This window comes from Nannocystis pusilla (assembly GCF_020073745.1).
Taxonomy (GTDB): Bacteria; Myxococcota_A; Polyangia; order Nannocystales; family Nannocystaceae; genus Nannocystis; species Nannocystis radixulma.
Window position 1 is genome coordinate 1 of sequence record NZ_JAIRAU010000059.1, and the last position, 57,671, is coordinate 57,671.

Consider the following 57,671-nt stretch of genomic DNA (forward strand, 5'->3'; position numbering starts at 1 on the left):
CCTGCCAGCGCGAGTCGGCCGTGGGCTGCCTGAACCTCGGGCGCACCTGGCTCGACGGCCGACAGCGGGCGTCAACGAGGCGAACGCGATCGAGCTGTTCCACAAGTCGTGCCGGCTCGGGGACGAGGATGGCTGCGACGAGCTGGCGCGCGTGGTGGCCAGGCTGCGCGACGTCTGCGAGAAGGGCGGCCCGAACCGCGGGAGCGACTGCTTGAACCTCGGGTGGGTCGTCGAGCGCGGCCTCGGCGTCGAGCAGGACGTCGCGCGCGCCGTGGCGCTGTACAAGAAAGCCTGCGGCGCCGGCCTGGGACAGGGCTGCTTCAACCTCGGCGTGATGCAGGCCGAGGGACGCGGGACCGAGCGGGCGGAGAAGGCGGCGAAAGCCAGCTTCCAGAAGGGGTGCAAGCTGGACCACGCGCCCGCCTGCGCGCGCGCCGAGACGCGCTGAGCGCTGCGATCACTCGAACAGCCGCACCCACACGTCCGAGGGATTGAGCACGTGCTGACACCTGCGACGCGCCGCCCCCGCTGTTGTGCCATGACACGGTGAAGCGGCCGTCGACCGCGACGATCGACGCGTCGTTCGAGTAGATCTGGTCGTCGCCGCGGTCCTGTCGGTGGTCGTCGGCCCGGGTCCCGTCGAGGTCCCGCTCGAACCTTCGGTCTGCGTGCCCCCGGCCGGAAGACCGCCGCCGCAACCGGGCGCGAGCAGGGCGAGGGCACAGGAGAGGGCGAGGACGCGCGGTCCGAGGAGCATCGGGCGGACGGGGCGCATGGGATCTGGCGGCGCGTCACCTCGGGGCTCGTCCGCGTCGAAGGGGGCGACGACCCGCTCCCTGGAGGCCCCGCCCTCGTACCGATCGCGGCGGTGAGCCCGCGTGATCGTCACTGGACATCGGGCCAGGGCGACGTCTACCGAGCTCGTTCGGCGCGAGGGCGGGAATTTGATCATAGTCAGCTTTCGCGGTGTATTTATATTGTTCTCGTCGCGTCGATCCGATCAATGTGAAGAGATCGGACCTGGCTGTGATTGTGATGTGTCAAGATGGGGTCGCGGGGCGGGGGCCTCGATCCCCGGCGCTGCGGCCGTCAGGCGGCATGCGCGGTGTCGGCTCGAGCCAGCGAGCTGAGCACGTTCGCGGGCCATGGGGGACCAGGGGCGACGATGGGGTCGCAATGTACGTAGTTGGTCGCGGCGCGGCGCCGCGTTAGTATGCCGGGTCATGAGGACTCGCATCTTCGGGGTCGGCCTCCTGCTCGCCGCGCTGGCGGGCTTCGTGTTCGCGAGCGCCTCGACCCTCGATTTCGTGCAACACCTCGATCGGCAGGTGCACGAGCTGCATTGCTCGTTCGCGCCGGGGCTGATCGCGGCCGACAAGGAATCCACGGGCTGCCAGGTCACGCTGCTGAGCCCGTACTCCTCGATCATGCGCACGTCGCTGTGGGGAGGGATCCCGATCTCGCTGCCCGCCATGGCCGTGTTCGCGTTCCTCGCCTTCCGGGCCATCGAGCTGCTGGTGGCGGACGCGAGCCGGCGGCGCACGGCGGCAGCGATCGCGCTGGCCACCACGGCGGTGCCCGTGCTGGCGTCGGTGATCATGGGCTACCTGGCGTTCACCCAGCTGCACGCGGCCTGCAAGCTGTGCATCGGGATCTACTTGAGCAGCGGCGCGGCGCTCGGGATGGCCGTGGGGGCGCTCCGGGCCGCGCGTGCCGAGGCTGGCGCACCGGTCGCGGCCGCGCCGGCGCAGCCCGGTCAGGCGCCTGCCGCGAGCGCGGCGCCGGTCGAGCCCGACAACGCGAAGATGTGGCTCGCCGCGGCCGGCCAGGCGTTCGCGTTCGTCACGGTGCCCGTGGTGGTCTACGCGCTGCTCGTGCCCGACTACTCGCGCTACGTCGGCACCTGCGGGGCGCTGATCCGGCCCGACGATCCGTACGCGGTGATGGTGCCGCTCGGGCCCACGGGCGACGGGGCGCCGGCCATCGAGGTGTTCGACCCGCTGTGCCCCTCGTGCCGCGCGTTCGAGGAGCGGCTGCGTGCGTCCGGCCAGGACCGACTGCTGCGGCGCCAGGGGGTGATGTTCCCGCTCGACAGCGAGTGCAACTGGATGGTCCCGGCCTCGCTCCACCCGGGCGCGTGTCGGGTGAGCAAGGCGGTGCTGTGCGCCGCCACCGTGCCCGGCCTGGGCGCCGACGCGGTGGTCCAGTGGGCGTTCGAGCAGCAGGAGGCGCTGCTGGCGGCGGGCAAGCAGGACCTCGCCGGGGTCAGCCGCATGATCGCGGCGCGCTTCCCCGAGCTCGGCGCCTGCATCGGCTCGGCCGAGACCGAGGCGAAGCTCAACAAGTCGCTGCGCTGGACGGTGAAGAACCAGCTGCCGGTGATGACCCCGCAGCTCTACGTCGCCGGCGTCAAGCTGTGCGACGAGGACTCCGACCTCGGCATGGACTTCACGCTGCACCACATGCTGCAGAAGCACGCGGCGGGGCAGCTCGCGTCGACCACGCCGGCCGCCGGGCCGCGCGAGCCGGGGGTGGTGCCGGGATCCGAGGCGGCGGCGCGGCAGACCGACAAGGCCACGAAGGCCGCAGCGAAGCGCGAGCCGGCGAAGGCGGCGCCCGAGGCCGACAAGGGCGCGCCGGGCCCGGCCGAGCCGGCCGAACCCAGGCCCGCCGAGCCCGTCGCCGAGCCCGAGAAGAAGGCTCCACCCCGAGCCACGGAGCTGCCCTCCGTGGCCGACCCCGAGACGCCCGCCGGCGGGCAAGAGGAGGCGCCATGAACATCGCGGTACGTGCCGTCATCGGCCTGGTCGCGGCCGGGCTGCCCCTGGGGATGACCACCGCGTGGGTGGCCAACGCCAAGGTGCGCCTCGCGGAGATCGAGCAAGGAGCGACCGAGAAGGCCCCCGCGGTGGCCACCGCGGCCGCGGCCAACGAGGAGTACTGCACGCCGCAGCTCAAGCAGGTGCTGCGCCGCGTGCTGCTGTCGTGCGGGCTGGCGGCGGACAATCAGGCGCGCGGGTGCCAGCCGGTCGACGCCAAGAGCGTGGCCACGATGGCCGGCGAGGACTTCAACGCGCTGTTCCTGCCGCTGGCCGAGCGGGTGAGCATCGTCCAGTTCGACCAGGACGAGTCCGAGCTCGACGCCGAGGACATCAAGCTGCTCGACCAGTCGTTCGCCGATCAACGCGGCGCGAGCTGGTTCCTCGCGGTGGCCCGCAGCTCGCCCGAGGGCAAGGTCGAACACAACCGCAAGCTGTCGCAGGCGCGCGCCGACGCGGTCATGGCCCACCTGCGCGAGCGCTTCGCCGACCCCGACCTCGACAAGGAGGTCGGCCTCCTGTGGCTCGGCGAGGAGTACGCCCAGCTCGATCAGAGCTTCTGCGACTGGCGGCGCAGCGGGGCCAAGGAAGAGTGCGACCCCGAACACATCAACCGGAGCGCGTTCGTGGCATGGATCGATTGTCGACTGTGATGATCGCGGCGCTCGTGGCGAGCGCCGCCGGTTGCGAGGGCGACGGCTCGCGTGCAGCGTCCTCGCGCTCGCGCGTCGATGCGGTGCAGGCGGCCGCGCCGGCGCAGGTGGATCCCAAGCAATTCTGCGAGGCGTGGCACGAGGCCGCCGCCGCGCCGGCGTTGTCGCTGCCGCCGCTCGCAAGCCCTCCGCCGGCGACGAGCGGCCGCAGCCGCTGGATCAACGTGTGGGCGACGTGGTGTAAACCGTGCATCGAGGAGCTGCCGCGCCTGGCCCGGTGGCGCGACGAGCTCGGCCGCAAGGCCGAATTCGAGCTGGTGTTCCTCAGCGCCGACGGCGATCCTGCGGCGGTGCAGGCGTTTGCGCGGGCGCATCCCGAGGTCGTGGGCTCGCTCGAGCTGCAGAGCGCCGACGCGCTGCAACCGTGGGCCGCCGCCATCGGCGTGCCCGGCCAGGCGGTGCTGCCGATCCACGTGTTCGTCGACGGCAAGGACCGGGTGCGCTGCGTGCGAACGGCGGGGATCGGCGAGGACGACCGCGCCGCGGTGGAGCAGCTGTTGCTGTCGCTCTGACTGCAATTCATTCACACGCGGGCGGGGCGCTGGCCTCCGTCTCCTGCAGCTTCGGCTGGCAGTGACCGAAGCCCTCGGGGGTGCAGGTCAAGGTCCAGAAGCCCTCGACCCCGCCCGCGCCCTCGCGGCAGACCGCCTTCTCGTTCAGCTTGCAGATGGTGAACGGACGGCACCCGAGATAGACGGAGGCCGCCGGATCGGGGGCGCACCAGGTGTCGTCGGTGCAGAGCATCGGGACGCCGTGGAGGGCCGTACATTTGTCGTCGAGGGCGAGACAGGCCGCCTCGTCCGCGACGGCGAAGCAGCCGTCGGGATCGTCGACCTCCGGCTCGTCCGAGGGCCCGACCATCAAGGCGCAGGCGGTCGGGCCGGTGGTGCTCGAACCCGCCTCGGTCACGCTCGTGCCTGCCTCGGTCACGCTCGTGCTCGCCCCGGTCACGCTCGTGCTCGCCCCGGTCGTGCCCGGGCCGCCCGTGCTGCTCGTGCTGCCCGTGGTCTCGGCGCCCGAGTCGTTCGACTTCTCGGTGCAGGCGGACAGCGTCGACATTCCCAAAAGTAAGGTGAAGAAGGCCAAGTGCTTCATGCGCGGCCAGGATACCTCACCTGCGGCTCGAGGGAACGGCGGTCATCGATGTCGCCTCGAACGGCCACGGCCGGCGCCTGCGAATGATCGGCGCTGCTTCGCAGGGCCGTGCGCGTGACGAACTCCTGCAGGCGGGTCGCCTGATAGGCATCGTCCGCGCGCACGAGGGCGAGCGCGGGGGAGGCGGTGGCCCCGAACCGCGTCTTCTCGTGGCGGGCGCCCATGCCGAGGTGGAGCCGTGCGCAGCCGAGCCGACCGGCGCGACGGACGAGCTGCCACAGCAATTGGCGATAGGGGTTGATCTTGCCGGCGCGGAAATCGTCGTAGTCGACGCCGCAATAGAGGGCACGGTATTCGCTTCCGGTCGGGCGCGCCGCGGCCCACGCGATCACCGGACCGCCGCCTCGCCGCCGCAGCAGCAAGAACTCCCACGAGCCGCTCTCGAGCTGGGCGCGCAGCAGCTCCGGAGGGAGGGGGAAGATGTTGATCCGCAGGTTCTTGGCGGCCATCCTGCGGTAGAGCGCGTACATGCGATGGAGCTCGTCGTCCGATGCGGCGCTGTGGCTGTCCCGGATCTCGAGGTCGAACAGGGGCGCCTGCTCGTGGACGGCGCGGACGTGTCGCCGCTGGCCGTGGCTCGCCAGCGCGGCGATGAAGGCATCCTCGCCGCGCCAGTCGAGCGGCACGTGGTGGCGCTCGAGCAGCGGCACGGGGACGAAGCCCTGGCCGGTCAGGACGCGCACGAGCTCGGGGTCGTCGCCGAGATCGCGGAGGACCAGGGTGCTGCAGCCCTGGGCCTTCATCTCCGCGACGCCGGCCTCGGCGAGGGCGATCAGCGCGGCGCTGCGGCCGGCGCCTGGCGCGAGGAACATGTGCTCGCCCTCGGAGGCCATGTTGCCCATCACGACGGCGCGGGAGGTGAACAGGTACGGATCGGCGAGCCGCTCGCGCTCGAGCGCCGCGCTGACCTCGGCGCTCATGAACGTGTCGTCCTTCATCAGGAGGGTGGTGAAGGGCGCCGCGGCGACGACCTCGTCGCCCCGGCGGATCCGCACGTAGCGGAACGACCAGCGGTGCTCGCGGCGAGGGTGGTCGCCGTGAAACACGCGTTCGATCGCCCGCAGGGTGCGGGCGTCGATGTACGACAGATCGCCGACGTGCGCGTCCCAGACCTCCGCGTCGAGCTGTTCGATGCTCGCGTGGGTCTCGACGGTGAGCGCGTCGGGATATCGCTCCGGGATCTGCTGCACCGCGGAGGTGAGCGGACGCGCGGCGCGGAGGAACGACGGGAGCACGCCCGCGAACTGCTCCTCGACCTCGTCGCGCGTCACACCGACGGCGGCGAGCACCGCCGGCAGGTGCTCGGCGATCGCGCGGAACAGGGCGTCGACCTGCGCCTCGTCGTGGATGGCGTTGATGGCGATCCTGAGCCCGCCGCGGCTGGCCGGTACCGCCGGGAAGCCGGACACGTTGACGTGAAAGCCCTGGTCTCGCAGACGTTCGGCCATCAGGTACACCGCCTCGACGCGGCCGAGGGCGATGAAGAAGATCGGCGCCTCGTTCTCGATGAGGAGCGGGATCTCGAGCGTCCGGCACAGCGCGTTGGCCTGCTCGATGCGGGCGCGCAGCGCGGCCTGGCGCGCCGCGAGCTCCGGGCTCAGGTGGATCCGCGCCGAGGCGATGCTCGCCCCGAGATCGCCCGGGCGCAGCGGCCCGGAGAACGAGAAGGGTCCGCCGACGAGCCGGGCTGTCTCGAGCAGCCGGCGGTCCTGCGCGACGACGACGCCGCCGCCCGTGGCGAACGCCTTGGCGAGCGAGGTCACCAGGACGACGCGCTCGCCCAGCGGAAAGCGCGACAGCAGGTGCCCGCAGCCGCGGTCGCCGGCCCAGCTCATCCCGTGCGCGTCGTCGACGAACAGCCGCACGTTGGGCGCGACGGCCAGCAGATCGTGCAGGAAGCCGGCCGGCAAGTAGTCCCCGTACATCGAATAGACGCCGTCGCACGCGAACCACACGTGGTGGTGCGTGCGCGCGAGCCGAGCGACGACGTCGAGCGACCGCTCGAGCTCGCCGTGCTTCACCACCACCTTGTCGGCGCCGCTGCGCGCGCATTGCAGCGTGATCGCGTCGTCGACCGAGCGGTGGACCTGGTGGTCGCAGACGATCGCGTCGTTCTCCGCCAGCAGCGCCGGCATCACGACGTGGTGGGCGATGCTGGTGCTCGGCAGCAGCAGCACCCGCGACACGCCGAAGATCCGCGGCAGCAGGTCCTCCTCGAGCTCCGGATAGAGCGGACAGGACAGGTAGCCGCGGCTGAACGAGGTCTGCGTCCCGTAGCGGCGGTACGCCTCGACGCCGCCGTCGATGAGCCGCGGATCGAACTCCAGCCCCAGGTACGAGCAGCTGCCGAACGACAGCAGTCGCTTGCCGGCGACGCTGATGTGTCGGTCGTCGAACCGCTGGTCCTCCGCCGACAGGAAATAGTGCCCGCGGTCGCGGCCGTGGCTGTGTACCTGGAATATCGCCTCACGAAGACTCGACGCGTCCATAAGCTGTAAGAGTGCGATGATAGCAGGCCTGCGAGACCTGCAAGATGTAGATTTGCCCTGCCGCTCGTTGATGAAGAGCGCGATCCGCACTCGAGGGATTCGTCGCGCTCGCGCACCCGATATGTGCGACCCGTCGGGTGCAGCAATTGTTTCGGCTGAGTCGCAGCGCCGGCGGCTCAGGTCCCGTCGCGCTGCAGCAGCGCCGCCGCCTGCGCGCGCAGCGGCGCGGTCGCCTCGGACTTCGTGGCGAGCACCTGCTCGAACCATTGGGTCGCGGCGGCGCGTTCGCCCTGGGCGGCCGCGAGCTCGCCCGCTCGCAGGGCCGCGCGGACGCCCTGCTCGCTGTCGCCGGCGCCTGCCTCTGCGTAGACCGCCACGGCCTGCTCGTACGAATCTCGCGCTTTGGCGAGCTCGCCGGCCGCGGCCGCGAGGTCGCCGAGGCCCGCGTGGGCCTCGGCGCGGAGAGTGTCGCGGATCCCGTTCGCGTCGGCGACCCGGAGCGCGCGCGTATAATGATGATCGGCCTCGTCGCTGTTCCCGGCCCCGGCGTGGGCCTTGCCGAGGCCGACCAGCGGGTAGAGCAGGTAGCGGTGCTCGGCGTCGTAGGTCGCCTCCATCAGCGCCAGCGAGCGGAGGTAATGCGGGATCGCGTCGCGGTGGCGACCGCGGCGGACTTCGACGTCGCCGAGCCCGTGGATCGGGTGCGCCAGCAGCGGGTGTTGTTCGCCGAGGATCGCCACGAACAATTCGGAGGAGCTGACGAAGTTGGTCCACGCCGCGTCGAGCTGGCCCTGCTCGAGGTACATCAGCCCGAGGTTGTTGTGGACGATCGCCTCGAAGGGCTCGCGCTCGCCTCGCTGCCGCAGCTCCGCGAGCGCCTGACCGTACTCGCCGCGCGCCGCCGCGAGATCGCCGCGGATCTGCTGGATCGTGCCGACGTTGTTGTGGAACAGGACGCGGAGGACCGCGTCGTCGCCGGCGCGCTGGATCATCGACTCGGCGAACGGCGCCGTCGCCAGGGCCTCGAGCGGGCGGCCGAGGTGATGCGCGACCACGAACATGTGCACCGTCGCCGCCTCGGCGGCGGTCGCGTGCAGGTCGTGGCGGATCCCGAGCCGCGTCGCCCGCTGCAGCGCGGCCTCGGCCTCCTCGCCGCGCACCAGGTTCATGAGCACGCGCCCCTCGACCAGCGCGGCCTCGGCGTCGAGCGGCGCGTAGCCGAGGCCCGCCGCGTCGTCGCGGGTGCGGCGGGCGAGCGCGAGGCCCTCCTCGTAGCGACCTGTCCGATCGAACACGTCGGCGCGGGCCAGGTCGGCGCGCAGCGCGGTCACTCGCCCGGCCACGACGGGGTCGTCGGGCAGCACGAACGACAGCAGCCCGCCGGCGTCGGCGCAGGTGGCGAGGCTCGGCAGCGCGGTCGCGGCCTGGACCGCGTTCTCGACGACCGCGTTGTTGGCGGCCGCGAACACGTCGACGAGCGCCGACAGGTGGGCCTTGCGGCGATCGAGGCAGGCGACGCGGAGGTCGGCGAGGTTGTCGGTCTGCGCGCCGGAGGCCCGGTCCTCGCACGCGGCCTGGCGCTCGGTCACCCACGCGCGCGCGTAGGCGTCGATGCGGCCCTGGACCCGCCGGGCCGTGTCCGTGGCGAAGGGCAGGTGCGTCGCCGCGAAGGCGCGCGCGACCGCGGCCTCGCGCGCCGGGTCCCACACGCCCGCGAGCTGCTCGACGCCCACCTGGCAGCGCCGGCCGTCCTCGGCCCGCGAGACCGCGACGACGTAGCTGGCCAGCGACGCGGCGCCGATCAGCGCGGTCATCGCCGCGATCCGCCCGCGCACGCGCCACGGGTCGTGCTCGAGCGCCTCGATCATCGCGGCCATGCTCGGCCAGCGCCTGGCGGGGTCGATCTCCAGCCCGCGCAGCAGCGCCTTGAACACGCGCCGCGGCACCTGCGACTCGAGCGGCGGCGGCGGGACGACGCCGCGCCTGACCGACGCGCGGATCGCCGACCACGAGTCGCCGCCGAACGGGCGCACGCCGTAGAGCGCCTCGTACAGCGTGGTGCTGAAGCTGAACTGATCGGCGAGCGGGCTGGCCGGCCGGCCGAAGTGCTGCTCCGGCGACATGTACGCCGGCGTGCCGAGCGAGTTGCCCATCTGCGTCAGGCGGACCGACCAGTGCAGGTTGTTCGAGCGATCGGGAGAGGATGTCCCCGGGGACATGTTGGTGGACTGCGACGAGGGCCAGCCCTGCTCGGTGTCGACGAGCTCGTGCTCGAGCGCGGCGGCGCGGGCCGAATCGTCGGCGCCGCCCTCGGCCTGCACGAGCCCGAAGTCGAGGACGAGGGCGCGTCCGCGTTCGTCGACGAGCACGTTGTCGGGCTTGAAGTCGCGGTGCACGAGGCCGGCCGCGTGGGCGGCCGCGAGGCCGCGACCGGCGTCGCAGATCGTGCGCAGGACGAGCTGCCACGGCCGCGGCGCGGTTCGCAGCCAGGTCGCCAGCGTCTCGCCCTCGACGTACTCCATGGCCAGATAGATGCCGCCGTCGTGCTCGCCGACCTGGTAGACCTGCACGACGTTCGGGCTCGACAGGCGCGCCATCGCCTGCGCCTCGCGGGTCATCCGCTCGCGCACCGCCGGGTTGTCGAGGAGCTGGCGGCGGACGAGCTTCACCGCGACCTTGCGCTCGAGCCTGGCGTCGTAGCCCTCGTAGACGACGCCCATGGCGCCCTCGCCGAGCTTGCGCAGCACCCCGAAGGGGCCGATGCGGACCGGATCTGCGCGGGTATCGCTCATCGCGCGGCTCTACGGAGCGCCCACGATCTTGCCGCTCTGGAGGAGCCCACCGGAGGCGAACGGCGCGCCGCAGGCGGGCAGCTCGCAGCTCAGCGCCTGCGGGCCGAGGCGCATGTTGTCCGCATTGAGGCAGACCGCCCCTTCCGGTCCCCACTCGGCCTCGACGACGAACGGATGGTCGGGATCGACGTTCTGGATGCCGAGTTGGTCGAGGACGTGAATCACCGTACCCTGCTGGGTGTGCGACACGCCGTCGCCGCAGTAGTCGGCGCGGACGAGCCGCGTGCAGGCCTGGTGGACCTCCCGCAGGTCGGCGAGCCACGGCTTGTAGCCCCATTCGACGCACTTCGCCAGCGCCGTGTCGCGGCACGCGAAGGTGACGCTGCCGGCCGCGGGCGCGATGCGGCCGCCGGTGCCCGGATTCCACACCTCCGTCAGCAGGATCGCCTGCGTCGGCTCGCCGGTGTTGTCGAGACACAGCGGGCCCCAGCCCCCGGAGTCGACCTTGAGCGAGACGTCGAACAGCCACACGTCGGAGCCGGGGGCGAGCCGCTCGACGTCGAGGATCTTCAGCATCTTCTGTCGCGTCGTCCCGCCCTCCTTCACCTCGAAGTGCAGCTTGGCGTCGTCGAGGGCGTCGCCCGACAGCTCCTCGCCCTGGTTCGAGGTGACGACCAGCGCGCTGCCCTCGAGCCGGGCGTCGTCGGCCACGCCCTCGCCCTTCACGTTGATTTTCTTCAGCTGGATGTGGTCCGAAGGGCCGGCGGGCCCGTTGAGGAGCGCGCCGTTGAGGAGCGCGCCGTTGAGGAGCGCGCCGTTGAGGAGCGCGCCGTTGAGGAGCGCGCCGTTGACCTGGGCGCTGCGCGCCTCGATCTCGTCGCACCCGCAAGCGTCATCGCCAGCCCGCGGCTCGTCGCACGCCGCCATCGCCGTCATCGCCACCACCGCTCCGAACAACGAAGTGATTCGCATCGAACCCTCCCGCGTCCGATCATTATACACAACATCCTTCGCCGGTCGCCAGTTCCGAATGTCGATCCGCGTGTACGACCCTGTCGGCCGCCTCCGTCGAATCCGACCGCTGTCGACCGCTGTCGACCGCTGTCACTTCGTGGGAGACGAACAATGTTGACTTTGCCGGCCGAGCGGCGCCGGGAAGGCGACAGATTGGAATTCTCGGCGCCGGCGCCCTCGAACATCCGTTCGCATCGCCGGCGCCGACGCGGGCACAAATGGATATCGGTGAATCCCCGGGCGGCCCTGTCGGGGCAGGTCGCCGGATCTGCCAGCACGACGCCGCTCCTGCCTTCGTGTTGATGAGAGTGTGATGTCTTGCGACGTTCGCGGCAGCGGCGCCGGATCGCCGTCGCCCGCGGTGCCTGCGGACCCCGACGGTCGCGTCGGCCGGTCACGCCGTTTGCAACTGCGTTCATTCATTCGCCGGCACCGACGAGGCGTCGCCGACGATTCGCGTCAGCGATGATTCGCGGGCCCTCGCTCGAATCGCCGGGTAGGGGCTCGGCGCCGAACGGCGGTCGGCGCCGACGACGGTGCGATTGGCACGTCGAGAGTCGAGCCATCGGAGCGCCGTGAACCAGCTCGACGGCGAGTCGCTCGAGGCGAGGTTGCGCCATCGGGGTCGAGATGCACTTCGTGCGCGCGTGCCGTTCGCTACGAGGTCGGCTCCGCGGCTGCAGGTCGAACGCCAGGGGCGTGCGGATCTCGTGCAGGCGGTGTTCGATGCGAGAGCGGGACCGAACGCGGAATCGACGGCCCGAGGTGCGTGGTCGCGCCATCGCAGTCACGCGTGAAGGCGCCGGGCGACGGCGACCTGGGGCGTCGCCCGAGGGTAGACACCCGCCGATCCACGCCTCCCGCCGCAATGCGGTGACTGCATGGCGCGCCCTGCCGCCGCGGCCTCGCGCCACGGCGTGGTGCTGCTCGACCCCAGATCCGCGGGCGGCGCAGCGGGTCGCCTCATCAGGCCGTGAGCTTTATTATCCGCGCCGCGCGACGACGTTCGCCGCGTCCCGCGGGTCGGTCGATGAATCGTGTTCAACTCCGGCCGAACCCGCGAAACACCGGAGGCATTACCTTGAATCGACAATACATCGCCTTCGCCGCGACCCTCGCGGCCCTGTTCTCGACCGGCCCGGCGTCGGCCTACCAGCTCGTCCCCGGCGCCCTCGATCCGCAGGCCTGCCAGGGTCAGGGCTGCTGGACCAATCACCTGCGCGTCACCGATCTCGACGGCGACGGCGACCTCGACATCCTGCTCGCCAACTACGCCGACTTCTTCGCCGGCGCCGACAAGCCGGAGCCGCTGGTCGTCTACCTCAACAACGGCATGGCCGAGTTCAGCAACGAGTCCGCGGCCGCCGTCGCCGACTACGCCGGCAACATCCGCCAGGTCGCCGTGGGCGACGTCGACGGCGACGGCGACCCCGACATCTACGCGCCCGACGGCGCCGGCGGTCCGCACGTGCTGTTCATCAACGACGGCATGGGCGTGTTCACCGACGAGGCCGACGCGCGCCTGCCGGGCGACCCGTACCCGCAGGGCGCCGCGGCGCGCATGGGCGACGTCGACGGCGACGGCGACCTCGACATCGTGGCCGGCGACGGCTACTCGCAGGACGCCCCGGCCCAGGTCGCCCGGCTGTACCTCAACGACGGCAGCGGCAACTTCGAGGAGGCCGACGGCGCGCTCCCGACCGAGCTCGCGGGCGAGGACGTCGACGACTTCGACCTCCTCGACGTCGACCGCGACTTCGACCTCGACCTGCTCGTCAACCCGCACGCGAACGGCGGCGGCAACCTGTGGATCAACGACGGCACCGGTACGTTCACCGCCGCCGAATTCCCGGCGAACGCCAACACCGGCTTTCACTACAACCCGGGGGTGTGCGACGTCGACGGCGACGGCGACCTCGACGTCTGGATCGACAACATCGGCGGCAACTATCGCGAGCAGCTCCTCATCAACGACGGCGCCGGCGGCTTCACCGACGAGACCGCGGCCCGCGTGACCGGCAACCCGGCCGGCAGCGACGACAACGGGGTGGTCTGCGCCGACCTCGACGACGACGGCGACTTCGACGCGCTCGTCGTCTCGCTGTCCGGCCCCGAGCGCTACCTGGTCAACGACGGCGCCGGCAACTTCTCGGCCTTGCCCGACGTGTTCCCCCCGCCGACCGATTGCAGCCTGTGGGCCGAATTCGGCGACCTCGACGACGACGGCCGCCTCGACCTCGTCACCGGTCAGGGCGAGTGCAGCAGCTCCGACGAGGTGTACCTCGCCGGGGACTCCGACCCCGTCGATTCGCAGCCGCCGAAGCTCCTGGCCGTCGAGGAGGTCGCCGGCCCGGTCGCCGCCGACGCCACGCCGGTGGTCCGCTTCGCCGTCAGCGACCGCACCGTCACCGACGAGGGGCCGCGGCTCGCTCGCGCGTACGCCGTGATCGACCCCGACGGCGCCGCGACCACCGTCGACGCCAGCTTCATGGGCGGAGATCTGTTCCGCGTCGTCCTCCCGCCCGCGCGCGGCACCGTCGTCTTCCGCGTATGTGCAGAGGACGACAATGGCAACAACGCCTGCGCCGCCGACCAATCGTATCAGGCCGGCGAGGACCCGGGCACCACCGGTGACACCGAGGGCGACACCACCGAGGGCGACACCACCGAGGGCGACACCACCGAGGGCGACACCACCGCGACGTCCGGCAATGACAGCACGACCGGGACGCCCGGGACCACCGGCGAGCCGCCGACGACCGGCCCGACGCCGACCACCGGCGCCGCCAGCGACGCCGGGACGTCGGAGGCGAGCAGCGGCGGCGACGAGTCGTCGGACGGCGCCACCGGCTCCGGCCTGACCGACAGCAGCGGCTGCGGCTGCGCCAGCGACGGCGACCGCGGCCCCGGCTGGCTCGCCGTGCTCACGGCGGTGGGGCTGCTCGGCCGCCGCCGTCGCCGCTGACGTCGGCTCCACGTGACGCCCGCCGGCGGGCGGGCGCACGCATCACGGGCAGTTGCCCGAGCTGACGCTGTCGTTCTTGGCGAGGCCGGGGGCGTCGGCGAAGCTGACCGGGACGGAGCTGCAGAACCAGATCCCGCAGTCGTTCTGCAGCTGGAAGTGCAGGTGCGGGCCGGAGGTGTAGCCGCTGTTGCCGGACAGGGCGATGAGCTGGCCCTGCTGCACGACGTCGCCCTTCTGGACCTTCATCTCCCGCAAATGCATGTAGAGCGCGACGGTGCCGTCGGCGTGCTTGATGCCGATGAAGTTGGCCTTGTTGTGGCACGCCTCGAGCAAGCCCGGCGGGTCGTAGCACTGCGAGCCCGCGGGCGAGCGCATCTCGAGGTAGGCGATCGTGCCGCCGCGCGCGGCGTGCACGGGGGTCCCTTTGGGCATGGCGAAGTCCCACGCGTAGGCCTGGCTGCCCTGGTGGGACGAGCCGAAGTTGGCCTGGCTGCAGGTGAACGCGTCGCCGCACGCGTACGGCAGCTTGTAGTCGGAGTCGTCGTTGCAGCTGTCGGGCACGCCCACCATCTCCTCGTGACAGCCCTTGTCGCACACCTGCTTGACGATCCACGCCTCGCCGTCGCAGCCGAGGATGTCGTTGTTGTGCTCCGGCACGAGCGGCACGCTGCACGGCGGGTCGAGGGTGAGACCGTGCGCGGCGGCCCCGCTGCCGCACCACGCCTCCTTGACGAAGCAGTCGCACACCGGCAGCAGGCACGCGTCGGCCTCGCCCGGGGCGGTGACCTCACAGCCGGCCTCGCAGGCGGCGCCGAGGCTCCATTCGCCGCCCTCGCAGTGCAGGATGTCGCCCTCGTGACCGGCCAGCACGGCGACCTCGCAGCCGGCCGTGTCGGCCTCGACGGCGACGCCGTGGCCACAATAGGGCCCGTCACCGCCGAAGCACGGGCAGGTCGCCGGCGGCCCGCCGGTGGTGGCGGTGTCGAGGCCGGTGGTGACGGTGCTGGTGGTCGAGGTGGTCGGGCTGGCGCTCGTCGTCGGCTCCGCGCCGGTCGTCGGACCACCTGTACTTGCAGGCATGTCACTGGTCAGCGTGGCCGCGGTGCTCGGTGATTCGGAGGTGCCCGTCGCGTTGCCGCTGTCGACGAAGCAGGCGGTGAGCGCGACGAGGGCGAGCGGGGCGATGCGGAGCGACATGGACGACGATCGATAGCAGGCCGTGCGTCGCGGGGGCAACGCGCGCGGGCGGCGGACGGCGCGGCGCCGGGTCCCGAGCAGGAGCGCGAGGAGCAGCCATGGGGCAGGGGCCTGATTGTGCGTGGTGCAGGCGCACCCCTGTTCACCCGCCTGGCCACCGCTGCCGGCGCTGGTATCTGCAGTCGCGCCCGAACTCGAGCTCGTGGGCGCGTCACCGGTGCCGCCGGCACCGGTCGTCGGCACTGCGCCGGTGCTGTCGGGGGTGTCACCGGTCGCGTCACCCGTCGCGTCGCCGGTGGTATCGACGCCGCCGATGCAGTCGTCGTCGACGACGCCGTCGCAGTCGTCGTCGAGGCCGTTGCACAGCTCGGGGAGGGGCTGGCAGCGCGGGCCGCCGAGCTGAAGGGTGCCGAACACCGCGGGCGACTCCCAATTGGGGCCGGCCCACGCGGGACCGGCGAGCGCCGCGAGGAACCCCGCGCCGGTCGACGGGTAGCATTGCAGGCCCGCGTCGGCGCGGACGCACAGGTCGGCCCGGCGATCGCCGTCGACGTCGGCGAGGCGCGGTCCGGCGTAGATCCGCGGGGCGAGCCACGCGTCGTCCGGGCTGGCCGGCCCGTCGATCCGCGCGCCGAAGCCGGCGCCGGTCCACGCCCAGCAGCCGAAGGTGTCGCCGTCGCGGGCGCACACGTCGAGGTCGGCGTCGCCGTCGATGTCGGCGAGGCGGATCGTCGAGTAGACGGCCGGGGCGGCGCCCCCGTCGGCGTCGGCGAGGATCGGCGCGTCGACGGCCTCGCCGAAACCTGTCCCTGTGGACAGGTGACAGCGGAAGCCGGCCGCGGCGCGGGCGCACAGGTCGGCGCGGCCGTCGTGGTCGACGTCGGCGAGGCGAATCGTCGAGAAATAGGCCGGCCGGGACCAGCCCATCTCGTCGCTCCAGGCCGGCCCGGCGATCGCGGTCGTGAACTCGCCGGCGGCGAGGCGGCACTCGACGCCGGCGTCGGTGCGGGCGCACGCGTCGGCCCGCCCGTCGCCGTCGACGTCGCCCATGCGCAGGGTGGTGTAATTGGCGGGGTCGGCGAAGCCGGCGTCGTCGCTGAACGCGTCGCTCTCGATCGCCGCGTCGAAGCCCGCCCCGGTCGACGGGTAGCAGCGCAGCCCGGCGGCCGCGCGGGCGCACAGGTCGTCGCGACCGTCGCCGGTGACGTCGGCGAGGCGGAGCGTCGAGAAGTACGCCGGCAGGTTCCACCCCGACTCGTCGGCGAGCGCGGGCCCTTCGAGCGCGGTCGCCAGCGGGGCGACGTCGGAGCGCCAGCAGCGGACGCCGGCGTTGGCGCGGGCGCACAGGTCGGCGCGCCCGTCCCCGTCGAGGTCGCCGGTGCGCAGCGTGGTGGCGTTGCTCAGGTCGCCCCAGCCGGAGTCGTCGTCGAGGCCGACGAACAGCTCGTCCTCGTCGAGCGCGCCGCCGCGGGCGCAGCGGATCCCGTCGGCGGCGCGGATGCACGCGTCGGCGAGGCCGTCGCCGTCGATGTCGCTGCTGGCGCCCGGTTGACCGAGGGGCGCGTTCAGCAGGCCCTCGACCAGGTAATCGACGCAGTGGCCCGGCGCGGTCGCCCCCGACCCGGCGAAGATGCCCCAGTGATTGGCGACGGCCCGCGTGCTGCCGCCGCCGTTGTTGCCGTTCGTATCGTTGACGTAGCCGTCGCCCTCGACCCACAATTGCGTGGAGCCGCCGCCGTCGAGGTTGAAGGCCTCCCAGGCGCCGAGCTTCTCCATCACCTCGGCGAGCTCGGCCCCGTACAGCCCGGCCGAGACGTTGGTGCGGCCGTCGACGGCGAGGAGGATGAAGGTCCGGCGGTCCTCGGTCAGCCCCATCGCGCTGCGCGGGTGACGGGCGCGCATGTCGGTGCGGTCGGGGAAGCAGCTGTCCGCGGTCGGGTCGCTGCAGGTGACGCGCTTGCCCTCGACGACGAGCTCGGGGAACCCGCTGACGAGCGCGACCGTCCCGTGCGGGACCGCGTGCGTGACGGAGGTCGGCCGCCAGCCCTCGCGGGTCGGATATTCGTCGGGGTGCTTTTTGGTCCATCCGCTGTGATTGAACTCGACCCAGTGCGGACCGAACGCGATCCAGCCGTAATCCTGGTAGTACCACTCGCCGTCGTACGCGGGATCGGTGCCGGTCTGCACGGCCGGCCACGCCGCGCCGCCGCCGACGGCCGCGCCGTAGACCCGGACCGGCCCGGTCTTGTAGAAATCGCCGTTGATGGCGACCTGGGCCCCGACCGAGTCGGCCCACGAGCCGGCGGTGCGCAGCGACTGCGGCGCCGCCGTCGCGCCGACGCGGACCTGCTCGGTGCAGAGATCGACGAACACGGCCCACGCGCGCGCGGTCGGGCCGGTGAGCTTCAGGGTCTGGACGCGCACGCCCGGGTACGGCGAATCCTCGCCGCTCACGGTGACCTCGACGGCGCGGGCCGGCGCCGCGACGAGGCCCAGGGTGACGAAGGCGAGGAGCGGAGCCAGCGAGCTTCCATGTCGAGGCATGCGCCCGTTGTACTGCGAAATGCGGGCAGAGATCGACGGGTCGTCGCCTGCCGCGAACAGCGTGGTGGGGGACGGCGGCCGGGGCCTCGCGTCCCCAGACAGACGAATGTCGGCACCCGTGCGAAGGGCGATACGCGCCTGCTCCGGGCGCTGCACACTGCGCAGGCCGCAATGCGTGTGCCTCCTCATGTGTCGACCGAATCGGTCTTCGCCCACACGTGGGAGCCTGTGCCAACCTCGACCTGCCGGATCCCGGCGTACCTGCCCTTCACGAGCCATTGACCATATGAACTCTCGAACCGCGTGTGTCACTCTCTGCTGGATCTCGCTCGTCGGTCCCGGGGCTGCAGGGTGCGGCGCGCCGACGAACGATTCGACGGACTCGAACCTCACCGGCTCGTCCGGCGGCCACACCTCGACGAGCTCGGCGACCGGGGTCGTGACCAGCGGCGGACCGTCGAGCGCGAGCGAGACGGACGAGGGCAGCAGCGGCTCTTCGAGCGCGAGCGGAGCGACCGGGGCGAGCAATGACAGCAGTGGGTCCGCGGACTCGAGCGGCCCGGGCAGCGAGAGCTCCGGGTCGCCCCTCGATATCCCGGGCTGGACGCTGACCTTCCACGACGAGTTCGAGGGCGACGCGCTCGATCCGGCCAAGGGCTGGCTGGTCTACGGCGGGCCGCAGGGCAACGCGCCCGACTTCTCGCACTTCGACCCCGCGCAGGTGAGCGTCTCCGACGGGGCCCTCCACCTGAAGATCGAGGAGCGCGAGGTGAACGGGCGCCCCTACGCTTGCGGCGGCGTGGAGCCGGATCTCGGCACGGTCCAGACCTACGGCCGCTGGGTCGCGCGCGTGCGGTTCCCCCCGGGCAAGGGGAACGTCGGGTACATCGGCCTGTTCGGCGAGACCACGACCGAGATCGATTTCGGCGAGGTCGCCGGCAAGTCGCCACTGCAGAACAGCTTCACCCAGCACTGGGGCGACGGCGAGTCGGAGCAGTACACCTGGTCGGGGACCGACTCGACCGCCGATTTCCACGAGTACACCCTGATCTGGGAGCCCGGGACGCTGACCTGGCTCGTCGACGGCGAGGAGCTGCATCAGATGACGCAGCACTTCGACGACGCGCCGCTGCTGTTCGCCATGGGCGACTGGGCCGCCTCCTGCGACATCGATTGGGCCGGCTGCCCCGACGATACGACGCAGTATCCGGCGTACATGGACGTCGATTACGTGCGCATCTACAAGAAAGAGTGATCACGAGCGCGGTACGATCGCTCCTATCATCACACGCCGTATCATCTGCTCGGCTTCATGCGTGAGCCCGGCAGGTGTCACGGGCGCATCCTCACGGACGAGGACCACGACAGGCGTCGGCTTGCGGGGCCGTGGCCCCTGGGCTAGGGTTCGGATTCGGCCCCAGGGAGCGGGGTCCGCGCTGAATGTGGGGCCGTTGCCGGCATGACTGAAACGACGACGACACCTCGTGAACCGTCCGCGCCCACGCCGGGCGTGCAGGAGACCTTCGCCGCGCTCTCGCTGGCGCCTCCGCTCGCCCGGGCGCTCGGGGTGTTGGGCCTGTCACAAATGACGCCCGTCCAGGCGCACGCGCTGCCGAGCATGCTCGAAGGCAAGGACGTGATCGCCCAGGCCCGGACGGGCAGCGGCAAGACGGTGGCGTTCGGCCTGGCCCTGCTGGCGCGCGTCGACGTCGCCGTCGCCCGCGTGCAGGTGCTCGTGCTCTGTCCGACCCGGGAGCTCGCCGAACAGGTCGGCACCGTGGTCCGGCGACTCGCGCGGTTCATCGCCAACCTGCGGGTCGTGACCCTGTGCGGCGGCGTGCCGGTGCGGACGCAGAAGCCGGCGCTGCAAGCCGCTCCCCACGTCGTCGTCGGCACCCCGGGCCGCATCCTCGATCACCTGGCGCGCGAGAACCTCGAGCTGGCCGGCCTGCGCGTCCTGGTGCTCGACGAGGCCGATCGCATGCTCGACATGGGCTTCCTGGAGTCCATCTCCGCGGTCGTCGAACAGGCCGCGACGTCGCGGCAGACGCTGCTGTTCTCGGCGACCTATCCCGAGGACATCCGCGCCCTGAGCCGCGAGCTGCAGCGCGATCCGGTGACCGTCACGGTCGACACCGTCGTCAGCCGCGCCGACGTCGAGCAGAGCTTCTTCGCGGTCGAGCCCGCCCGCAAGCTCGACGCGCTCGCAGCCTTGCTCTCGCAGCACAGGCCCGAATCGGCGCTGGTGTTCTGCCCCACCCGCAACGATGTCCGGGAGGTCAGCGCCCGGCTCGGCAAGCGCGGCTTTTCGGTGCTGGCGCTGCACGGCGAGCTGGAACAGCGCGAGCGCGACGAGGTGCTGCTGCGCTTCGCCAACAAGAGCTGCGCCGTGCTGGTGGCGACCGATGTCGCGGCCCGCGGCCTCGACATCAAGGAGCTCTCGGCGGTCGTCTCGTGGGAGCTGCCCACCGATCCCGATGTCCATCTGCACCGGATCGGGCGCACCGGCCGCGCGGGGCACAAGGGGCGCGCGCTGGCGCTCTGCTCGCCGTTCGAGCGTGAACGGGTGGCGGCGCTCGAGCGGGCGCAGGGGGCGCCGGTACGCTGGGAAAAGTTACCCAGCGCCGACGACGACAGGCCGACGCGGCCGCCGATGACGACCTTGGTCATCGAAGGCGGCCGGCAAGACAAGCTACGCGCCGGCGACCTGCTCGGGGCGCTCACCGGTGATATCGGCCTCCCGGGCGAGGTCGTCGGAAAGATCGACATCCTGGCTCGCCATACCTACGTGGCGATCCGCAGCGACCGCGCCGAGCTGGCATTGAAGGGGCTGCGCGCCGGCAAGATCAAGGGCAGAGCGTTCCGCGCCCGGGTGCTGCGATGACGACGACGCCGAGATCCAAAGATCCGCTGCACGGGATCACCCTCGAGGCCATGGTCAACGACCTGGTGGCCTTCTTCGGCTGGGAAGAGCTCGGCCGGCGCATCTCGATCCGTTGCTTCAACAGCGATCCGAGCGTGAGCTCCAGCCTCAAATTTCTCCGCAAGACCCCCTGGGCGCGGGAGAAGGTCGAGAGCCTCTATCTCTTCGTCCAGCGCGAGCGCAAGCGGCAGAGCGTATAGCCACGGCGACCGCCGCCCCCGTTCCGCCCCGACGCCGCCCGTCCGATCGGCGCGCCGGGCCCGGTGCAGCCGTCCGGTAGCCCGCGGTACTCCTGCCTCCGGCTCGTCCGCGTTCACGAGTCGGACTGCCGACAATGCAGCGACCTGGGCTCCGGCGCGCGACATCGCGCGGATCCTCGCGGTGAGCTGGCGCGTGCGACCGATGTAGCCTCGCGGCCCACCCGCGATGGCACCAGGTTTGGCGTATTTCCCGGTGGTGGTGACGTGTCACGCTGCGATCGAGGAAAAGACAGGAGGTGAGGCGGCCGATCGGGTAGAATCCGCCGCTCCATGATAAGACGAAAAGGATTGCAGGTGTGTATGTCCGTCCTTCTGGGCGGCACCGTCAGCGTCGCGGGGCTACCCGCTTATGCGCAAGTCGCCGCCGAGCCGAGCGGGGAAGACGTGGTCAGTCTCAAGAATGGCGGGATGATCCGCGGCAAGGTCCTCGAGGTGATACCCGACGAATCCGTCACCGTCGAATCGGCGGCGACCGGGGAACGCAAGACGTTCCCGTGGGCCGAGGTCGCCGGAGTCGAGCGGGCAGGGGCCCCGGCGGCGGCGGAGGACCCGATCGCGGCCGAGCCGCCGCCCGCCGCGGGCACGCGTCTTCACATCGAGACGACGCGTCCGGCGGACGTCCAGCTGTTCGAGATCACCGGCGAGACGATCGCCACCGGTTATGTGAGCGGCGGCGGGACGGCGACGATTCGCGGGATCCACTACCGGCCGGTGTGCACGTCGCCGTGCGACAAGGTCGTCGACGGCAGCCAGGGCCAGTCGTTCTTCTTCGGCGGCCCGGGGGTGACGACGTCGAAGCGATTCGCGCTGCTCGGCCAGCCCGGAGATCTCACCGCGAAGGTCAAGCCCGGCCGAAGGGGGCTGCGCACCGGCGGGGTCATCACGATGAGCGTCGGCTTCGCCCTCGCGGTCGCCGGGGGGGTCCTGTTCGCGTTCGCCAAGCCGCGCGATCGCTACGAGGTCAATGACATGAACGAGTTCGTCAAGGTCGAGGGCGGCGACCCCAACTACGTGCCGGCGGTCGCGGTGCTCGTCAGCGGCCTGGCGCTGGTGGCCGGTGGCATCGCGATGTACGTGGTCGGCCGCACGCGCTTCGACTTCCAGCAGCGCGGGCTGGGCAAGAAGGGCCGGCTGCGCCTGAACGCCGGCGGCCTCACGGCACAGTTCTGACGACCGCGGCATGCCACGTGAACTTCGCTACACCGGGCGCACGACGCACGCGGCGGAGCCGTCGAGCCAGAGGATGGCTCGTGCGCGCCGGCTCCTCATGACGGGGTGAGCGTATCGCTACATCCCGCGCGGTGAGGGGCGCCGTCGCGGGCCCAGGGCGAGGATCGTCAGAGCGCGTGCTCGCAACGCTCGCCGCCTTCACCATTCCGAGTGTCATCAATCGGCCCGGTTCATGGGATGGCCGATGTCTCGCCATTCGACGCCGCCCCACTCGACGATCATCCTGTCATCGCCGGGGGCGGCCGGGCCGAGCCACGTGGCTCGCGGCGGTCGAGCCCGCTCGCGCGGAGGCGCTCGTGCGTCCTCATGAGCATACCATCGCCGGCGCGGCAGCCGTTGCAGGCGGAGCCACACGAGGCGCGGCGTGGTTCGATGTGGTCTTCTGGACATGTCCCATGAAATATGGGTTCATGAGACATGCCCTTGTCGCCATGGCTCGCGGCAGGCTGTCCGCGCCTCGTCTCGGCCGAGCTTTGAACGAGCTTCGAAGATGCTCCGCACGAATTGTCCAAATTTTGATCGGCGAGCCGTGGCAAGGCGTTTACCCTGGTTATGCTTGCGGACGCGTGTGTCCCCCGCAGGCGCGCCCGACACCTCTCGCAGGCCCCCGCAGGGCGACGGCCGCGTCGCAGGTCGAGCCCGCTCCTCGGGCACGTGTCTCCGGGCCAGCCAGCAAGGTCTTCGATGATCGCCGTGAGAGGCTATGCGATCCGCGGGAAGATCGAGGAGGCGCCCAATTTCACCATCTATCGCGCGCGCCGCGAGAGCGACGGTGCGCCGGTCCTGCTGAAGGTCCTGCGCGCGGAAGGATCGACCGGCGCCGAGGTCGCGCGCTTCAAGCATCAGTACGAGCGCCTCGCGCGCCTCGCGTCGCCCCGGCTCGTCACGGTGTACGGCGTCGAGGAGCTCGCCGGCGCCTTGATCGTCGTCCTCGAGGACTTCCCGAGCCGTGAGCTCGCGCGAGTCCTCGCCGCGCGCCCGTCCCACAGGATGCCCGTCAGGGAGGCCCTCGATCTCGCGGCCGCGCTCGCCGAAGGCCTCGTCGCGGTGCACGCGGCGGGGCTCGTCCACGGCGACCTGCGCCCGCACAACGTGCTGGTGGGCTCGCACGGCGAGGTCAAGATCAAGGGCTTCGGCGCCGACGCCGAGCTGACCCGCGCGCACGAGCAACTCTATGCATCGGCGGTGCTCACCGACGTGCTGCCCTACGTCTCCCCCGAGCAGACCGGCCGCATGAACCGCGGCGTCGACTACCGCACCGACTTCTACGCGCTCGGCGTCGTCCTGTACCAGGCGCTCACGGGTCTGCGCCCCTTCGAGGCCACGGACCCGATGGAGCTCATCCACGCGCACATCGCCCTCGCGCCCGCGCCGCCGCTCCGCGTCGAGCCGACGATCCCCGAGGCCGTGTCCAACGTGGTGCTCAAGCTGCTGGCGAAGAACGCCGAGGAGCGCTACCAGAGCGCCGAGGGCCTGCTCGCCGACCTCGAGCGCTGCCGCGAGGCGCTGCGCGACTCGGGGACGATCGAGCCGTTCGCCGCCGGCCAGCGCGATCGCCAGGACCTGTTCCGGATCCACCAGAAGCTCTACGGCCGTGAGCATGACATCGAGGCGCTCACCGCCGCGTTCGCGCGCGTGCTCGAGGGCAGCCGCGAGATCGTCCTCGTCTCCGGCTATTCGGGCATCGGCAAGTCCGCGCTCGTGCACGAGATCTTGAAGCCGCTCGCGCGGCAGAAGGGCTACTTCACGAGCGGAAAATTCGACCAGTACGACCGCGACGCGCCCTACATCGGGGTGATCCAGGCGTTCGACGGCCTGGTGCGCCAGATCCTCAGCGAGAGCGAGGCGCGGATCTCTCGCTGGCGGGACGCGATCCTCGAGGCGCTCGGCCCGAACGCGCAGGTCGTCTGCGACGTCATCCCGTCGCTCTCGCTCGTGATGGGCCCGCAGCCGCCGGTGCCGGCGCTCGGCCCGATCGAGGCGCAGAACCGCCTGAACCGCTGCTTCTTGCGGTTCGTCTCGGTGTTCGCCCAGGCCGACCACCCGCTGGTCCTGTTCCTCGACGATCTGCAGTGGATCGACCCCGCGAGCCTCGGGTTGGTCCGCGGGCTCCTCACCGACGATTCGCTGGCGGCGCTGTTCTTCTGCGGCGCGTATCGCGACAACGAGGTCTCGCCCGGGCACCCGCTCTTCGCGGCCATCGAGGACGCCGGGATCGTCGTGCGCAACATCGTCCTGGCCCCGCTCGCGCGCCCGCACCTGATCGAGATGCTCTCGGACAGCCTCAAGCGCAGCGACTGCGGGCCGCTGGCCGACGTGGTGCTGACGAAGACCGGCGGCAACCCGTTCTTCGTCAAGGAGTTCGTCCGGTCGCTGTACGACCACGGCGTCCTCGCGTACACGACGGGGGCGAGCTGGCGCTGGGACCTCGCCGCGATCGACGCGCTCGGGTACACGGACAACGTCGTCGACCTCATGGTGCGGACGATCGAGCGCCTGCCTCCGGCGACGGTGAAGGCGCTCCGGCTCGCCGCGGCGATCGGCGACCGCTTCGACCTCGACCTGCTCGCCGCGGTGAGCGAATGCTCGCCGAAGGACGCGTACGCGCGCCTCGATCCCGCGGTGAGCGAGGGGCTCGTGATCGCCGGGCGCGAGGTCTACCGCTTCGCCCACGACAAGGTCCGGGAGGGCGCCTACGCGATGATCCCGGAGGCGGAGCGGCCCGCGTTCCACCTGCGGATCGGCCGGCTGCTCGCGGCCAGGGTGGACCTCTCGGACAGTCAGAGCCTGTTCGACGTCGTCGGCCACTTCAACAGCGCCGGCGACCTCGTGTCGGACGCCGCGGAGCGGCTGTTTCTCGCGCGCCTGAGCCTCGACGCCGCGGGCCGGGCCGAGGACTCGGCGGCCTTCGGCGCCGCGCTGCGCTACCTGCAGTTCGGCCTCCGGCGCCTGCCGGAGGACGCCTGGACGTCGCAGTACCCGCTGCGCCTCGCGTACGCGAAGAAGACCGCGCTCATGCTCGCGCTCTCCGGCCGGCACGACGACGCGCTTGCGATCCTCTCCGATTGTCTGGAGCGGGTCGCGAGCCGGCTCGAGCGCACCGAGGTGCTGCGGCTCAAGATGACCGTGCAGGTGCTGAAGAACGACCTGCCCGCCGCGCTCGCGGAGGGGCTCGCCGCGCTGCGCCCGTTCGGGCTCGACCTGCCGCTCTTCCCCGACCAGGCCACGGTCGACGTCCAGATCGGCGCGACCATGGAGCTGATCCGCGAGCGGACGCTCGAGGCGCTGCCGGGCCTGCCGCCGCTGAGCGACCCGGAGATCGGCGCCATGCAGGACGTGCTGCTGGAGCTGTTCGTCCCCTGCTACTTCCTGGCCTCGCGCAACCTCGGCATCACCGTCGCCAAGATCCTCGAGAACACGTTCCGCCACGGCCTGTCGCGGACGGCGATCTACGGCTGCGTGCTCTTCGGGATGTTCCTGTGCGCGCGCGGGGACATCGAGCTCGGCTATCGGCTCGGGCGAGCCGCGGTGGGGCTCGCCGAGCGGTACGCGGACAGGAAGTCCGAGCCGCTGCTCTGCAACATGTGGGGCGCCTTCATCCAGCACTGGAAGGAGGGCTACGTGGCCTACAGGGAGCCGCTGCGCGCCGGCATCCACGCGGGGCTCGAGACCGGCCAGTACATCTGGGCGTTCTACAACACGGTCAACCTGATCACGAACAGCTTCCTGCGCGGCCTCCCGCTCTCCGACCTCGTCGCCGAGGCGCGGAGCGACCAGCCGATATGCAAGCTCGACCGGTCCAACGCCATCACCTGGATAGTCGGCGCGGTCCGACAGCTCGCGCACCAGCTCTCGGTCGCGACGCCGCGCCCGGCCGCGCTCAAGGGCGAGTGGATCGACATCGACGAGGTCGTGGCGGAGGCCCGCCGGATCGACAACCAGGCCGTACTCTTCTTCGCCCACTTCTACATCGTGCTCCTCGGCGTGTTCCAGGGCGCGTTCGAGGACGCGGCGCGCGTCGCCCTCACGCTGAACACCGAGATCCCGGGCATCGCCGCCTGGCACGGCAACCCGGCGTTTCATTTCTACGCCGGCGTGGCGCTCACTCGGGCGGCGGAGACCGTCTCCCCGGAGGAGCGCGCGCTGTTCCTCGCCCGCGCGCGGTCCTTCGCCGAAAAACTGTCGCGCTGGGCGGAGCTGTGCCCGGACAACCTGGCGCACCGCAGCGCCTTGCTGGGCGCCGAGCTCGAGCGCGCCTGCGGTGACGCGCGCGCCGCAGGCGATCGCTACGACGAGGCGATCGCCCTCGCGCAGCGCGGCGGCTACCTCCACGACGAGGCGCTCGCCAACGAGCTCGCGGGCCTCGCCTTCTGCGCTCGCGGCAAGACCACCATCGCCCGCGCCTACGTCAGCGAGGCGCACAGGGCCTACGGCCGATGGGGCGCGACCGAGGCGATGCGGCGCCTCGAACGCTCGTACCCCGAGCTCATCCCCGCCGAGCTGCTCGCCGCGCCCGTCAGGGCCGCGCTCGACATCGGCTCGGTGCTCAAGGCCACCCGGGCCATCTCCGGCGAGATCGTCCTCGACCGCCTGCTCGACGCGCTCATGCGCGTCCTGGTCGAGAACGCCGGCGCGCGGCGCGGCGTGCTGCTGCTTTTGCACGACGGACGGCTCGTCGTCGAGGCCGAGCACCGGATCGGCGAGGCGGCCGTCCACGTGATCGGTGCGACGCCTCTCGAGGGTCGCCCGGACCTGCCGCGCAGCGTCATCACGTACGTGGCGCGGACGCGCGAGCCCGTGCTCCTCGACGATCGCGCGAGCGACGGGCCGTTCGGGCGCGATCCCAGCTTCGCCGGCGCCGCCCCGTGCTCCTCGCTCGCCGCCCCGATCGTCTACAAGGGCCGCCTGGCCGGCATCATCTACCTCGAGAACGACCTCACCCGCGCCGCCTTCACCCCCGACCACGTGGAATTCATCCGCCTGCTCTCGGCCCAGGCGGCCATCTCCATCGAGAACGCGCGCCTCTACACCGACCTGCAGCAGGAGAACGCGGAGCGCCGGCGCGCGGAGGCGTTCTTGCGCGAGAATCAGACGCTCCTCCAATCCATCGTCGACAACACGACCGCCGTGGTGTTCGCCAAGGATCTGGCGGGCCGCTACACGCTCGTCAACCGCGGGTTCGAACAGCTGTTCCACATCAGCCGCGGGGAGGCGATCGGCAAGACCGACCACGAGCTGTTCCCGCGCGAGCACGCCGACGTGTGGCGGGCCAACGATCTCTTCGTGATCGAGCAGGGCCGACTCGTGGAGGTCGAGGAGGTCGCGCCCGACGGCGACGCCCCGCGCACGTACGTGTCCTTCAAGTTCCCGCTCCGCGATCCCGCCGGCAAGCCCGACGGCATCTGCGGGATCTCGACCGACATCACCGCCCGCAAGCGGGCCGAGGAGGTGCTGCGCCGCTCCTACTCGCTGCTCGAGGCCACGCTCGAATCGACGGCGGACGGCATCCTCGTCGTCGACCACGCGCAGCGCATCGTCCGTTACAACCGCAGGTTCGCGGAGATGTGGCGCCTCCCGGCCGCCGTCCTCGCCACCGGGTCCGCCGACGTGTGCCGCCGGTACGTCTGCGATCAGCTGTGCGATCCGGACGCGTTCTTGCGCGAGATCCACGCCCTCCACGCCACGCCCGAGGAGAGCCGCACCACGATCATCTCGTTCATCGACGGGCGGGTCTTCGAGCGTTACTCGCAGCCGCAACGCCTCGGGGAGCGCGTGGTCGGGCGGGTCTGGAGCTTCCGCGACGTCACCGCGCGCGTGCAGGCCGAGCGGCAGCGCGATCAACTCCTCATGGGCGAGCGGCGCGCGCGGGCGGCGGCGGAGGAGGCCGTCCGCCAGCGGGACGACTTCCTCTCCATCGCCTCGCACGAGCTCCGCACCCCGCTCACCAGCCTGCAGCTCGCCATTCAATCGCTGGAGAAGCGGCTCTCGCGGGGCCTCGAGGTCGAGCGCGTGCGAGCGGCGGTCGCCCTCTCCAGCCGTCAGGTCCAGCGCCTCGCCGACCTCGTCGACATGCTCCTCGACGTCTCCCGGATCCAGGCGGGGCGGCTCGATCTGCACACGGCGCCCGTCGATCTGCGCGAGTTGGTCGCCGAGACCGTCAGCCAGTTCGACGACCAGCTGGCGCAGTCGGGCAGCACGCTGGCCGTGCGCGCGGACCAGCCGGTCGTCGGTCAGTGGGATCGCTATCGCCTCGAGCAGGTCGTGACCAACCTCGTCGCCAACGCGATCAAGTTCGGGGAGCACGGGCCGATCGAGATCGCCGTCACGGCGGAACGCGGGGTCGCGCGGCTGTGCGTGACCGACCACGGGATCGGGATCCCGGCCGAGGTGCAGGCCCAGCTGTTCACACGATTTCGCCGCGGCGTCTCGTCGCGGCACTACGGGGGGCTCGGCCTCGGCCTCTATATCTCTCGCACCATCGTCGAGGCGCACGGCGGGCGGATCTGCCTGTCGAGCCAGGTCGACCGGGGCTCGACCTTCTGCGTCGAGCTGCCGCTGGCGACCGCGGGCGCGCGCGAGGGCCACGGATGATCTTCTCCGGGCCCGAGCGATGACGCGGTACCATGCGCGCATCATGCCCCGCTGTCGCCCCGTCGCCGCATGGACCGTCACTGTCTTCATCGCCTGCGGCGGGACCGGCTCGCCCGGCGACACCGCCAGCCCGACGGTGGACACCGGCGCGGGCACCTCCGGAGCCGAGACCGGCAGCACCACCGCGGCGCCGCCGACCTCGAGCGCCGACGCGACCACCACGTCGAGCACCGACGCGGGCACCTCGACCTCCGGGACCACGACCGAGGCCGAGCCCGTGCTGCCGGCGATGCTGCCGAAGCCGACCGGCACCTGTCCTGCGCTCACCGACGGCGACGTCATGTTCGCGCCTGCCGGCATCGAGCCGCGCGCCGTGCGGATGTGGCTCTCGGACGCCGCCGCGACCATGGACGGCCCGCTCGTGTTCTACTGGCACGGGACCGGCAGCCAGCCGATGGAGGCCACCTACGGGCTCGGCGAGGCGTACGTCGAGCAGGTCGTGGCGCAGGGCGGCATCATCGCCGCGCCCTATCACGACCCCGCCGCCGGCGACTTCCCGTGGTGGCTGGTCCTCGGCTCGCGTGAGGACGACCTGATCCTCGCCGACGAAGTGCTCGCCTGCGCGATCGAACAGCTCGGCGTCGACGTGCGCCGGATCCACGCCGCGGGCATGAGCGCCGGCGGCCTGCAGACCGCGCAGATGAGCTTTCGCCGCTCCGGCTACATCGCCAGCGTCGTGCCCTATTCCGGCGGAATCCTCGTCACGCCGCCCGACCAGGACCCGAGCAACCCGCTCGCGGCGATGATCTTCCACGGCGGCGTCGGCGACAAGGTCGTGATCAGCTTCAAGGACGCCAGCGAGACCTACAAGGCCGCGATCGAGGCGCGCGGCGGCTTCGCCTTCATCTGCGATCACGGCATGAATCACAGCATCCCCCAGGGCGACGCGCAGGCCGGGGTGTGGAATTTCTTCCACGATCACCCGTTCGGCACCAAGCCCTCGCCCTACCAGGACGGCCTGCCCGCCGGCTTCCCCGGCTACTGCGCGCTCTGAAGCGGGCTCGCTGTCTGTTCTTCGCGCGCCGGCCGGCCCCGTGAGGTCGGCTCCGTGGCGCCGCCGTGGCACCACGGGCCTGGTCTTCACAGGGGGCGAGGGTTCACTTCTCGAAGCAGTACAGGCGCCGGCCGGCACCGCACATGACGGGGTCTCCGGCGTCGCTCCAGCTCGCAGTGGTGGCGTCGGCCTGGCCGAAGTCGCCGAGTTGTAATGCGCTGGAGGTGGTCCAGGCGTTGCAGTTGGCACTGGTGGCGTTGCCGGATGCGGTGGTGCCGGTCCAGGCATCCTGGGGGCCAACGGCGGCGCCGAACTCGTCGATGGCGATGGGGGCGTCGAGCGAGTTGTCGAGCAGGTCCGCGAAGTTGTCGGCGATGAGCGTGGCGTCGAGGCGCTGGTAACCCAGCGGCCACGGGGTGATGCGGCTCTGCGCGCTGCTGGCGGCGGTGCTGACCCACGCCTCCCAGGTGCCGCCGAGCGACGCCGCGTCGGCGCGGGCCTGACACTTCGACCTGGCCCCGTTGACGCCGCCGAGATTGCCGTTGTAGCTCGTGCTGGTGACGAACACGCGCTTGGGGGCGGTGCAGTTGGCGTTGCAGCCGTCGCCGTCGTCGGTGTTGCCGTCGTCGCATTGCTCGTGCCCGCCCCACACGACGCCGTCGCCGCAGCTGGCGGCTTCGCAGGTGGGGAGGCAGGCGTCGGTCGCCACGAGGTTGGCGTCGTCGCAGTCCTCGCCGGACTGGGTGAAGCCGTCGCCGCAGACCGGCAGCAGGCAGGCGAGGGTGCAGTCGCCGGTGTTGCTGTTGCCCGCGCCGAGGTCGCACTGCTCGCCGGCCTGGACGAAGCCGTCGCCGCAGGTCGACAGCTTGCAGACGTTGGTGCACGCGTCCTCGTTGCTGGCGTTGCCGTCGTCGCAGGCCTCGCCGGGCCCGACGAAGCCGTCGCCGCAGAAGGCGAGGGTGCAGTCGAGCTTGCACGCCTGGTCGTCGCCGTTGGCCGGGCCGTCGTCGCACTGCTCCCACGCCGGCCACACGTGGCCGTCGCCGCACAGGGCTTCCATGCAGCTCAGCGTGCAGGCGCCGCTGTCGCTGTTGGCGGGGCCGTCGTCGCAATGCTCGCCGAGGCTGGCCTGCGGGTAGCCGTCGCCGCACGCCGGCAGGGCGCAGGCGTCGGTGCAGCCGTCGTCCTGCTCGCCGTTCATGCCGTCGTCGCAGGCCTCGCCCGCGTCGACGACGAGGTTGCCGCACTCCTCGAGCGTGCACGTCGGGCTGCAGCCGTCGCCCTCGGCGACGCCGCCGTCGTCGCAGGCCTCGCCCGGACCGAGGTCGCCGTCGCCGCAGACGTTGAGGGTGCAGTCGGCGAGGCAGGCGTGACCGGGGCCGTTGGCGTCGCCCTCGTCGCACTGCTCGCTGCCGCTGCCCTGATCGTGGACGAGGCCGTCGCCGCAGGTCGCGGGCGCGCAGGCCAGCGTGCAGTCGCCGCCGTCGCTGTTCTCGCCGCCCTCGTCGCATTGCTCGCCGCCGTCGGGCTGCAGGTGGCCGTCGCCGCAGGCCGCCGCGGTGCAGGCGGAGGTGCACTGGTCGGTGTCGACGGGGTTGCCGTCGTCGCACTCTTCGGTGGCCTGGACGATGCCGTCGCCGCAGGTGGCGACGGTGCACGCATTGGTGCAGGCGTCGGCGTCGTCGCTGTTGCCGTCGTCGCAGCCCTCCATCGGGCCGACGAGGCCGTCGCCGCACACGGCGAGCGTGCAATCGAGCTTGCACGCGGCGTGGTCGCCGTTGCTCGCGCCGTTGTCGCAGGCCTCGTCGGGGCCGATGTCGCCGTCGCCGCAGACGTTGACGCTACAGTCGGCGCGACAGGCCTCGCCCGGGCCGTTGCCGGGTCCGTCGTCGCACTCCTCGGTCGGGCCGACGTCGAGGTCGCCGCACACGTTGAGCTGACAATTGCTGCGACAGGCCTGGCCTGGCCCGTTGCCGGGGCCGTCGTCACATTGCTCGCCGAAGCCGAGCTGGCCGTCGCCGCACTGCGTCGCGGGCGGGAGGCCGGAGACATTGACGGTGATCTCGACGGTGCTGTCGCAGCCGCCGAGGAGCGCGGTGACGAGCAGGCACAGGGCGGGGCGACGCGCGCCCGGGATCGCGAAGTTCTTCGACATGTTTTGGTTCCGATCGATCGACTGGTTGGACAAACAGGACGAGGCGTCGCCACGCCGCGCCCGGTCCGAGCATGCGTCAGCCGCTGGAATTATTCGACGAGCGCCGATGTGCGGTGGCGCGAGGATCTGAACTTCAGGCCATGTGGGACCGAGTGCCGCGACCAGGCATTTCGCTCCCACCTCGCCACGCAGGCCGCGTTACCCGGCGATTACAGGTCGTGAGGCCCGGTGGATCGCGGCGCGAGGAACGAGCAAAATGCCACGGCCACGGCCATGGGGACGGACCGCCGACCTCCTCGGCCGCGGGTGAACGCCCGCAGGCGAAGCGCTCGCGCCGCGCGTGAACCACCGACTGCGAGTTCGGGCGCCAGCCTCGCGCGGCGAGCGTGCGCCGGGGGTGTGCGCGATTCGCCGCGCCGCGGTTGCCTCCGGCCTGGAATCGTTGCTATGCCACGGATCCCGTGAGCACCACCACTTCCCTCCATGGCGTCCTCGGTACCCTCGAAGTCCCGCTCGGGCTCGGTCTCCTTCGGCTGTCGACCGAGGGGCGTCCGGCCGAGGCGGACGCGATCGAGGTCATTCACTTCGCGCTCGACCAGGGCATCCGGCTGCTCGACACGGCCGACTCGTACGCGCTGAGCGACAGCGACCTGCACTACGGCGAGCACCTCGTGCGCAAGGCGCTGGCCGGCTGGAGCGGCCCGCGCGAGCAGGTCCGCGTGGTCACCAAGGCCGGCCTGGCCCGGCCGAAGGGCAAGTGGGTGCCGAACGGCCGCCGCGAGCACCTGCGCAAGATGGTCGAGGGCAGCCTCAAGGCGCTCGGCGTCGAGCGGATCTTCATGCTGCTGCTGCACGCCAACGACCCGAAGACGCCGCTCGAGGAGAGCCTGGCGGCGCTGGCCGAGCTGCAGAAGGAGGGGAAGATCGAGCACCTCGGGCTGTCCAACACCTCGATCGCCGAGGTGCGGCAGGCGGAGCGCCACTTCAAGGTGCAGGCGATCCAGAACGAGCTCAGCGTGATCGACCGCAGCAGCGGGGTCGAGGGAATGGTGGCACTGGCGCGGAGTATGAACATTCCGTTCCTGGCCCACCGGCCGCTCGGCGGGCACGCGAAGGTCGGCAACCTGCTCAAGAACCGCGCGGTCAAGCCGATCGCGGCCCGCCACGGGGTGACGCCGCACGAGGCGGCCCTGGCGGCGCTGCTCGACCTCGGGCCGCCGGTCGTGCCGCTGTTCGGCGCGACCCGGCGCGCCAGCGTCGAGTCGACGCTGCGCGCCCTGAAGGTGCCGTTCGAGGCCCGCGACCGCGCCGACCTCGCGAGCAAGATTACGTTCCAGCCGACGCCCGAGGCGCTGGCGAGCACGGCGCCGCCGGTGGTGCCGGCGGGGCTGCGCGCATTGGTGGCAGGCGAGGGGCCCGGCGACGAGCCCGAGGTGGTGGTGATGATGGGCGTGCAGGGGGCCGGCAAATCGTCGGAGGTGGCGCGCTACCTCGAACGCGGCTACGCGCGGCTCAACCGCGACCTGATCGGCGGCGACCTCGACGGCCTGGTGCCGAAGCTCGGCGAGCTGCTGGCGGCGGGGCAGCGGCGGGTTGTGCTCGACAACACCTACGCGACGCGGGTGTCGCGGTACCCGGTGATCCGCATGGCCCACGCGCACGGGGTGCCGGTCCGCTGCCGCTTCCTCGCCACGCCGATCGACGAGGCCTACGCCAACGTGGTGCTGCGGATCCTCGAGCGCTACGGCAAGCTGCTCGGGCCCGACGAGCTCAAGGAGCTGGCGAAGGACGACCCCAACCTGCCGCCGCCGGCGGCGATGGCGAAGTGGGCCGCCAGCTTCGAGGCGCCGCACGTCGACGAGGGCTTCGGCGCGGTCGAGGAGGTCCCGTTCGTCCGCCGCGTCGACCCGCAGTTCACCGGCAAGGGCCTGCTGCTCGACGTCGACGGCACGCTGCGCAAGACGAAGAGCGGCGAGATCTTCCCGCGCAGCGCCGACGACGTCGAGCTGCTGCCGAACCGCCGCGAGGTGCTGCAGCGGTGGGTCGACGAGGGCTACAAGTTGTTCTTCGTGTCCAACCAGAGCGGGGTGTCGTCGCAGACGGTCACCAAAGAGGCGGTCGAGGCCGCGTTCGCGCGGACGATCGCGCTGCTCGACCTGCCGGTGACCGAGGTGATGTATTGCCCGCACCCGGCGTTCCCGGCCGGCTGCTTCTGCCGCAAACCGCTGCCCGGGCTGGGCGTGTCGCTGGTCCAGCGCCACGGCCTCGCGCGCGAGGCGGTCATCATGGTCGGCGACATGGACAGCGACCGCGACTTCGCGCGCGCGCTCGGGGTCAAGTACGCCGACGCGCACGAGTTCTTCGCGGCGAAGTGAGGCCGCGCGGTCACGAGCGGGCGCGCGGGGCGGACCCGCGCGCCCGGAGCTTGCGGGACGGACGCCGCCGATCGATCATCGGGAGAAGCATGATCGACGCATCCGAGCTGGCGGCGCTGCACGAGCGGTGGCGCAGCCTGTGTGACCAGCCGGGCCGCGACGACGTGGCGCTGGCGATCGCGGAGCCGTTCCAGCGCGACGTCGCGGAGGCGTGCGAGGTGTTGGCGGCGGCGACGGAGATGCCGACGCGGGCGGCGGCGATCGGACGGATCTTGCGCGGGGTGCTGGTGCTGCAGTGGATGCGCGAGCGAAAGCCGGTCCGGCCCGGTCCCTACGCGATCGAGCTGCGGCAGCGGCTCGCCGGCGACGCGCTGCCGGACGAAGACGAGGCGGTCGACGAGGAGGAGGTGGCGCCGGGCTCGATCGATCCGAGCGATCCATACCTGCCGTGGCGCCTCGAGGAGCTGGCCGAGGTGGTGCCGCCGTCCAGCCGCGCGGCGGTGGTCGATCGCGCGATCGAGGCGTTCGCCGCGATCGCCCTGGCGCCGATCGATCCGGGCAACGACCCGGGGCCGTTCGCCGCGATGGCGCACTGGATGGACCTCGACCAGGTGCGCCGGGCGATCGCGGTGAGCGAGCGGATGGCCACCGCCGATTGGGGCCACCAGCTGAGCCAGGCGCGCGCGTACCTGTACACGCAGCTGGCCGCGCTCGGCCGCGTCGACGAGGCCGAGCGCCTGCTGCCGGCGATCGCCGACGCGGTGGTCCGCGCCGACGCGCACGGGCAGATCATCGGCCATCGCGTGGCCCACGGCCTCGCGTGGTCGCTCCCCGAGGGCGTGGTGTGGTCCGAGGACGCGCTGTACCTGCGCTTCATCGTCGGGCTGACGCACGTGCTGACGCCGCCGGAGCGGGCGCCGCCGGAGACGCTGCTGCGCCGCTGCCTCGAGCGGGCGTGCGCGCAGGGCGAGGCCGATCTGCGCAACGCGTCGCTGCAGGTGCTGGTGGACAGCTGGTGCGGCGAGGGGCCGATGGAGGCCTGGGCCCTGCGAGTGCGCGAGTACGCGAGCGGGCGCGAGCAGATCGAGATGCTGCTGCTGCTGGCCGCACAGCGGCAGGCCGAGCCGGAGGCGCGCTCGCTCGTCCGCCTGGCGATCGAGCGGCTGATCGGGCCGGAAGTGCTGCGCCACGGGCCGTGGTTCGACGAGCTGTGGGCGGCACGGGCGATCGTTCGCCCGGCGGAGGCGACGGACGTGTTCATCCGGGTGATGCGGCACGCGAGCACCGACCCGCGCGCGTGGGTGTTGTCGCGGCTGCACGCCTCGTACGAGTTCGTCGAGTTCGTGCGCTGGATCGGCGGCGACGAGGCGCTCGCGGCGGGGGTCCGGGCGCTCGACGAGGCGGCCGCGCTGCTGGCTTGAGCTGTGATGCGTGACGGCGGCCTGTCTTGAGGGACAGGCGCGCGGAGATCGTCGCCGGCGAGGTCACGCGGAGGCCGCTCGACGTCGCGAGCCGGCGGTCCCCGCGGCGGGCGAACTCTGTTCGGCAAGGCCGCTCCATGCCGCGGGACCGCGGCGACGGCGTGGATGCGCGAGGCGGCGCGGCGCGGGCGGCTCGACGGCGCCGCGGACGGCCTGTACGCTCGCCGCGTGATCGGCCCGGTCGCGGCTCGCTCGGGGCAGGCGCCGGCCTGGCGCGAGGGCTTCTGCGGCCGTTGTGGCGGCTTCTTCGCGGCGGGGGCGAAGGAGTGTCCGCGCTGTCACACGGCGCCGGCCGTGCTGTCGGGGGAGGAGGCGAAGCGACGCGCCCGCGATCGGTGCTGGGGTGGATCTGGTTCGCGTTCTCGGCGCTGTTCGTCGCGGGCCTCGTCGTGGGGGTGGCCGCCCCGCTCGGCTGGTACCTGTGGAAGTCGGTGAGCAAGGAGTCGTGGCGGGTGTTCGAGGCGGTCGCGGTGGCGATCACGATCGGGTTCTTCGGCTGCGTGCTCTATAGGATAGTAGCGATAATGGCAGGCGGGCTGGTGTGGAGCCTGCGCCGGACCTGGCACTGTCGCAGCGACGACGGCCTGGTGTACGGAGCGATGGCGGCGCTCGCCGGTCGGGTGTTCCGCGGCCACGGCGTGTGGGCGTTCCGCTGCCGCGACATCGCGATCGGGGAAGATCCGCCGAGCGCGAGCGAGGTCGAGGCGGCCGGGCCGGCGGCGGTCGCTCGCGAGCTCGAGGCGATCGTGCCGGCGACGATCTTTCCCAGGACGATCGCGTTCGGTGCGACGCACGTCCTGGTGCTGGCCGCAGCCCTGCACCTCGGCGCGCATGGGGTGGTCCGCTACGCGATCGCCAGCGACAGCCGGTGGCGACGCACGGGCCGCGGCCAGCGTGTGACGCGAGAGCTGGACGTCGCGCCGGACGCCGCCGGAAAGCGCAGCGACGAGTACATCCGGGTCCGCCGCGGCGAGGGTGAGCCGCCGCAGGAGGCGATCGCGCGGCTCATGCTGGCGGACATCGAGCGATTCGCTGCGGCGCCCGCGGACCGAGAGGTGTCTCGAGGGACAGGCGGCAGCGAGCGCGCCGATCCGTACCGCGGCGCTCCGCCGGTCGCGGCTGCGCGGGCGACCTGGCGCCTGTCGTTGTTCTCCTGCGAACTGCGCGAGGAGCTGAAGCGCCGTAGCGACGCGCCCGAGCCGGAGGCGCCCGGGGAGGCGGCGGCGCTGGCCCGCCGGCTGGCGGCGGGAGTGTACGCGCATCCGCGGCTGGCGCTCACGCTGCTCGAGATCGGCGAGCACTTTCAGCGCGCGATGGAGCCGCCCGACCGGCGTGTCCTCGACGGAATGCGCATCTGTCACCGGTAGACACGGCCGTCTCCGACCTCGACCAGAGGGAGCAGGTCGACCCGGGGCGCGGGTCGAGCGTCAATCGCAGCGGCAGTAGAGGCAGCCAGGATGGTGTTCGCCCCAGCCGCAGTAGCCGTTCCACCCGGTGTTGCTGCAGACGCAGCCTTGATGCTCGTATTTGCAGCCGTCGAGCGCGCAGCGCGGGAGCTCCTCGTCGGATGCGTTCGGCGGGTCGAGTCGGTCGGAGGGTTCGTCCTTTTCGGCCGAGTCCGCCGACGGCACGTCGTCCGGTGCGAGCGGCTGGGCCCCGGGGTCGATCGGGGCTGCCGTCGCCTCGTAGATGCCGAGAGTGAATGCAGTGGTGGCGACACAGACGAGTACTTCGATTCTCATGGGTCGTTCTCGCGTCCCTCTGTGGAGTCCTCGCCTCTTCGCGGCCGTGACCGACGCCACATCGGAGCCGTCGCGGGGCGGCGATGCGACTCGGGGAGCCGCGCGTCCGACAACCGCTCGCGGCAGTGGGAGGATGGCGGCCCTGGCGATCCCGCTGCGTGCCGGGCGGCCGTCGGTGGCGGCGCGCTCCGGTGACGCCGGACAGGGCGAGCGCGCGGCGCGGGACGGCGGTCGGGCGGGGCGCTGTCGTGAAGCGAAAGGCGCAGCGGCGGGCTCACGTGTGCGGGAGCCCGCCGCCGCGTGGTTCAGGCCGCGGACGACCACTGCCGGGCGGCCCAGGCGCGGACGGCCGCCCAGTCGAGGACGTGGATGGCCCACGGCGGGGCGGGGCGCTTCTGCTCGCCGAACAGCAGGCGGTGCTCGACGATGCCGTCGAGGCACTCGAGCACGTCGACGCGGTCGTCGATCATGACGGTGAGCCGCAGCTGGCGGGCGTGGCGGGCCTTCTCGGGCCGCTGGAGGCAGAAGCGCAGGTGGCTGCGGTCCATGCCGGTCTGGTCCCAGAAGCGGTGGTGGGCCAGCCAGGCGCGGGTCTTGGCCTGGACGCCGGGGCCGCACTTGGACACCAGCCAGGCGTCGCCGCCGGTGCGCGCGACCAGGTCGGCCACGCCGGCGAAGGCGCCGGGGGCCGGCGGGGTGCGCATGGCCTCCTCGTGGCCGGAGCCGAGGAAGCTGGTGTCCGCGCGTCCGTTGAGGACCGGGCCGATGATGACGCGGCCGATGTCGATGCCGATACGATGCATAAGTAATCTCTCCTCGTGTTGGGTACGGCCGGATGGTGCATCGCTCGAGTATTCAAGGCCACGATTCGTTTTGGATGGTATATTCAAGAAATGGATACCTCGGAGGTCCGCCTCGACTGGCTCCGCGCCTTCCTCGCCGTGGTCGAGACGGGCGGCTTCACGGCCGCGGCGGCGCGCCTGCACCTGTCGCAGCCGGCCCTGCACACCCAGGTCAAGCAGCTCGCGGGCTGGGCGGGGCCGCTCTACCGCTTCGAGGGCCGGACGCTGCGGCTGACGCCGCGCGGGCACGAGGCCGAGGTGCTGGCGCGCGAGGTCCTGGGCGCGGTCGACCGCTTCGTCGCGCGCGCGGCCGGGCAGGTGGCGACGGTGCCGGTGCTCAGCGCCGGGCGGGCGCTGCAGCTGTACGTGCTGGCCCACGCGCTGCGCGGCTGGTCAGGGCCGCTGTCGCTGCGCACGGAGGACCGCGGGGCCACGGTCGAGGCGGTCCGCAGCGGCCGGGCCCACCTCGGCCTGACGTCGCTGCTCGAGGCCGACCCGGAGCTCGACGGCACGCGCGTGCTCGAGGTCGGCCAGGTGGCGATCGTGCCCGAGCACGACCCGCTGGCCGAGCGGCGACACATCCGCGCGCGGGCGCTGGCAGGCCGGCCGCTGATCCTGCCGCCGGCCGGACGCACGCACCGCGCCACCCTGGCCGCGGCGCTGGGCGGCGACCTCCACGTGGCCGTCGAGGTCGACGGCTGGGAGCTGATGACCCACTACGCGTCGCTCGGCCTCGGGCTCACGGTGGTCAACGCGTATGTGCCGACGCCGCCCGGCACGGTCGCGGTGCCGGTGGTCGACCTGCCGCGCCTGCAGGTGCATCTGATACGGCGCCGCGGGGCGCCGCGGATCGCCGAGGTCGCGGCGCTCGAGGCCCACGTGCGCAAGCACCTGGCGCAGGGGACAGGTGGCACGACGCGCAGGACGTCGTGAGCGCGACGGCCCGCGCTTGCCGGCGTCGGGGGGGCGGCCTACCATCGCCGCGCATGATGTTCTCGCTTAAAACCTTCCCACGCATCGTCCTCGTCGCGAGCCTCGGCTGGTGCTCGCTCGCCAATGCCGCCACCGACCCAGAAATCACGTCGCCGAAGGCCGGCGCGGTCGTCACCTCGCCGTTCACCGTCGAGGTGACGTACGGCGACGTCGAGCAGTGCGACACAGGAGGGTGCAGCGACATCCCCGCCTTCTCCGTGTCGCTGTACGCCGACCCGGACGGTGGCATCGTCTCCCTCGGCTCCTGCAGCACCACGACCGAGTGTCCGAACGGCAAGGCGACGTTCGAGGTGACGCTCGAGCCCGGCGAGCACGAGCTGCGAGCCGCGGCCGACGCCGACTTCTCCGTGGCTTTCTCCGAGAACGTCAAGATCACCGTCGAGGCCGCGGCGACGACGACCGACGGGCCCACCTCGAGCGGCGGTTCGGACACCACGGGCGCGGACACCAGCACGGGCGCGGACACCAGCACGAGCGCGGACACCGTCACGGGCGCGGAGACCAGCACGGGCGCGAGCACCAGCACAGGGGCCGGCGGCGATACCGACACCGCCACCGGCAGCGCCGGCTCGAAGGACGACGGCTGCGGTTGCGACGCGACGAGCACCGGCGAGGGCGCGCTCGCGTGGCTCGCCGCCGCGGTGCTGCTGTTCCGCCGGCGCCGGTGAGCTCCACGGCCGCGCCTGTGCACGCGGCCGGATCGGACACCGCGGCGAGCCGGCGGACGTCCCGCAGCCGCGCTCGACAATTCCTCTCGCACAGGTGAGGGCGGCCCCGAAGCCCGGCTGAAAACGCCCTGGGCGTCGTCCGCACGAGTGACGGCCCGCGCTCGACCGTCTACGATGCGGTCGTGAGCGACGGACCGCGCGCTCGATGCCCGTCCACCTGCGTGGCGCTGTGCGGCGTCGCGGTGCAGCTCGCGTGCGGCCGCGAGGACGTGACGACCACGCAGGCCGCGTCGACCTCCGGCGCCTCGACCGGTCGCGACAGCACGAGCGGCGACGGCTCGACCGGCACGAGCAGCGCGGGCGCTCCGACGACCGGTCCGAGCGGCGTCGACGAGCTGCCGCCCGCGCCGTTCCTCGTCTCGCCCGGCGACGGCGCGGCCGACGTCTCGACCGCGGTCGAGCTGTGCTGGAAGCCGGTCGTCGACCCCGAGGGCGAGCCGGTGCGCTACCGCGTGTTCGTCGACGACACCGAGCTGACGCACGGCATCCTCGGCGAGGAGCCCGGCTACCCCGGTCCGTGCGTCGGCCCGCTCGACCTCAAATTCGAGACCACCTATTCGTGGCAGGTGCAGGCGTTCGAGGCCGACGATCTGTCGCGCGGCTCGCAGAAGCGGCCGGCGTGGAGCTTCACCACCAGGTCCGACGGCCTGACCGGCGTCGTGTTCGAGGAGGAGTTCGACGGCGATTTCCAGTGGCAGATCGAGGGCGACGCGGCCTCGGGCGCGTGGGTGCGCGGCAACCCGGAGGCCGCCACGCACGCCGGCAACCGCTCGCAGCCGGAGCTCTGCTACGCGGGGCACAATTGTCTCTTCACCGGGCACAACCCCGACGGGCTCGCAGACGCCGAAGACGTCGCCGGCGGCAGCACGATCGTCACGTCGCCCGAGTTCGACCTCGACGGCGCCGCGACGGCCACCGTGGAGCTGCGCCGCTTCTTCTACAAGTCCGAGCCCGGCGCCGGGTCGAGCTTGACCGTCGAGCTGCTGGTGCCCGACGCGGACGCGCCCGACGGCTACGTCGCGCACGAGCTCGAGCGGCTCGACGTCGACAACGCGCTCGCGCCGGCGAATCTGTGGACCCCGCGCGAGTACGGCGCGTGCGGCGTGCCGATGGTCGCGGGCTCGCGGCTGCGGCTCACCGCCACCGACCTGGGCGCCGGGATCCTCGAGGCCGCGATCGACTCGGTGACGGTCCGCGCCCACGCGGAGTCGACGATCTGCGCGTCCGCGCCGGGCGGGCTGTGCGACCCCGGCGCGGGGCCGGCGGCGTGCCCCGACGAGCTGCTGTGCTGCTCGCAGGGCGTGCTCAACACGGGCGTGTACCGCTGCACCACGCCGGTCGCCGGCCTCGACTTCGCCGATCCGCCCGCGACGCCCGAGTCGCCCGGCAACGGTCCGCTCGGCTGCGACGCCCCCGACCTGATGGTCGACGACAACTGGATAAGCCCGATCTTCCACGAGATCATGGCCGACGCCGACACCTGCGAGGTCGGCGAGGGCTGCCTCGGCGGGCTCGGCATGCGCCGACTGATGCTGTTCACCGCCGCGATGCCGAACATCGGCTCGGCCGACCTGGTGATGGGGATCCCCGCCAACCACCCCGAGCTGTACCACTACAGCGCCTGCCACGATCACTATCACTTCGACGAGTTCGCGCGCTACGAGCTGCGCGACAGCGGCGGCGAGACGGTCGTCGCCACCGGGCACAAGCAAGCCTTCTGCATGCTCGACACCATCAGCTGGGCCTGGCCGCTCGCCCTGCCGCGCTTCGACTGCGCGAACCAGGGCATCAGCCGCGGCTTCACCGACCACTACGAGGCCGGCCTGCCGTGCCAGTGGGTCGACATCACCGGCCTCGCGCCCGGCGAGTACGTCCTGCGGATCTCCGTCAACCAGCCGCGTCCGGACGCCGCGTTGCCGCTGCTCAACGAGCGCGCGTACGACAACAACACGATCGAGGTCCCCGTCATCGTGCCGTGACGGGGACCTCGGTCTCGAAGCGGCTCACATCGGCGGCGGGACCGGCGTGGCGTCGCCCGGGATCGGGACCTCGACGTCGCCGTAGATGCCCTTGTCCTGCGACACGACCTCGTGGTCGAGGTCGATGATCGTGCTGGTAGCGATGCCGCCGCCGCCGTAGGGCGTGCCCTGCAGGCCGTAGACGACATCGGGGGTGTAGAAGTCGAGCGCGTCGCCCGTCATCCACACGTAGCCGTCCTCCCAGAACGAGTGGTCGACGCCGCCGCAGGCGCTGTACGGGAGCAGCTCGCCGACGACGTAGGTGGTGCCGAGGAACACCCAGTTGCCGTTCTGGTAGTCGTACTCGAACGTGGTCGACTGGTGGGCGGAGGTCTGGTTGTCCTGAATCATGGTCCGCTGCGCGACCAGCATCCAGCCGGTCTGGGCGAAGCTGATGTCGGACACGGGCATCGAGTTCTGCCCGCCCTGGACCTTCGGCACCGAGAACTCGAGCTTGGCGGTGGCCGGGTCGATCACGCCGGTGTCGTCGACGTAGGCGACCGACCAGACCTCGTTGTCACGGTTGGGGTCGGTCACCTGCTGGTGCTCGACCCACACGCTGTAGTACAGCCGGCCGGCGTTCGACTGCACGGCCCAGGGGCGCTCCCCGAGCGGGGCGAACGCGCCGTTGGGCTCGCCCGGATCGTTGGGCAGGCCCATGGTGACGGTCTTGGTCCCGTGGTGGTAGGTGCTGACGACCTGGCCGGCCATGTCGAGCTGGTAGATCCGGCCGTCCTCGAAGTTGCTGACGTAGATCGTCTCGCTGACGCAGTCGTAGTTGAGATTGCCGAACGCGGGGCCGTTGTTCGGCAGGGTGGCGAAGTCGGTGATCGCGGCGGTGACGCTGTCGATGCGCTTGATCACCGACGGCGTCGGGGTGGAGCCGTAGGCGGTCGACGCCGCGACGTAGATGTTGCCGTCGGAGTCGAGCGTGATGCCGAAGATCCGCCCGAGGTTGCTCGACGTCCAGCTCGCGTGGTGGTAGAGCGGCGCGAGGTAGTTCATGTTGGGCGGCGGGGGGTCGCCCGAGATGTCGACGATCGTCAGCGCGAAGTCGTTGGGCGCCGCGTTGTGGATCTGGTGCGTGACGATCGCGATCGCCTTGTCGAGGAAGGGAGCGAACGCCGGGTCCTGGTACTTCGGGAAGCCGCCTGCGGCGCCGTAGGTCTCGGACGGACGACACGAGCCCTTGCCCGGCATGACGACGTCGACGTCGACGGCCTGGCCGAGGTCGAACTTGATCCCGCCGCTGGTCGACGACTCGACGCCCATGGTGGTGTCGGGCTCGCTGGTGGTCGGGTCGACGGTGGTCGTCGGCGCGGTGGTCGTCGGGGTGCCGCTGCTGCCGTCGCTGTTGCTGTTGCTGCCGTTGCTGGTGCTGGCGGTGGTGGTGCCGGTGGTGCTGGTGCCGTCGGTGGCGGTGGCGCTGGCGCTGGCGCTGGCGCCGGAATCGGTCGCGGACGCCACGGTGACCCCGGTGCCGGAGTCGCCGCACCCGACGGCGAGCGATGAGAGGACGAACGACGAGAGGACCACCAAGTCACGCGAGCGGAGCATCGTCGGAGACTAACATCATCACCCGGGCGCGTTCAGCGTTTCGCAAGGCGGGTCGGAGGCGCGAGGACGACCGTCAGACGCCCCGGGAGTGACGAAAGAGCGCGGGCGCGGTGGAGTACACGGGTCGCCTCGTCGAGGGGTTCCACGACTTCGGGCCCGCGAATGCAGCCTGCGCGCGGATGGCAGCCGATGTCGTCGACAGCAATACATGCCGGCCGAGGAGCCTGCCTCGGCCGATCCGACGATGCCTCAGCGCCGGCTCCTCCGCCGCCCGGGCGGTTTCGCGGTGAGGAGACCGTGAGGGGTCTGCGGTCCGCGGACGACGATCGTCTACGCGCATTCGAGCGACGGGAGTTTGATCATACCGAATAGGATGATCGCGGCGCGGCGCCGCCTGTCTCGGGGGCCAGGCGACGCCGCTGGTGGGTGAGATCGGCGGGGGATCGTTTCGCGGGCGAGCCCTGGGGACTCGGCCCACCTCGACGCGCGCGGGCGGCTCGTGCGGTGGGCAGGCGAAAGACGGGGCCGCGGGCGTCACCGACCGCGAGCGTCACATGAGCCTGCGACGCGAGAACTCGGCGCGGAGCTTGTCGAGCGCGCCCTCCTGGAGCTGACGGATCCGCTCGCGGGACAGCGAGTAGCCCTTGCCGATCTCCTTGAGCGTCATCTCGGCCTCGCCGTCGAGGCCGACGCGCTTGCGCAGGATGTCGGCCTCGAGCGGGGAGAGCTGGGCGAACACCTCCTGCAGGTGAGACTGCAGGTGCTCGCGGTCGAGCGTGTCGGACGGCGGGACGTAGTCGGGGTCGGCGACGGTGTCGACGAGGGTGCCCTCGCTGTCGCGCGAGGCCGGCATGGTGAGGCTGAGCGGGGTCTCCATCAGCGACCAGCCCATGCGGGTGATCCGCTCGAGGCTGACGCCGCTGAGCCGGGCCAGCTCCTCGTCGCTCGGCTCGCGCCCGTGCTGCTGCTCGAATTCGCGGCGGATCTTGGCGACCTTGTTGCACGCCTCGATCATGTGCACGGGCAGACGGACGCAGCGCGACTTGTCGGCGATCGAGCGGGTGATCGCGTGGCGGATCCACCAGGCGCCGTAGGTCGAGAAGCGGCAGCCGCGGGCCGGGTCGAAGCGGGCGACGGCCTTGAGCAGGCCGAGGTTGCCCTCCTGGATGAGGTCCGGCAGCGGGACGTTGCCGCGGTAGAAGCGGCGCGCGAGGGCGACGACGAGGCGGAGGTTGGCGCGCACGAAGGCGTTGCGGGCGCTCACGAGGGCCGCCAGCTTGCTGCGCACGGTGGCGACGTAGCGGGCGAACGGGACGCTGCCGCGGCGCGGGGGGTGGACGGCGAGGCAGGTGGGCGCGCCGCGGTGGCCGTCGAGGGCGACGAGGTCGGCGACGATCAGGTCGGCGAGCTCGGTGTCGACGTCGGCGTCGAGCATGCGCTCGGCGACCTGGTTGCGGGCGCTGCGGAACGCCTCGTGGTGCTTGCGCAGGTCGCGGTCGCGGAGGGTCCGCGCGGCCTTCTCGTAGGCGTCGAGGACGGCGGGCGGGCACTCCTCCTCGGTCCGACGCTCGCGCAGGAGCCCGCAGATCGCGGCGGCGTACGGCGGATAGTCGAGGATGGCCGTCCACAGACCGCGGCGCAGGTCGACGAGCCGGATCGCGGCGGCGGTCTCCTCCTCCCGCGACATCACGTCGGCGTCGGCGAGGTCGCGGAAGTAGGCCGTGAGCGGCCGCTGCGACGGGTCATTCGTCAGAGTTTCCGAAACTCGCGCTGTCATTTCACGCAACATGATGAGCTCCTTCCCATATTCGGCAGACTTGGCCGACGAATGTGCGGACCGTAGGAGTGGTGGTCCGCGCCGGGTCGAACGGTGTTCCCGGGCGATCGAGTGGTTGTGACGGAGAGGTGATCGGGGCCGGATTGGATGTCAATGTCACGCGGCGAAACTTTTTTCGCGGACCCGGTGGGGGTCGCGCGGGACCACGGGCAGACGCGGCGCCCCGCACGGCCACCATGGTCAGCGGACTCGGCCGTATGCACGGGATTACGGCGAAGGATCGAAGCGACGCGGGCCGGGGGGCTGCGCAGCGGGGTCGACGGCCTGCCGGGGCTTCGGGGGGATGCCGATGCGGGCTGGCGCAACGTACGCGCTCACGCCCCGAGCGGACGAAGTCGAGGTCGCGGGTGGAGCCCGACCACGCGCCGGCGGCCGCGGACGCGTGGAGGTCCGATCATGGGCGGGCCGCCGGGCTTGCGCGGGCGGGAGATCCGAAAATACAGGCCGTGGAGGAGACGACGATGTTTCGCTGGGCGCTGATCTTCCTGTTCATCTCGCTGGTCGCCGCGGTGCTCGGCTTCGGCGGCATCTCGTTCATCGCAGTGCAGCTGGCGCAGGTGTTGTTCTACATCTTCCTCGCCGGCTTCGCGGTGTTCCTGGTCGCGGGGCTGCTGGGCTGAGGACCGACGCAGGCCTCAGCGGCAGGCGAAGTCGCCGGCGCACACGAGCTCGAGCAGCACCACGGCGCCGACCACGAGGCTCGCGGCGAGCAGCGGGATCTGCAGGCGCCTCAGCGCCAGCGCGACCTCCCCGCGCCCGTTGGCCCGCCACGCCAGCACGAGCCCGCCGAGGGTGAGGAACGGGTATAACAGCAGCGAACCGACCAGCAGCCAGGTGTAGACCGAGTCCTCGGAGCCGGGCGCGTCGAAGATCATCGGCGTGACCAGCAACATCGGCAGCGAGAGCAGCCCGGTCAGGCCGAAGAGCACGGTGGAGACGAGGAGCGCTACCCGCGGCACCGGTCCGGACAGGTCCGCCATCGCCTCGATCTCCGCCGTGTCGCTGCGCGTCGCCGCGCCCCTGGGATCGCGCTGGGAGTCGGTCGGCATCCGCGCTGGTGACTCTATCACTTCGAGCACCGGCTGCCTGGTCGATGAGACAGGCGAGTGGCGCGGTGAGCTGTCGGTTCAGACAGGGACGGGCGCTCGCCCCGGATGCCGGGACGAGCGCGTCCGTCGCCCTGCGATCGACGATCACCGCCGGTCGCTGCGTCCGCCCTGGCCCTGGCCCTGGCCCTGGCCCTGCTGCGAGCGGGAGCGCCGCTGTTCGTCGTCGTCGTCGCGCTCGCTGCGAGCGCCCTCGTCGCGGCGCTGGTTCTGCCCGCCGCCGTGCGAGGCCTGACCGCCCTTGGCCCCGATCTCGGCCATGTGCTCGCGATCCTGGCTCACGGCCTCGCCGCCCTTGCGACCGGCCTCGCGCGCCTCCTCGGAGGTGAACTCGTGGGCGGTGCCCTTCTCGTGGGCCGCCCGGCCACCCATGCTGGCGATCTCGCGTTGCCGGTCCTCGTCCATCCCGGCGAAGCCGCGGCCGTCGCCGCGGTTCTGGTCGCGGTTCTGGTTCTGGCCGCGGTTCTTGTTGTTGCTGTCGTCGTTGGTTGCCATGACGTGTCTCGCTTTCTTGCGGTTGTCGTCGGATCGATCGCGCAGATCGACCGCTCGCATCACGACCGCGAGCAGGATGGCTCGTGGTCGCTCGAGGGCCGCCTTTCGGCGCGCGAATCGTAGGGATGTCCTCTCTCCCGCACTCCAGCCATTCGACCGTCGGATTCTCCGGTGTCGTGCGCTGAAGAGGGGGACGTCGTTGTCCTCTGATTCGCCGCTCGGCGGTCGCGGGGATGGTGAGCGGAATCGCGAGGTGGGCAAGCGCGAAGCGGTGCGTCCCCACGAATTGTCGGTGAGCTCCTCGCGGCAGGCCGCACAAGCCGCTCGCATTCAGCAGAGGCCGCCGAGCGCGAGGGCGCGTGCGTTCCCCGAGGCCATGCCAGGAGGGCCGCGGCGCAAAGTGCGACCGCTCGCGCGACGCGACGGAGCGCCGTTCTGCGCGCACGAACTGGTAATTTCCCCGGACGCGCCGGCGTCCACCGGACGCGCCGGCCTCGACTGCGACTATTGCGATTCGTGCGCCGACCCGTGCGACCTCTGCTGTTCTCGCCTCCGCCTCGAGCCGGGAGCGCCGCGAGCGCGAGGATGACCGCAGCCCGCGGCGCGGAAAGGCGCGCGAAGGTTTTTTGGATCGCAAGCGGGGGGTCGGCGCTCTTCACCAGGCGTCGAGCGGCCGCGGCAGCGTCGCCGCCGCTCCTGGGCTCCTCACCGATCCAAGGCGCAATCATGCTCACCAATTCCCCGACTCACGATCAGACCTTCGCCCTGTCGATGTTCGCCGGTGCCATTCAGAACGACACCGGCCAGGACCTCGGCCTGCGGGCCTCCAAGCAGATCAGCCAGGCCCTCGCCAACGCCGCCCCGCACATCGACGGGTGGCAGATCGTCTGGGGCCCCGCCGTGCTGGTGCAGCCGGACGGTCCGGCGTACAGCGAGAACCTCATGTACGTCGTGCAGCGGACCGCCGCTCCGTCGCAATACGTGATCGCCATCGCCGGCACCAACTTCAATTCGCCGGCCGACTGGCTCATCGAGGACCTCTACGTCTACAAGCAGGTGTCCTGGCAATACGACCCGCTGGCGGCGGGCGCCAAGATCGCGCTCGGCACCGGGATCGGCCTGCTCAATCTCCAGGGCCTGAAGCCCGCCGCCACCCTGCCGGGCGCGGGCACCACTCTGCTGGATTTCCTGCGGACCATCGTGAGCCAGAAGGTGCACATCACCGTCGCCGGCCACAGCCTCGGCGGTGCCCTCGCGCCCACGCTCGCGGTCTGGCTCGCGGACACGGCGCAGGGGCTGGTGAACCCCTGGGACCCGAAGAAGAACGCGACGATCGGCGCGCAGGCGTTCGCCGGTCCCACCGCCGGCAACCTCGCGTTTGCCCTCCATTCGGGCCTCAAGCTCGGCACGCTGCTCGCTCCCGTCTACAACACCCTCGACGTGGTCCCGCACGCCTGGCAGGAGCTGCTGACCCCGTCGCTCTCCGAGCTCCCGGGGATCTACGCGCCCGACCTCGCGCCGCCCAACGCCGACCTCTCCTACGCCGGGCTGGCGGTGCTCATCGGGGCGTTCCAGCTGCTGGCATTCGGCGGCGGCTATGCGCCGTTGCCCAATCTCCAGTCGATCCCCGGCACCTACGATCCGAAGATCTACGACAGCACGACCCCCAATACCTTCTCGAAGTGGGTGAAGCAGCTCGGGCAGCAGCACGTCCCCGCGTATTACCCCGCGTTCCGGTACAACCCGGAGTGGCTGCCGGTGTCGGTGGTGCCGCGGATCCTCTCGCCGGAGCTCACCGCGCTCGCGCACAGTTCCGGGTCGGCGAATGAATTCGTGAATGCGCTGAAGAACCGCAAGCCGCGGAAGAAGATCCACGTGGGCGACGCCGTCGTCGACGCCCCGACGGGCCCCGGCGATCCGCAGGCGGACCGCGTCGCCGCCATGGTCGAGGCCGCGTTCGCCAGGCAGGCGGGGGCGTCCGCCGCGAAGTGACCGCTGCCGGCGCCGCGCGCCGGACCTTCGCGGACGCTCGCGGGAATTCCTCGTCCGCGAGCGCGAGCAGGACTACGCCCTGGCGGAGTGCGCGGCGATCCAGCGGCGCGCCTCGGCCTCGTCGCGGAGGAACTCCATCTCGATCTGCTGGGCGCCGACGATCCGGACCGCCTGGAACATCAGCGTGGCGATGGCGCGGGTGGCGAAGCTGGCGCCGTACACGGCGACGCCGGAGACGGTGTGCTGCTTGTGCCACTCGCCGACGTAGCGGCGCGTGTCGGTCGGGATCCCGTTCATCTGCGACATATCGGCGAGCAAGTAGCAGCGCCCGGTCTCGGCCATGATCTGCGCGAGGTACTCGTGGACCGTCTTCGCGTGCTCGAGGACGAAAGGCCCGCGGAACTTGAGGTGCACGAGGTCGGCCTCTCGTGTCAGCTGGAGGGGCTCGCTCGCAGTCCTGGTGGCCACTGCGAGCAACGTACCACGGCGCCGATCTCGATCCGCAAGTTCCTGGTCGAGTGCAACCGAGCGCAGGACGAGCAGGACGACTCGGGCTGGTGGTCTCGCCGAAGATGAACACAGGCCGCGCACTTCGACGGCTCGTACGAGGGCGTCCAGGCGCTCGTGGCGCTGCCTGACGGCGACTTCCTCGTCGCGGGCGGGCTCGCGGACGCGCGGCCCGCCGGACTCGGACGCGCCGAACGTGTCCGGTGGCCGCCGGAATATCGGCCGCGTCGACGCTGAGGGAGAGATCGTGGGCCGCGCCCCATTGAGCGTTTGGGTCGCTTATAGAGATATCTTCTCGCCGTACCTGGCCCGTCCGGACGGGAAGGCCGCGTTTCTCACGGCGTCGGCCAGGCAGCGACCAAGCGGGTCGTTGACGGAAGGTATCGAACGATTGACCTTTCCATCCAGGCCGACTGCGTAATCGATCGTAATCTTTGCTCCGTCCCTGGCGTCGAATTTGCGACGGCAGTCTCCGGCGTCCTTGCTGATCTTTACGGCTGGATCGGCCGGTGCGTCGACCTTCACTGCATTCGCCCCGGCTTTCCGAGTTTGCCGTTTCCGAGTCTCCGTGACGGCCTCGGCCGAAACTGGTGGCGGCTCCGGCTCACCAAGCTTCGTCGGCACCTGGTCTTCGCTGCCTGGCTCCGCTGCTGCGGGCGCGGCCTCGACGGCGTCGGGCGGTGGGCTGGCGGGAACCGGTTTCTTTTCAGCGGTTGGAGGCACGAGCACCTCTGCGGACACCTGGGGCGTCGACGGGATCTTGCCTTGTCGGGGCAGCATCATGGCCGCGAGGACGCCGGCGAGAGCGATACCGCCGAGACCGGCTAACATGGTGAATCGCCGCGCTGTCCGGTCCTTCATCCTCGAATCTGGCGTTCTTGCCGTCTGGTCCGCGAGGTTCATGACGGCCGGCGACACTTTGGAGGTCCCGGGGGGCGGAGCGGACTCTACCGAATTTCCGGCAGCCCACCTCATCGTCGGGTCGGTCGAGGAATTTTCGCTGTCTCCTCCGTGACGTGCGACGTTCAATGCCTGCTCGATCTCAAGCATCGACTGAAAGCGTTCGTCAGGCCGCTTTGCCATGGCCTTGAGGACGATCGCGTCGAGTGCCGGCGTGATCCCGACTTCCGGGGCGACCGTCGACGGACGCGGAGGGGGAGTCATGCAGTGCTGGGTCGTCACCTGGATCGCATCACCCCGGAAGGGGAGACGCCCGGTGAGCATCTTGAACAACAGTACTCCGAAGGCGTAGACGTCCGTCCGGTGATCGACCGGCTCGTTGAGGATTTGCTCAGGCGACATGTAATTAGGGGTACCGAGCGTGACTCCTGTCCCTGTCAGCTCGGAGCCCTCGACCGGCCGCGCGATCCCAAAATCGAGGAGCTTGACGAGTTCGTCGCTGTCCTGGCGCGCGAGGAACACGTTCGAGGCCTTCAGGTCGCGGTGAACGAGGCCGGACCGATGGACCTGATTCAGGGCACGCGCGAGATGTATCGCCCATGAGCAACATTCAACCCTGCCATAGGGGCGCTCGGCGCGGGCGCGAATCCGGGACTCGAGGTCCTCTCCCGCGAGTAACTCCATGACGAAGAAAACCCCGGCGGGCTCCTCGCCATACGCGAAGATGTTTATAATATTCGGATGCGAGAGCTGGGCCATGATCTGTGCTTCCCGCAGGAAGCGCTCGACGTGCGACCGCTCTCGCTGCAACTGCGGGTGGAGCACCTTGAGCGCGCACCGCCTGCGCAAGCGGATCTCTTCGGCGAGATACACGTTGCCCATGCCGCCCCCCCCGAGCCTGCTGACGACGCGATATCGGCCCTCGAAGAGCACCCCAATGAGATGATCCTGCTCGGTTTCGGCACCCACGCCGATCGTTCTTACACCTACCGCTCGTGCGACCGCAACCATCCCACTCCCGCGAACTCGTGCGCCGATTCGAGCGCCAGCAAGGCCGGTTCCGCGCGGCGCCGGCAACCGGTCGGTTGCGCGCAGCAACGACCGTTGTTCACGCGCGCTGCACCGTGCTAGATTTCCTCATGTTCGCCCGAAGGCCTGAGCTGCATTGCGCCGTGCCATCTGTGGTCTTCTCCCTGAAGAATCGTGGCATCGCGTGTGCTGTCTCGGCGCTCTTGATGGTACCTGCACCGCTTCCAGCGGTGGCTGCCGGACCGCCGTCGGAGGTCGATCCGACGGCAGCTGCCCTCGACGCAGCTCACCTCGAGGCCCAAACTCTCTATGACGCCGGAAAGTTCCTCCCGGCCGCGCGTACATGGACGGCATCCGTCGAGAACGTCCCCGAGAGCGAAGCATTCCGCGCGCAGCGGGCGAGTATTTACGAATACATTGCCGACGCATATCTGCGTGCCGAGCCGAACGGGGTCAAGGAGGACGTCATCCGGGAAGCGCTCGCCGTCTTCGACCGCTACGCGTCCCAGCTATCCGAGGCTTATGGACCCACGCCCTTGCCCGAAAAGGTCCGAGAGCTGCGCGACAGGTATCGAATCATGGTCGATGCATATGACGCGCGTCGAGAGGCCGAGGATGCTGCGAGACTGCGTCTGCCTCCGCCCGCACCGACGCCCGCGAGCCAGCCGCCTGCGATACGCCCGCCGGTGAAGCCCTGGAAGGGTCTGGCTGTGGCCGGCGGCGTCACGCTGGGCACCGGAGCCGGCATGTTCGCTATGTTCGTTGCGAGTGCGGCGCGGGCCGACGCGCTGGAGCGCCGCGTCGAGGATCCCGCCAAGGGCTGCTTTCGACCTCCTGAGGGGCCCTGCGCGGGGCTCGACGAGCAGGGGCGGACCGCGAACAGCCTCGCCGTCGCAGGGCTCGTCGTGGGCCCGTTGCTCGCCGGAGTGGGCGCGGCCCTGCTCGCGGTGGCCGCGCGTCGTCGTTCCGTGGCCCGCGGCGCCCCCGTCCTTGGCCGGACTGGACACAGCCTCGTTTTTTCAGTGAGCTTCTGATTCGAGGCGTTGCCGTGCGACACGTCCGTGCGACGTGAAGGCGTAGAGAGGCTAAAAAGGCTGCCTGGCCCCGGCGAAGCTGGGAGCGTCGGTCGGGATCGCCGCCTTGAAGAAGTCGAACTTCGGGTCGCCCTCCTCCCACATCGCCGTCCCCTCGAGGGGGTCGACCCCCTGCTCATCGTTCTTGGGGGTGTAGACGTCGAGCTGCGGGGGGTTGAACCACTGCGACATCAAGTTGTTGGCCGCCGCGATGTCGGGGACCTCCTCCTTCATGCCGTTCTCGAAGACGAGAATCTGCCCCATCTCCTCTTTGCAGTTCGTGAGCGGGGCGAGCCCGACGACGGCAGAGTTCCGCACCGTGATGTTCTGGCCGTTGCCGGTGCACATGAAGGTCGAAACGCCGTTGATCACCTTGTTGAGGCCGATGGTGGAGTAGGTGATCCGGGCCTTCACGGTGTTCAGCAAGTTGAAGGCGCTGAAACCCCCGACGCCGTTCTGGATGATGAAGCTGTTCTCGACCAGCAGCGTGCCCGAGGAGGCCTGGATCCCGGAGCCGCAGCGGACGATGCGCGAGCGGTGGATGAACGTGTCGCACGCGGAGGCTTCGAGCGCCTTCGATTCGTGCGTCCCGTTGCCCTCCCAGATCGAGTCGTGGGCGTAGAACGCCCCGGCGGCGCACCTGACCATGTACCCGGTCGGCGTCGAGTAGCGGAGCCTGATGCCGGAGATGTAGAGACGAGCGCCAGGCGAGACCACGAGGGTCGGCCCGCCGATGGCCTGCCCGTTGATCTCGGGGATTTGCATCCCCTCGCGGACGAGCGCCACGGCCTTGCCTTCCGGCACCGTCAGCGCCAGCGGCGAGGTGACGCCCGGCAGCAGGCGGATGGTCGTCTTCGGCTCTTCCAGCGGGACATCGGCGAGCGCGCAGAAGGCGGTCTGCGCCGACTTGCCGTCCTTGTTCTGGCAGTCGCTGAGGCTGCCCTGGACGTAGAAGATGAGCTCCGGCTCCTCCGGGAAGCACTCGCCCTCCTGGATGTCGCAGGCGGAGTTCGGGCACTGCGAGTGCTCGGTGCACGGGACGCAAATATGGGTCTCAGGGTCGCACACGGGCGTGCTGCCGCTGCAGGCCTGCGCCTGGTCTTCCGTGCACTCGACGCAATGACCCGAAGGCTCGTCACAAGCCGGAGTGCTGGCGTCGACGTCGGTGCAGGTCTTGTCGACCGGGAGCGAGGAGCATGGGCCGCACTGACCCCCGGCGACACAATACATGTCGCCGCAGACGGGGTCGTTCAGATTGCCGGGGTCGCAGGGGGAACCACCGGTCGAGGTCGAGCCGGTTGAACTGGTCGAGGTCGAGCCGGTCGAGCTCAAGTCGGACGTCGATACGGGCTCGGTGGTCGAGGTCGAGCTCGTCGTCGCACTCGAGGTGGGCGCGCTGGTGTCGTTCGGGTCGGTCTCAGTCCAGCTGGGGGACCCGTCAGCGACGGTCGTGGACGAGAGGGTCGTCGACGGCCGCTCCGGTAACGTGGGGTTGTAGAAGCATCCTGCGGGGGAGCACACGAGCAGCGCGCACGAGAATGCTGGCCGAAGGCGATTTCTGCGTCTCTGCTCAGGTAACACCACAACCTCCTCGCCGCGGCGACGCGAACGCCTGCAGCATTTCCCCTGTCACGATCGCAACCTACCATTCTCGGTCGCCAGGCGACACGTGCGTTTGTGTGCATGGCGCGTCTTCGCACGCCCCGACACGTGAAACGATCGACCGCTCTCGCCGGGTCGTTGCGCAACGACGGGTCCGGCAGACAGGCCGGGGCCGTCGCGGGCATCCGGTCTCGTCCGCTGCCTCGCTGAGGGTCGGGTGGCAACGCCGCGGACCACGACCGGAGGCCGGCTTGAGCGGCTTCAGAAACGGATCGGCCTGCCGTTACCGCGCGGCAGTTCCTGCGCGAGGTGCAGCGGGGGTCGTGCTTTCATTGAGCACGGGCCTCAGGGCGCCATCGACCCCGGGCGCGACTTGAGGCTCACGCCGGCGCGAGGGCGCGGTCGACGATCTCGCGCACCGACTTCGAGAGCCCGGGCTGCGCGGCGATCCGCTCGAGCTGGGCGCGCATGCTCTGCTGGCGCGCGGCGTCGAAGCGGCGCCACGGGTTGAACGCGGCGACCAGGCGGGCGGCGACCTGGGGGTTGTGCGGATCGAGGGCGAGCACCTTGTCGGCGACGAGGGCGTGGCCGCGGCCGTCCTGGCGGTGGAACTGATGCTGGTTGCGCAGGCCGAACGCGCCGAGCAGCGAGCGGGCGCGGTTGGGGTTGAGGAGGTTGAAGTCGGGGTGGTCGGCGAGGGCGAGGACGCGGTCGAGCGTGTCGGGGTGGGTCGACACGGCCTGCAGCGCGAACCACTTGTCGAGGACCAGCGGGTCCTTGTGCCAGCGGGCGTGGAACCTGGCCAGGGCGCTGTCGCGTTCGGGGCCGCCGTGGTCGATGAGACAGGCCAGCGCGGCCTCGCTGTCGGTCATGTTGTCGCTGAGCTCGAACTGCTCGACGGCGAGTCGGATCAGGTCGGGCTCGCCGAGGGCGACGAGGTAGCCGAGCGCGAGGTTGCGCAGCTTGCGGCGGTCGACCTCGGCGCGCTCGATGCGGTAGGGGCCTTGCGGGGCGGTGGCCTTGTAGACCGCGAGCAGCGGCTCGCGCAGCGCCCGGGCCAGGGCCCGGACCGCGAACTGCCGCGCCGCGTGCAGGGCGTCGACGGCGACGACCTGCTGCTGCTGGCCGAGCAGGCGCTCGTTGGGCAGGGTCAGCGCGAGGGCCTTGAGCGAGCCGTCGAACCGCTCGTCGCCGAGGATCCGCGCGCAGGCGGCCACGAACTCGCGGTCGAGCGCGAGCTCGCGGCCGGCCTCGACGTCGCCGGCGAGCCGCAGCAGGACCCGGCGCGCGAGCTCCTGGCCGGCGTCCCAGCGCGAGAACTCGTCGGGGTCGGCGGCCATGAGGCGGGCGAGGTCGGCGTCGCTGCGCTCGACCTCGAGCTCGACCGGGGCCGAGAAGCCGCGCAGCAGCGAGGCCACCGGCGCGGCCGGCACGTCCTCGAAGCGGAAGCTCCGGCTGCGCTCGCGCAGCTCGAGCACGCGGGTGTCGCCGCTCGCGGCTGTCTCTTCGGACAGCCGCAGCGCGAGCGGACCGTCGGGCCCGAGCAGGCCGACGGCGACGGGGATGTGCAGCAGCTCGCCGCCGTCGCGCCCGCGCGGCGGGGCCTGCTCGAGCGTGAGGGTGTAGGCGCGCGCGGCCGCGTCGTAGTCGCCGCGGGCGCGCACGACCGGCGTGCCGACCTGGCTGTACCAGCGGCCGAATTGCTCGAGGTCGACGCCGTTGGCGTCGGCGAGGGCGGCGCGGAAGTCGTCGCAGGTGACGGCCTGGCCGTCGTGGCGCTCGAAGTAGAGGTCCATGCCGCGGCGGAAGCCGGCCGCGCCGAGGAGGGTGCGCATCATGCCGATGACCTCGGCGCCCTTCTCGTACACCGTCGTGGTGTAGAAATTGTTCATCTCGATGTACGACTCGGGCCGGATCGGGTGGGCCATCGGCCCGCTGTCCTCGGCGAACTGGTTGGTGCGCAGCGCCAGGACGTCGCCGATCCGCGCGACCGCGGGCGAGCCCATGTCGGCGCTGAACAGGCGGTCGCGGAAGACGGTGAGGCCCTCCTTGAGGGTCAGCTGGAACCAGTCGCGGCAGGTCACGCGGTTGCCGGTCCAGTTGTGGAAGTACTCGTGGGCGATGACCGACTCGATGCCGTCGTAGTCGTCGTCGGTGGCGGTGTCGGGCCGCGCCAGCACGTACTTGGCGTTGAAGATGTTGAGGCCCTTGTTCTCCATGGCCCCCATGTTGAAGTCGCTGACCGCGACGATCATGTAGATGTCGAGGTCGTACTCGCGGCCGAAAGTGTCCTCGTCCCAGCGCATGGCGGCCTGCAGCGAGCGCAGGGCGTGGGCGCAGCGGTCGATGTTGTCGGGCTCGACCCAGATCTCGAGGCGGACGGTGCGGCCGGAGCGGGTGACGAACTCGCCGTCGTGGCAGCGCAGGTCGCCGGCGACGAGCGCGAACAGGTAGCACGGCTTCGGGAACGGGTCGTCCCAGCGGGCGAAGTGGCGCCCGCCGTCGAGCTCGCCGGTCTCGACGCGGTTGCCGTTGGCGAGCAGGACCGGGTAGCGGGCCCTGTCGGCCTCGACGACGACGCTGTAGCGGGCCATGACGTCCGGGCGGTCGAGGAAGTAGGTGATCCGGCGGAAGCCCTCGGCCTCGCACTGCGTGCAGAAGTTGCCGCTCGAGCGGTAGAGGCCCGACAGCTCGAGGTTGTCCTGCGGCCGGATCTCCACCACCGTCGTCAGCGTGAACGCGGCCCCGGGGTCGGCGATCGTGAGGCTCGTGGGGCCGGCGACGTAGTGGTCCGCGGGCAGCTCGCGCCCGTCGATGGCCACGCGCTTGAGGACGAGGTTCTCGCCGTCGAGCACCAGCGGCGCCCCGGCCGGGGTGTCGTGCATGCGCCGCACGGCCAGCGACGCGTGGACGGTCGTGAAGTTCTCGCCGAGCTCGAAGCGCAGGTCGACGCGGTCGATCGTGTAATCGGGGCGGCGGTAGTCCTTGCGGAAGATCGGCTGCGGCGCGGTGCCCGGCTTGGCCTCGGTCATGGCCTTCGGTGTACCGAGCGCGCCCGCGGCCTTCAAGCCCGCCGGCGGCCGTCTGCGCCGGAACGGGGGGCAGGGGGCGCGAGACGGCGTGCGAGTCGGCGCACGCGACCTCCGCGGCGCGGTGCGGGGCGGGCGCCCGGGCTCGCCGGGCGGTCCGCCGGGGGGCGCCGGCCCGGAGCGGGCGAGTGTCGACATTGATGATTCACGCCGCGCATTCGCAGGTATGCACATTGTGGCGGCGGCCACCCTGCGCGCCGCGCCTACACGGGGGCGCCCGGGCGATCGATCGCCGGCCCGCAGACGCCCGCAGAGCGTCGCTCTGGACGGTTTCACGGGCGGCTCGGCGTATGCTCACGCGGCCCCGGCGATCCCGGCGGCGGGCGGCGTCGCTATCGACCGCGCTCCGATCGCGGAGCGCCGCCTCGCGCGATAGACCCGCGAGGCGGTGAACTTAACGGAGA

The 57,671-nt window shown here is 71.2% G+C and carries 37 protein-coding genes; 21 read left to right on the top strand and 16 right to left on the bottom strand.

Features of this window, described 5'->3' with window-relative positions; translation table 11 throughout:
- The 4 genes from K7C98_RS41570 to K7C98_RS41585 form a co-directional block, all read left to right on the top strand.
- Positions 1 to 448: tetratricopeptide repeat protein (locus tag K7C98_RS41570; RefSeq protein ID WP_224197502.1), on the top strand; the 448-nt coding region annotated here is incomplete at its 5' end.
- 775 nt (positions 449 to 1,223) lie between these two features.
- Positions 1,224 to 2,777, top strand: coding sequence for a vitamin K epoxide reductase family protein (locus K7C98_RS41575; protein WP_224197503.1), 1,554 nt, complete (start codon positions 1,224 to 1,226; stop codon positions 2,775 to 2,777).
- A complete protein-coding gene (locus K7C98_RS41580) occupies positions 2,774 to 3,472 on the top strand; it encodes a hypothetical protein (RefSeq protein ID WP_224197504.1) in 699 nt (232 codons plus the stop codon). The genes K7C98_RS41575 and K7C98_RS41580 overlap by 4 nt, the downstream gene beginning before the upstream one ends.
- A complete protein-coding gene (locus tag K7C98_RS41585) occupies positions 3,472 to 4,044 on the top strand; it encodes a TlpA family protein disulfide reductase (protein ID WP_224197505.1) in 573 nt (190 codons plus the stop codon). Before K7C98_RS41580 ends, K7C98_RS41585 begins: the two co-directional genes overlap by 1 nt.
- 7 nt (positions 4,045 to 4,051) lie before the next feature.
- Here the strand turns inward: K7C98_RS41585 and K7C98_RS41590 are convergent, their stop codons facing one another.
- From K7C98_RS41590 to K7C98_RS41605, 4 genes are all read right to left on the bottom strand, one after another.
- Positions 4,052 to 4,627 carry a hypothetical protein gene (locus K7C98_RS41590; protein ID WP_224197506.1) on the bottom strand — a complete coding sequence of 192 codons (576 nt, stop codon included), beginning with the start codon at positions 4,625 to 4,627 and terminating at the stop codon, positions 4,052 to 4,054.
- The gene (locus K7C98_RS41595; protein WP_224197507.1) at positions 4,624 to 7,176 is read right to left on the bottom strand and encodes a bifunctional aminotransferase class I/II-fold pyridoxal phosphate-dependent enzyme/GNAT family N-acetyltransferase; all 2,553 of its coding nucleotides are present in this window, start codon (positions 7,174 to 7,176) and stop codon (positions 4,624 to 4,626) included. Before K7C98_RS41595 ends, K7C98_RS41590 begins: the two co-directional genes overlap by 4 nt.
- Positions 7,177 to 7,352: 176 nt before the next feature.
- Positions 7,353 to 9,968, bottom strand: a complete 2,616-nt coding sequence (locus K7C98_RS41600; protein ID WP_224197508.1) for a serine/threonine-protein kinase — start codon at positions 9,966 to 9,968, stop codon at positions 7,353 to 7,355.
- 9 nt (positions 9,969 to 9,977) lie between these two features.
- Complete coding sequence (locus K7C98_RS41605) at positions 9,978 to 10,940, bottom strand: ADYC domain-containing protein (RefSeq protein WP_224197509.1); 963 nt, start codon at positions 10,938 to 10,940, stop codon at positions 9,978 to 9,980.
- 1,123 nt (positions 10,941 to 12,063) lie between these two features.
- Between K7C98_RS41605 and K7C98_RS41610 the strand changes: the two genes are divergently transcribed.
- Positions 12,064 to 13,947 (top strand): FG-GAP-like repeat-containing protein, encoded by a 1,884-nt coding sequence (locus K7C98_RS41610; RefSeq protein ID WP_224197510.1) that lies wholly within the window; start codon positions 12,064 to 12,066, stop codon positions 13,945 to 13,947.
- Between the two features lie 42 nt (positions 13,948 to 13,989).
- On the opposite strand, the gene K7C98_RS41615 is transcribed toward K7C98_RS41610, so the two are convergent.
- On the bottom strand, positions 13,990 to 17,688 hold the full coding sequence (locus K7C98_RS41615; RefSeq protein ID WP_224197511.1) for a phosphodiester glycosidase family protein: 3,699 nt from the start codon (positions 17,686 to 17,688) through the stop codon (positions 13,990 to 13,992).
- 286 nt (positions 17,689 to 17,974) lie between these two features.
- On the opposite strand from K7C98_RS41615, the gene K7C98_RS41620 reads away from it, so the two are divergent.
- The 6 genes from K7C98_RS41620 to K7C98_RS41645 all read left to right on the top strand — a co-directional run bounded on the left by K7C98_RS41620 (position 17,975) and on the right by K7C98_RS41645 (position 29,746).
- The gene (locus K7C98_RS41620; RefSeq protein ID WP_224197512.1) at positions 17,975 to 18,943 is read left to right on the top strand and encodes a glycoside hydrolase family 16 protein; all 969 of its coding nucleotides are present in this window, start codon (positions 17,975 to 17,977) and stop codon (positions 18,941 to 18,943) included.
- Between the two features lie 204 nt (positions 18,944 to 19,147).
- Positions 19,148 to 20,572: an ATP-dependent RNA helicase DbpA gene (gene dbpA, locus K7C98_RS41625; RefSeq protein ID WP_224197513.1), complete on the top strand. Its 1,425-nt coding sequence runs from the start codon at positions 19,148 to 19,150 to the stop codon at positions 20,570 to 20,572.
- Positions 20,569 to 20,811, top strand: a complete 243-nt coding sequence (locus K7C98_RS41630) for a VF530 family DNA-binding protein (protein WP_224197514.1) — start codon at positions 20,569 to 20,571, stop codon at positions 20,809 to 20,811. Before dbpA ends, K7C98_RS41630 begins: the two co-directional genes overlap by 4 nt.
- A gap of 360 nt (positions 20,812 to 21,171) precedes the next feature.
- Entirely contained in the window at positions 21,172 to 22,041 is an 870-nt protein-coding gene (locus K7C98_RS41635) for a hypothetical protein (protein WP_224197515.1), read from the top strand.
- A gap of 744 nt (positions 22,042 to 22,785) precedes the next feature.
- Positions 22,786 to 28,692 (top strand): AAA family ATPase, encoded by a 5,907-nt coding sequence (locus K7C98_RS41640; RefSeq protein WP_224197516.1) that lies wholly within the window; start codon positions 22,786 to 22,788, stop codon positions 28,690 to 28,692.
- A gap of 43 nt (positions 28,693 to 28,735) precedes the next feature.
- Positions 28,736 to 29,746 carry a hypothetical protein gene (locus tag K7C98_RS41645; protein ID WP_224197517.1) on the top strand — a complete coding sequence of 337 codons (1,011 nt, stop codon included), beginning with the start codon at positions 28,736 to 28,738 and terminating at the stop codon, positions 29,744 to 29,746.
- A 103-nt stretch (positions 29,747 to 29,849) separates the two neighbouring features.
- On the opposite strand, the gene K7C98_RS41650 is transcribed toward K7C98_RS41645, so the two are convergent.
- Positions 29,850 to 31,901, bottom strand: a complete 2,052-nt coding sequence (locus tag K7C98_RS41650) for a DUF4215 domain-containing protein (protein ID WP_224197518.1) — start codon at positions 31,899 to 31,901, stop codon at positions 29,850 to 29,852.
- A 461-nt stretch (positions 31,902 to 32,362) separates the two neighbouring features.
- Here K7C98_RS41650 and K7C98_RS41655 point away from each other — a divergent pair, with 461 nt between their 5' ends.
- The 3 genes from K7C98_RS41655 to K7C98_RS41665 all read left to right on the top strand — a co-directional run bounded on the left by K7C98_RS41655 (position 32,363) and on the right by K7C98_RS41665 (position 37,124).
- The gene (locus tag K7C98_RS41655; protein ID WP_224197519.1) at positions 32,363 to 34,276 is read left to right on the top strand and encodes an aldo/keto reductase; all 1,914 of its coding nucleotides are present in this window, start codon (positions 32,363 to 32,365) and stop codon (positions 34,274 to 34,276) included.
- 89 nt (positions 34,277 to 34,365) lie between these two features.
- Complete coding sequence (locus K7C98_RS41660) at positions 34,366 to 35,697, top strand: hypothetical protein (RefSeq protein ID WP_224197520.1); 1,332 nt, start codon at positions 34,366 to 34,368, stop codon at positions 35,695 to 35,697.
- 395 nt (positions 35,698 to 36,092) lie between these two features.
- Positions 36,093 to 37,124: a hypothetical protein gene (locus K7C98_RS41665; RefSeq protein ID WP_224197521.1), complete on the top strand. Its 1,032-nt coding sequence runs from the start codon at positions 36,093 to 36,095 to the stop codon at positions 37,122 to 37,124.
- Between the two features lie 60 nt (positions 37,125 to 37,184).
- Here K7C98_RS41665 and K7C98_RS41670 read toward each other — a convergent pair whose 3' ends face one another.
- Positions 37,185 to 37,499, bottom strand: a complete 315-nt coding sequence (locus K7C98_RS41670) for a hypothetical protein (protein WP_224197522.1) — start codon at positions 37,497 to 37,499, stop codon at positions 37,185 to 37,187.
- 305 nt (positions 37,500 to 37,804) lie between these two features.
- Positions 37,805 to 38,302, bottom strand: a complete 498-nt coding sequence (locus K7C98_RS41675; RefSeq protein WP_224197523.1) for a hypothetical protein — start codon at positions 38,300 to 38,302, stop codon at positions 37,805 to 37,807.
- Positions 38,303 to 38,392: 90 nt separating this feature from the next.
- Between K7C98_RS41675 and K7C98_RS41680 the strand changes: the two genes are divergently transcribed.
- The 3 genes from K7C98_RS41680 (at position 38,393) to K7C98_RS45360 (ending at position 42,041) form a co-directional block, all read left to right on the top strand.
- The gene (locus K7C98_RS41680; RefSeq protein WP_224197524.1) at positions 38,393 to 39,274 is read left to right on the top strand and encodes a LysR family transcriptional regulator; all 882 of its coding nucleotides are present in this window, start codon (positions 38,393 to 38,395) and stop codon (positions 39,272 to 39,274) included.
- Positions 39,275 to 39,330: 56 nt separating this feature from the next.
- Positions 39,331 to 40,002 carry an MYXO-CTERM sorting domain-containing protein gene (locus tag K7C98_RS41685; RefSeq protein WP_224197525.1) on the top strand — a complete coding sequence of 224 codons (672 nt, stop codon included), beginning with the start codon at positions 39,331 to 39,333 and terminating at the stop codon, positions 40,000 to 40,002.
- A gap of 182 nt (positions 40,003 to 40,184) precedes the next feature.
- Positions 40,185 to 42,041 carry a lysyl oxidase family protein gene (locus K7C98_RS45360; RefSeq protein WP_224197526.1) on the top strand — a complete coding sequence of 619 codons (1,857 nt, stop codon included), beginning with the start codon at positions 40,185 to 40,187 and terminating at the stop codon, positions 42,039 to 42,041.
- Positions 42,042 to 42,065: 24 nt separating this feature from the next.
- Here the strand turns inward: K7C98_RS45360 and K7C98_RS41695 are convergent, their stop codons facing one another.
- Together K7C98_RS41695 and K7C98_RS41700 are read right to left on the bottom strand one after the other, a co-directional pair.
- The gene (locus K7C98_RS41695; protein ID WP_224197527.1) at positions 42,066 to 43,637 is read right to left on the bottom strand and encodes a hypothetical protein; all 1,572 of its coding nucleotides are present in this window, start codon (positions 43,635 to 43,637) and stop codon (positions 42,066 to 42,068) included.
- A gap of 550 nt (positions 43,638 to 44,187) precedes the next feature.
- Positions 44,188 to 45,414 carry a sigma-70 family RNA polymerase sigma factor gene (locus tag K7C98_RS41700; RefSeq protein WP_224197528.1) on the bottom strand — a complete coding sequence of 409 codons (1,227 nt, stop codon included), beginning with the start codon at positions 45,412 to 45,414 and terminating at the stop codon, positions 44,188 to 44,190.
- A gap of 506 nt (positions 45,415 to 45,920) precedes the next feature.
- Between K7C98_RS41700 and K7C98_RS41705 the strand changes: the two genes are divergently transcribed.
- The gene (locus tag K7C98_RS41705; protein ID WP_224197529.1) at positions 45,921 to 46,094 is read left to right on the top strand and encodes a DUF1328 domain-containing protein; all 174 of its coding nucleotides are present in this window, start codon (positions 45,921 to 45,923) and stop codon (positions 46,092 to 46,094) included.
- Positions 46,095 to 46,109: 15 nt separating this feature from the next.
- Here the strand turns inward: K7C98_RS41705 and K7C98_RS41710 are convergent, their stop codons facing one another.
- Both K7C98_RS41710 and K7C98_RS41715 read right to left on the bottom strand, forming a co-directional pair.
- Entirely contained in the window at positions 46,110 to 46,523 is a 414-nt protein-coding gene (locus tag K7C98_RS41710; protein ID WP_224197530.1) for a hypothetical protein, read from the bottom strand.
- A gap of 144 nt (positions 46,524 to 46,667) precedes the next feature.
- Positions 46,668 to 46,985 (bottom strand): KGG domain-containing protein, encoded by a 318-nt coding sequence (locus K7C98_RS41715; protein ID WP_346660342.1) that lies wholly within the window; start codon positions 46,983 to 46,985, stop codon positions 46,668 to 46,670.
- A gap of 816 nt (positions 46,986 to 47,801) precedes the next feature.
- Between K7C98_RS41715 and K7C98_RS41720 the strand changes: the two genes are divergently transcribed.
- Positions 47,802 to 49,067, top strand: coding sequence for a lipase family protein (locus tag K7C98_RS41720; protein WP_224197532.1), 1,266 nt, complete (start codon positions 47,802 to 47,804; stop codon positions 49,065 to 49,067).
- A 72-nt stretch (positions 49,068 to 49,139) separates the two neighbouring features.
- On the opposite strand, the gene K7C98_RS41725 is transcribed toward K7C98_RS41720, so the two are convergent.
- Positions 49,140 to 49,535 (bottom strand): STAS/SEC14 domain-containing protein, encoded by a 396-nt coding sequence (locus K7C98_RS41725; RefSeq protein ID WP_224197533.1) that lies wholly within the window; start codon positions 49,533 to 49,535, stop codon positions 49,140 to 49,142.
- Between the two features lie 318 nt (positions 49,536 to 49,853).
- Positions 49,854 to 51,443, bottom strand: a complete 1,590-nt coding sequence (locus tag K7C98_RS41730) for a serine/threonine-protein kinase (RefSeq protein WP_224197534.1) — start codon at positions 51,441 to 51,443, stop codon at positions 49,854 to 49,856.
- Positions 51,444 to 51,502: 59 nt separating this feature from the next.
- On the opposite strand from K7C98_RS41730, the gene K7C98_RS41735 reads away from it, so the two are divergent.
- Entirely contained in the window at positions 51,503 to 52,537 is a 1,035-nt protein-coding gene (locus K7C98_RS41735) for a hypothetical protein (RefSeq protein ID WP_224197535.1), read from the top strand.
- A gap of 51 nt (positions 52,538 to 52,588) precedes the next feature.
- On the opposite strand, the gene K7C98_RS41740 is transcribed toward K7C98_RS41735, so the two are convergent.
- The gene (locus tag K7C98_RS41740) at positions 52,589 to 53,806 is read right to left on the bottom strand and encodes a hypothetical protein (RefSeq protein ID WP_224197536.1); all 1,218 of its coding nucleotides are present in this window, start codon (positions 53,804 to 53,806) and stop codon (positions 52,589 to 52,591) included.
- Between K7C98_RS41740 and K7C98_RS41745 the strand changes: the two genes are divergently transcribed.
- Positions 53,805 to 54,074, top strand: coding sequence for a hypothetical protein (locus tag K7C98_RS41745; protein WP_224197537.1), 270 nt, complete (start codon positions 53,805 to 53,807; stop codon positions 54,072 to 54,074). The two genes, K7C98_RS41740 and K7C98_RS41745, sit on opposite strands and share 2 nt — an antisense overlap.
- A 484-nt stretch (positions 54,075 to 54,558) precedes the next feature.
- Here the strand turns inward: K7C98_RS41745 and pepN are convergent, their stop codons facing one another.
- On the bottom strand, positions 54,559 to 57,210 hold the full coding sequence (gene pepN, locus K7C98_RS41750; RefSeq protein WP_224197538.1) for an aminopeptidase N: 2,652 nt from the start codon (positions 57,208 to 57,210) through the stop codon (positions 54,559 to 54,561).
- Positions 57,211 to 57,671: the final 461 nt, after the last annotated feature.

Excerpts from the sequence above, each read along its gene's own strand:
- K7C98_RS41635 (WP_224197515.1), top strand. The coding sequence starts at position 21,172 with ATGTCCGTCCTTCTGGGCGGCACCGTCAGCGTCGCGGGGCTACCCGCT.
- K7C98_RS41580 (WP_224197504.1), top strand. The coding sequence starts at position 2,774 with ATGAACATCGCGGTACGTGCCGTCATCGGCCTGGTCGCGGCCGGGCTG.
- K7C98_RS41685 (WP_224197525.1), top strand. The coding sequence starts at position 39,331 with ATGTTCTCGCTTAAAACCTTCCCACGCATCGTCCTCGTCGCGAGCCTC.
- K7C98_RS41650 (WP_224197518.1), bottom strand. The coding sequence starts at position 31,901 with ATGTCGAAGAACTTCGCGATCCCGGGCGCGCGTCGCCCCGCCCTGTGC.
- K7C98_RS41590 (WP_224197506.1), bottom strand. The coding sequence starts at position 4,627 with ATGAAGCACTTGGCCTTCTTCACCTTACTTTTGGGAATGTCGACGCTG.
- K7C98_RS41745 (WP_224197537.1), top strand. The coding sequence starts at position 53,805 with ATGTCGCCGCAGACGGGGTCGTTCAGATTGCCGGGGTCGCAGGGGGAA.
- K7C98_RS41595 (WP_224197507.1), bottom strand. The coding sequence starts at position 7,176 with ATGGACGCGTCGAGTCTTCGTGAGGCGATATTCCAGGTACACAGCCAC.
- K7C98_RS41600 (WP_224197508.1), bottom strand. The coding sequence starts at position 9,968 with ATGAGCGATACCCGCGCAGATCCGGTCCGCATCGGCCCCTTCGGGGTG.
- K7C98_RS41575 (WP_224197503.1), top strand. The coding sequence starts at position 1,224 with ATGAGGACTCGCATCTTCGGGGTCGGCCTCCTGCTCGCCGCGCTGGCG.
- K7C98_RS41675 (WP_224197523.1), bottom strand. The coding sequence starts at position 38,302 with ATGCATCGTATCGGCATCGACATCGGCCGCGTCATCATCGGCCCGGTC.
- K7C98_RS41720 (WP_224197532.1), top strand. The coding sequence starts at position 47,802 with ATGCTCACCAATTCCCCGACTCACGATCAGACCTTCGCCCTGTCGATG.
- K7C98_RS41740 (WP_224197536.1), bottom strand. The coding sequence starts at position 53,806 with ATGTATTGTGTCGCCGGGGGTCAGTGCGGCCCATGCTCCTCGCTCCCG.
- K7C98_RS41645 (WP_224197517.1), top strand. The coding sequence starts at position 28,736 with ATGCCCCGCTGTCGCCCCGTCGCCGCATGGACCGTCACTGTCTTCATC.
- K7C98_RS41710 (WP_224197530.1), bottom strand. The coding sequence starts at position 46,523 with ATGCCGACCGACTCCCAGCGCGATCCCAGGGGCGCGGCGACGCGCAGC.
- K7C98_RS41660 (WP_224197520.1), top strand. The coding sequence starts at position 34,366 with ATGATCGACGCATCCGAGCTGGCGGCGCTGCACGAGCGGTGGCGCAGC.
- K7C98_RS41615 (WP_224197511.1), bottom strand. The coding sequence starts at position 17,688 with ATGCCTCGACATGGAAGCTCGCTGGCTCCGCTCCTCGCCTTCGTCACC.
- K7C98_RS41620 (WP_224197512.1), top strand. The coding sequence starts at position 17,975 with ATGAACTCTCGAACCGCGTGTGTCACTCTCTGCTGGATCTCGCTCGTC.
- K7C98_RS41700 (WP_224197528.1), bottom strand. The coding sequence starts at position 45,414 with ATGACAGCGCGAGTTTCGGAAACTCTGACGAATGACCCGTCGCAGCGG.
- K7C98_RS41605 (WP_224197509.1), bottom strand. The coding sequence starts at position 10,940 with ATGCGAATCACTTCGTTGTTCGGAGCGGTGGTGGCGATGACGGCGATG.
- K7C98_RS41670 (WP_224197522.1), bottom strand. The coding sequence starts at position 37,499 with ATGAGAATCGAAGTACTCGTCTGTGTCGCCACCACTGCATTCACTCTC.
- dbpA (WP_224197513.1), top strand. The coding sequence starts at position 19,148 with ATGACTGAAACGACGACGACACCTCGTGAACCGTCCGCGCCCACGCCG.
- K7C98_RS41630 (WP_224197514.1), top strand. The coding sequence starts at position 20,569 with ATGACGACGACGCCGAGATCCAAAGATCCGCTGCACGGGATCACCCTC.
- K7C98_RS41640 (WP_224197516.1), top strand. The coding sequence starts at position 22,786 with ATGATCGCCGTGAGAGGCTATGCGATCCGCGGGAAGATCGAGGAGGCG.
- K7C98_RS41680 (WP_224197524.1), top strand. The coding sequence starts at position 38,393 with ATGGATACCTCGGAGGTCCGCCTCGACTGGCTCCGCGCCTTCCTCGCC.
- pepN (WP_224197538.1), bottom strand. The coding sequence starts at position 57,210 with ATGACCGAGGCCAAGCCGGGCACCGCGCCGCAGCCGATCTTCCGCAAG.
- K7C98_RS41715 (WP_346660342.1), bottom strand. The coding sequence starts at position 46,985 with ATGGACGAGGACCGGCAACGCGAGATCGCCAGCATGGGTGGCCGGGCG.
- K7C98_RS41585 (WP_224197505.1), top strand. The coding sequence starts at position 3,472 with ATGATCGCGGCGCTCGTGGCGAGCGCCGCCGGTTGCGAGGGCGACGGC.
- K7C98_RS41695 (WP_224197527.1), bottom strand. The coding sequence starts at position 43,637 with ATGCTCCGCTCGCGTGACTTGGTGGTCCTCTCGTCGTTCGTCCTCTCA.